This is a genomic window from Zoogloea sp. (genome assembly GCF_030157465.1).
Classification (GTDB): Bacteria; Pseudomonadota; Gammaproteobacteria; order Burkholderiales; family Rhodocyclaceae; genus Zoogloea.
On record NZ_JAOAUU010000116.1, the window covers coordinates 1 to 42,373 of the forward strand.

A 42,373-nucleotide genomic window follows, 5' to 3' on the forward strand; every position below is an offset into this window, starting at 1 on the left:
GCAGAATGGCGTGATCATGGTTGAACAAGTCATCGAAATCGCCCGCCGCGGCGCCAGCCGCTCCGAGGCCATCCTCGACGGCGCCATGCTGCGCCTGCGCCCCATCGTCATGACCGCGCTGATGGCCGGCCTCGGCCTGCTGCCGGCGGCGCTCTCCCACGGCATCGGCTCCGAAACCCAGCGCCCCTTCGCGGTGGTGATCGTCGGCGGCATCGTCAGCGCCACCTTCTTCACCCTGCTGCTGCTGCCGGTGCTGCTGTCCTTCGGCGGGCCGAAGGACAACGCCAGGAGCGAAGGGTAAAGCGTGACGAAGTCCTTGCCGGGCGCTTCACGCTCAACGCCTCACCTTTAACTCTCCCCCTTCCCCATGCGCATCCTCATCGTCGAAGACGACCCCCTGCTCGCCGACGGCGTGGCGCAGCTGCTGCGCGGCGCCGGCTTCACGACCGACTACGTGGGCAGTGCCGAGCTGGCCGAGGCGGCGCTGGCCGCCGAAAAATTCGACCTGATGGTGCTCGACATCGGCCTGCCGGGCATGGACGGGCTGGAGCTGCTGTCGCGCCTGCGCAGCCGCCACAACCCCATTCACGTGCTCATGCTCACCGCCCGCGACGCCCTCAACGAACGCGTGCGCGGCCTCAACCTGGGCGCCGACGACTACCTCACCAAACCCTTCGCCGCCGTCGAGCTGCTCGCCCGCATCAATGCGCTGGTGCGCCGCAGCCGCGGCCAGAGCGGGCAGCGCCGCGAGTTCGGGCCCTTGTCACTCGACGAGGAAGCCCACCGCGCCTGGCTCCACGGCCAGCCCCTCGACCTGCCCCAGCGCGAATGGGCGATACTCCAGTTTCTACTCGACAACCCCGAGCGCGTGCTCAGCAAGGAGCGCATCGTGGCCGCCGTGTGCAGCTGGGACAAGGACATGAGCGTCAACGCCGTCGAGGTTTACGTTTCGCGCCTGCGCACCAAGCTCGAAGCCGCCGGCATCCGCATCCGTACCGTGCGCGGCCTGGGCTACATGCTCGAAGACCTGCCCCATGACGCGAAGCCTGCGTAAATCCCTGCTCCTCTGGCTGCTGCTGCCGGCCGCCCTCGCCCTCATCACCTTTTTGCCGCTGGCCTACCACCTGGTGCACCAGCCCGCCATGGAAGCCCTCGACCAGGCCCTGGCCGACGCCAGCCTGGCCCTCGTTCCACACCTCGAAATCATCGACGGCGAACCGCGCTTCGTCTTCCCGCCCGCCGCCGAACAGGTGCTGCGCGCCGACCGTGTGGACGACATCTATTACCTGATCCTCGGCCCCCGCGAACGCTTCATCGCCGGTGACGCCGGCCTGCCCCACGAGCCCCCCGACGAGCAGGAAATCCACGGCGACCGCAACAGCTTCGATTCCCATTTCCGCGGCCACCGGGTGCGCGTCATCGCCATCCACCGCACGGTTTCGGGCGAGCCCTTCGTCTTCGTCACCGCCGAAACCACCCGCAAGCGCGACCAGCTGAAAGTCGACCTCGCCGTGGCGCTGACCCTGCCGCTGCTCTTCTTTGCCGCCGCCACCGGGCTCACCATCTGGTTCGGCGTACACCACGCGCTGCTCCCGGTCGAAGGCATCCGGCGCGCCCTCCACAACCTCGAACACCGCGCCCTGCAACCCCTCGACGCGATGGTCGCCCCCATCGAAATCCGGCCGCTGGTCACCGAATTCAACCAGGTGCTCGACCGCCTCGAACAAGCCGCCGAAGCCCAGCAACGCTTCGTCGCCAACGCCGCGCACCAGCTGCGCACCCCGCTGGCCGGCATCCGCACCCAGCTCGAACTGCTCCAGCGCGAACCCGACGCCGCCGAACGCGAAGTCCGCATCCGCCAGAGCGTCGGCGCCATCGAACGCCTTGGCCACCTCATCAACCAGATGCTGGTGCTGATTGCCGCCGAACCGGGCGGGCGCCACGAAAGCCTGGCCAGCACCGTCGACCTGCCCGAACTGATCCGCGAACTCAGCCCGGAATGGATCCGCCTCGCCGAAGCCCGCGGCCTCGACCTGGGCTTCGAACTGGCGCCCGCCAACGTCACCGGCGACCGCCTGCTGCAGGGCGAGATGATCGCCAACCTGGTGGTCAATGCCCTCAACTACACCCCGGCGCCGGGCGAAGTCACCATTCGGTGCCGCAGCGAGGCGGGCCACAGCATCATCGAAGTCGAAGACAGCGGCCCCGGCATCCCCCCCGAAGCCCGCCGGCAAGTCTTCGAGCGCTTCTTCCGCCTGCCCTCCGCCAGCCACCCCGGCAGCGGCCTGGGCCTCGCCATCGTCCGCGAAATCGCCCACGGCTCGGGCGGCGAAGTCGAAGTCCAGGACACCCCCGGCGGGCGCGGCGCGCTCTTGCGGGTAACGCTGCCGGGCTGCACGGCAGCCGACTGACGCGCCCTGCCAGCGCCGCCAGGATCATCTTCGAATAAGATTCCGGGACTTAGAGCTTGTCCGCCCATCTCCCGGAGCACCCCATGAAAGGCAACTTCACCGCCATCGCCCTGATCCTCATCGGCGCCCTTGCGCTGGGCGTCAATCTCGATCTCTTCGAAATCGACTTCGTCCGCCTCGCCCGCACCTGGTGGCCGGTGGTGCTGATCGCGCTGGGGGCCAGCCTGTTGTTCACGCCCGGCGACGGCAAGAAGCCGGATTAATCCGGCTGCAACGCGCACACTCAAAGATCACCCCTGCACCCCCACTTCAAGGAAGCCCCAGCATGGCCATGGACGTCGTCGATTACGAAATCTTCGGAAATGAAATGCAGTACGTCGAGGTGGAACTCGACCCCGGCGAAGCCGCCATCGGCGAGGCCGGTGTGATGATGTACATGCAGGACGGCATCGCCATGGACACCCTCTTCGGCGATGGCTCCCAGCAGCAGAACGGCCTGTTCGGCAAGCTCATGGGCGCCGGCAAGCGCCTGCTCACCGGCGAAAGCCTGTTCACCACCGTCTATCACAACGAAAGCAGCGGCAAGCGCCGGGTCGCCTTCGCGGCGCCCTACCCCGGCAAGATCGTGCCGGTCGACCTGTCGCAGCTCGGCGGCACCCTGATCTGCCAGAAGGATTCCTTCCTCGCGGCGGCCAAGGGCGTGTCGCTGGGCATCGCCTTTCAGAAGAAGCTCGGCGTGGGCCTCTTCGGCGGCGAAGGCTTCATCATGCAAAAGCTCGACGGCGACGGCATGGCCTTCATCCACGCCGGCGGCACGCTGATGGAAAAAACCCTGGCCCCCGGCGAAACCCTGCGCGTGGATACCGGCTGCGTGGTGGCCTTCCAGCCCAGCGTCGATTTCGACATCCAGTACGCCGGCAAGATCAAGACCGCGCTGTTCGGCGGCGAAGGCCTGTTCTTTGCCACCCTCAGCGGCCCCGGCAGGATCTGGCTGCAGTCGCTGCCCCTGTCGCGCCTCGCCGACCGCATCGTGATGGCCTCCCGCGCCGCCGGTGGCGGCGGCAAGGAGAGCGGCTCGCTGCTGGGCGGCATCGGCCTCGGCTCGCTGCTGGGCAACGACGAGTGAGCCCCGGCGAGGCGCCCCTTCCGGCCCGCTTCTACCCGGCGGGGGGCGACGCCCATGGCCACCCGGCACGGCTCGCCTGGGACGACGGCATGCTGCTCGTGCAGCCGGAAGATTCGTCCGGGCTGCTGCGGGTGCCGGCAAGCCAGCTGCGCGTCGAAGCCCGCGGCTTCAACCACAGCCAGTGGGCGATTGCCTGGGCCGGCGATGCGGGCGCCACGCACACTCACCTGCTGCTTGTCGACGACGCCCGCATCGCCCCGCTGCGCGCTGCCGCGCCGGCCCTGTTTGCCGCTGGCGACACGACCCGCCGGCACAGCCAGCGGCGCTTTCGCGTCGGCATCGTGCTGCTGGCGGCCATCCCGTTGGCCTTCCTCGGCGCCTTGCTTTTGTCCGTCGAACCGCTGGCCGAACGGCTGGTGGATCACATTCCGCCCGGCGTCGAGCAGCAGATCGGCGAGGCCGTGCTGGCCCACACCCGCGCCGCCGGCCCGATGATCACCGAAGGGCCGGCCTTCGATGCGCTGCAGGCGATCGGCAAACGCCTCGCCCGCCCCGGCGAGGTGCTGCACTTTCACCTCGCCGCGCGCCCTGAAATCAACGCCTTCGCCGCCCCCGGCGGCATCGTCGTGGTGCACAGCGCGCTGATGGCCAGCGCCGGCTCGGCCGAGGAAGTCGCCGGCGTGCTGGCCCATGAAATCGCCCACGTGGAGCTGCGTCACAGCCTCCGGCAGATCGTCAAGTCGGCCGGCCTGCGCATCATCCTCACCGGGCTGTCCGGCGACTACGCGCCCCTTGGCGGCTGGGCGGCCCAGCTAGGCGAACTGAAGTTCTCCCGCGACGCCGAACGCGCTGCCGATGCCCGCGGCCTCGAACGCCTCAAGGAAGCCCGCATCGACCCGATGGGCATGCTGCGCTTCTTCGAAACCCTCGCCGCAAACACGCCTTCCGGCCCCGCGCTGCTGTCCACCCACCCGGCCACCGCCGAGCGCATCGACAGCCTGAAAGCCGCCATCGCCGCGGCGCCCGGCGCACCGGCGCAATCCATCGGAATCGACTGGGAGCCCGTCAAAAATGCGCTGAACTCCCCGTCCGGCCCACAGAGGAAATGATGCCCCTGGGCTAAAGTAGTAAGGCACGTGTCCGTTATACGGAAGGTAAACTCTTCCGATGACCACTTCCGTGAACGCTGCCCGCTCCAGCCCCGCCGACCGTGCCGGTCTGCTGATCCTCCTTGCAGGGCTGGTCGCGGCCCTGCTGGTCGCGTTTCTTGCGGTACGCCACCAAACCGAACAACGCGCCACCGAACTCGTCGAGCAGGGCACCCGCCTGGTCAAGGCCCTGACCGCGATTCCAAAAGACGGGCTTACGCCCGCCGCCGGCCGCCCCAACCCCCTCGCCGCGGTGCTGCGCGCCCACGGCAACGCCGATCTGGCCTACGGGCTCGTCACCGACCCCCAGGGCCGCCCGCTCTCCGAAGTCACCGCCCCCGGCCTCACCCCCACCCTGCTGCCACTGGCTGCCGACAAGCCGGCCGAATGGTTCGGCCACCGGCCCGTCGACAGTGGCGTGGCCGGCCTCCAGCTGGTCGAATTCCACGGCCCGCTGCTGCAGGATGGCCGCCTCGAAGGCTTCGTGCGGGTCGCCTTCCGCGAGCCCTCGATCGGCTTCGACTCGCGCCAGATCCCCTTCCTGGCCGGTCTTGCGCTGCCGGTGCTGCTGCTCGTACCGCTGTTCTTCTTCATGCTGCGCAGCCAGCTGCGCCCGCTGCAGGACGTCAGCCGCCGCTTCGAAATCCTGGCCACAGGCAGTGCCGGCGACGTGGCCGCCCGCGACGTGGTAAGCCGCTTCGGACGCTTTCTCGACGCCACCGAAAACCGCATCCTCGAACTCGAAGCCACCCGCAGCGACGCCGAAACCTCGATCAAGCTCCTCGGCTACAAGCGCGAAAAAGTCGAAAGCGCCCTCGAAACCCTGCCGGAAGGCATCATGGTTCTCGACGAAGGTGGCGTCGTCGTGTTCGCCAACCCCAAGGTCGGTCCGCTGCTTTCCGCCGCGCCCGCCGATCTGATCAACAAGCGCCCCGCCGAGTGGCCCATCGACCCGGCCATCACCCGCGCGCTGGCGCCGCTGCTCAACGCCGAATCCGGCCCCTCGACCCACAACACCGATTTTCACCCCGACAACGACCAGGGCCGCCGCGTCAGCGTGTGGGCGCTGCCGCTCTTCGCCCCCCGCGACACCACCCGCCGCCTCGGCATTCTGGTGGTGCTGCGCGAAACCACCGACCAGATGCTGGCCGGCCGCGCCCGCGACGAGTTCATCGCCCACGTCGCCCACGAACTCAAGACACCGCTCTCCAACATCAGCCTCTACGGCGAACTGCTGCGTGACGAGCCCGACCTGGCGGCCGATACCCGCATCGAGGCCATCAACACCGTGTGCGATGAAGCCCAGCGGGCCGCCGGGCTGATCGCCAACCTGCTCAACATCTCGCGCATCGAAGCCGGCAGCATCGTCATCGACCGCCAGCGCGTGCGTCTCGGCGAACTGCTCAGCGACTGCATGGATCACCTCTCCCACAGCGGCAGCACCCACGCCCTGCGCCTGCGGGTGGATGTGCCCCCCGAGCTGCCGCCCATCGAACTCGACAAGGATCTGCTGCGCATCGCCATCAACAACCTGCTCACCAACGCCGCCAAGTACAACCGTGCCGACGGCGAAATCATCCTCGCCGCCGAAGAAACCGACGATCACATCGTAATTTCGGTGCAGGACAGCGGGATCGGCATCGCCGCTGACGAGCTGCCCCACATCTTCGAAAAGTTCTACCGCTCGGCCGACCGTGAAGCCGTCTCCCGCGGCGGCCACGGCCTTGGACTCTACCTCGCCCGCCAGATCGTCGAGCTTCACCAGGGCCAGATCGAAGTCGCCAGCCAACCCGGCCAGGGCACCCGCTTCACCCTGAGCTTCCGCAAACCGCATGTTCTGTTGAGGGCCGCATGAAACGTCTCCTCGTCGTCGACGACGAACCCCACGTGGCACGGGTGCTGCGTGTCAGCCTCGCCAAGGAGGGCTGGGCCATCGAAGTGGCCCACAACGGCACCGAAGCCCTGGCCCTCATCGCCGCCAATCCCCCCGACGTGATGATCACCGACATCCAGATGCCCGGCATGGGCGGTGAGGAGCTGTGCCGCAAACTGCATGCGTCCATGCCCGACCGGCCCTTCCCCATCCTCGTCATGACCTCCATGACCGCGCTCGACCAGCGCAACTGGGCCCGTGAGCTGGGCGACATCGAGTTCCTCGAAAAGCCGGTCAGCCCGCGACGCGTCGCCGCCACCCTCACCCAGCTGCTTGAACGGAAGAACAACGATGGCTGACATGCAAACCGACGAAGTCGCACGCTACGGGCGCTGGCTCAAGCGCAGCGTCGGCACCGCCTTCCGGATCGGCGTCGGCAGCGCCGCGGGCGAACTGCTGTGGGCTGACGGCAACGACGCAGCGCCACTCGCCTCGGCCCTCGCCACCTGCATCGCCTTGCCCCACGACGGCAGCGAAGGCATGCGCCGCCAGGAGGCCGACAACGCCACCGCCTACACCTGCCCGATCAAGCTCCCCGCGGGCGCGGGCGACGGCTGGCTGCTCGCCCTTCCCGACCGCGAGACGCCGCCCACCGGCATCGAACTGAACGACCTCGCCGAAACCATGGCTGACGTCGCAACCACCCTCGCCGATGGTAGCCGCCTCAACACCGAGATGGACGTGCTCGCCGCCGAGCTGGCCGAGCGCTACGAAGAACTCCACCTCTTCTACGACATCGACCGCCACCTCGCCAAAAGGGATCTCGGCACGGAAGTACTCCAGGACCTGCTGCGCACCTGTGCCGAACAGCTCAACGCCGACGTGGCCTGTTTTGTCCGTCCGGCCGAAAACATCACCGTGTCGGCCACCAACCTCAGCAAGCCGATCCACAACCTCGACTTGGTGCTGGTGGAAATGCGCGGCGACCTGTTCCGCTTCGTCTCCTCCAGCCGCAGCTCGGTGGTGATCAACGGCATGGACGACTCGCGCCGCGCCTACATCTTCACCGACATGCCCTACAAGGTGCTGGCCTGCCCGGTGTTTCAGGGCCTCGACATGCCGGCCATGCTGACCCTGCTCAACCACGCCGACAAACCCGACTTCTCCAACAGCGACCGTCGCCTCGGCGAGGTCATGGCCCACCAGATCGCCAACGTGATGCACATGGGCGAAATGTTTGCCCAGATGCGCCGCTTCACCGAACAGATGGCCGCCGCGCTGATCGAAGCCGTCGAGGCCAAAGACCCCTACACCCGCGGCCATTCCGAGCGCGTACACCTGTTTTCCCTGCGCCTCGGCCAGGCGCTCAGGCTGCGCAACGAAGAGCTGGAAAACCTGCACTGGGGCTCCCTGCTCCACGACGTGGGCAAGATCGGGATTCCCGATGCCGTGCTGTGCAAACCCGGCCGCCTCACCGCCGACGAATTCACCTTCATCAAGGTGCACCCCGAGCGCTCCTACGAAATCCTGCGCCACGTGGATCGCCTGAAGGGCGCCATCGACGGCGCCCGCCACCACCAGGAAAAATTCGACGGCAGCGGCTACCCTCACGGCCTGCGCGGCAACGACATTCCGCTGCTGGCGCGCATCATCGCGGTGGCCGACACCTACGACAGCATCACCAGCTCCCGCGCCTACCGTGCCGGCAGCACCCACGAAGCGGCCGTAAAGGAGATGCAGCGGGTTCGCGGCACCCAGCTCGATCCGGAGCTGCTCGACATCTTCCTCGGCCTCTGCGAGGACGATCCGGCGCTGCTCGCCAAACTCGGCATCCGGCGGGAGACAGGCGATCTCTAAGCACATCGTCCGCACCCGTGCGGGCACCCTCAGCTATCTCGCCCCCGAAGGCGCACTGCACGACGCCGAAGCCGTCAACGAACTCGGCGCGGCCATCGAAAACTGCACCACCCGCCACGAGCTGCGCATCGTCCTCGACCTGGGCAAGGTATCGCTGCTATCCAGCCAGGCCCTGGCCCAGCTGCTGGCAGGCAGCGCACGCCTGGCCAGCCTCGGCGGCTGGCTGCGCCTCACCGCTCCCAACCCGCTGATCGGCGACATCCTGCTCGCCACCGGCCTCAACCGGCGCCTCGAGATATTCGACAGCGGCGGCCCCGACTCGCCCGCCCTGCCGGTCACCCCAGCGGCCAGCGGCCAGCGCCTCGGCGACATCCTGACCGAACGCGGCCTGGCCAAGCCCGAACAGCTCGCCGAAGCCGCCCGCCTGCAACGCCAGCTGGGCCTGCGCATCGGCCGCATCCTGGTCGAAAAGGGCTGGGTGCCCGAACACGAGTTGCTGCAGGCGCTCTCCACCCAGCTCGGCGTGCCCTACCTCGCCATGCGGGCGGGCCTGTTCGACCCGGCCATCTCCGAAGCCCTGCCCCAGGACATGGCGCGCCGCCTGGGCGTGCTGCCGATGTTCCGCATCGGCAACGAACTCACACTCGCCACCACCGACCCGCAATCCATGCCGGTCGCCGACGAGATCGAGCGGGCCAGCGGCTGCCGCCTGCGCTGGGTGCTGGCCGCCGCCGAGGCCATCCAGAAGTGTCTCTTCGAGGCCTATTCCGGCTCGGCCTACGACCCCGACCTGATCGACGGCAACACCGTCGACCTCGAAGTCATCGAAAACGCCGGCATCGCAGGCGACACCACCACCATCGACGAAATGGCCGCCGGCAGCCCGGTGATCAACCTCGTCAATTCGATCATCCAGCGGGCCATCCACGACAACGCCAGCGACATCCACCTCGAGCTTTTCCGCACCAAGGCGCGGGTGCGCTTTCGCATCGACGGCGTGCTCTACGAAGTCATGAACCCCCGCGCCGATCTGTTCCCGGCGCTGGTTTCGAGGCTCAAGGTGATGGCCAACCTGGACATCGCCGAACGCCGCCTGCCCCAGGACGGCCGCATCCAGGTTTCCACCAAGGGCCGCACCGTCGACCTGCGCTTCTCGTCGCTGCCCGGCATCTACGGCGAAAAAGTCGTGCTGCGCGTGCTCGACAAGGGCAGCACGGTGCTCGACCTGCACCGCCTCGGCCTCGCCGAGGGCAACCTCGAACGCTTCCGGCGCCTGCTCGCCCGCAGCCACGGCCTGCTGCTGGTAACCGGCCCCACCGGCAGCGGCAAGACCACCACCCTCTACGGCGCCATCGACCACCTGCGCAGCATCGAAAAAAACATCGTCACCATCGAAGACCCGGTGGAATACCAGCTCGACATCATCAACCAGAACCAGGTGAACGAAGCCGTCGGGCTCACCTTCCCGCGCATCCTGCGCCACGTGCTGCGGCAGGATCCGGACATCATCATGGTCGGCGAGATCCGCGACCGCCAGACCGCCGAAATCGCCGTGCAGGCGGCCCTCACCGGCCACCTGGTGCTATCCACGCTGCACACCAACGACGCCGTCGGCGCCGTGGCACGGCTGGTGGATATGGGCGTCGAGCCCTACCTGCTGTCGTCGGCGCTGATCGGCGTGATGGCCCAGCGCCTGGTGCGGCGCATCTGCCCCGAATGCCGCACCACCTCCATCGCGCCGCCCGAACTCGTCGAACGCTTTGGCTGGCAGGCCCGCGGGCAGGTGATGCTGGCCCGCGGACGCGGCTGTCGCAGCTGCTACGACAGCGGCTACAAGGGCCGCCTCGCCATTCACGAACTCATCGAGATCGACCGTCCGCTGCAAAGCCTGATCGTCGCCGAAGCCGGCTACGAAGCCCTCAGCGACCACGTGCGCCAGGGCCCCACGCCCGGCCTTTTCATCGACGGCATTGAGCGCGTGCTCGCCGGCCACACCACGCTGGAGGAAATCTCCCGCGTCGTCCTGCAAGACTAGGCGCCATGGCCATCGAACTCGACACCGGCAACGACAGCCCCACCGGCCAGGCGGCCCGGGCCAGCGCAAAGCCCCCGCTCTTCCCGTGGCTGCAGCGCATCCAGGTGGCCGACCGCATCGCGTTCACCGAACAGCTCGCGCTGCTGCTCGAAACCGGCGTACCGCTGCACACCGCCCTCCAGGAACTCCAGGCCCAGTCGCGCCGCCCGCCGGTCAAGGCCCTGCTGGGCGAACTGCGCAACGACATCCTCGACGGCAAGCCCCTGTCCCAGGCCCTCGCCCGCCAGCCGGAAATGTTTCCGACCACCTACAGCCACCTCGTGGCGGCCGCCGAGGAAGGCGGCTTTCTGCCCGAAGTGCTCGAACAGCTCAAGGATCTCGACGAAAAGGCCCAGACCCTGCGCGTCGCGCTGGTTTCGGCCCTCACCTATCCCATAGTGCTGCTCGGGCTCTCGCTGGTCGTCGTCACCTTCATCCTGCTGTGGGTGTTTCCGCGCTTTGCCGAACTCTTCGCCTCCATCCACGACCGCCTGCCCTTCACCACCCTCATCCTCATGGCGCTGAGTGATTTCCTGCGCCAGTACTGGCCCTTTGTGATTGCCGGCCTCGGCCTGCTCGCCCTGGCCGCCCGGCGGCTGGTCGCCTCCACCGACGGCCGCGCCGCGCTCGAACGGGCGCTAATGGCCACGCCGCTCATCGGCGGCCTCGTCATGCGCATCCACATGGTGCGGGTGTTCCGCATCCTGGCCCTCTCGCTGACCCACGGCGTGCCGCTGCTCAAGGCCCTCGCCGCCGCCCGCGAAATCGCCTCCACCGCCGCCCTGCGCGACGCCATGGAACGCATGCAGGCCAGTGTCGAAGAAGGCCGGGGACTCTCCGCGGCCCTTGCCGACACCGAGTTCATTCCACCACTGGCGCGGGAAATGCTCAGCACGGGCGAGCGCAGCGGCCACCTCGCCAAGGTGCTCGACCGTCTCGCCGGGCACTACCAGACCAAGCTCGAACAACAGCTCGCCACCCTCGCCAAGATCGTCGAGCCGGTGATGCTGCTGTTCATGGGCGGACTCGTCGCAATGATTGTCAGCGCGCTGATCCTGCCTATCTTCAAGCTCTCGGCCGCCGTCCATTAACCCGAGTGGAATGCGACTTTATGCATATACCCGGCGACAAAAAAGCTCAACTTTCCACCCGCAAGGCCGTAAGCACCTCCAGAGCCCCACATACGGGATGGGGCAGTCGTGTTTGCCACGTTTATAACCGGAGTCTGCAATGAAGATCCGCCACCCCAGCCTGCAAAAAGGCTTCACCCTCGTTGAACTGCTGATCGTCGTGGTCATTCTCGGCGTGCTCGCCGCCATCGCCATTCCGCAGTTCTCGGCCTCCACCGACGACAGCAAGGTTGCCGCCCTCGACTCGACCCTGAGCAACCTGCGCACCGCCATCGAACTCTATTACCAGCAACACGGCCACTACCCGAGCTCCGTGGCGGCCGGCGGCTCTTTCGGCGCCATCAACACCGAAGCGGCCTTTCGCGATCAGCTTGTGAACTACACCAGCGCCGCCGGCGCGGCCAGCGTGACCAAGGACGCCACCTACAAGTACGGCCCCTACCTCAAGAAAAGCACCATCCCGGCCGACCCGATCACCAACTCGACCGCCGTCGTCGTCGTTACCGCCGGCACCCTCGGCCTGACCACCACCGACACCACCGGCGGCTGGAAATTCGACAACAAGACCGGCCAGCTGATCAACAACAACACCACCAACAGCTACCACACCCGCTAAAGCGGCCACCGTGGCCTGGCCAGGCACCCCGCCGGCGCGCCGCTGTGGCGGGGTCAGCCTGCTTGAGCTCCTGATCGCCGTAGGGGTGCTGAGCCTGCTCGCCGCCACGACCGTGCCGCTCGTCAGCCGGAGCAGCCACCCGACCCAGGCCACCGAGGGCGCCGAACGCGTAGCCGCGGCGCTGCGCCTGGCCCGCGACGAAAGCCTGCGCACCGCCAGCCCCCACGGGGTCGCCTTCACGCCCGGCACGGCCAGCGACACCCTCAAGGTGTACGTGCTCAACACCGCCAGCCCGCCCGTGCCCCAATACACCGTGCGCAATCCCCTGTCCCGCCAGCTCTACGTCGAAACCCTCGGCGCCGGCAGCCGCCTTGCCGACGCCCGGCTCCAAGCCCAGCCCGTCGTCACGGGCGCCGGCAACACCACGGCCCTCAGCTTCAGCGCCGACGGCGCGCCGGCCATCACCCAGGGCTCAGGCCTGCTGAGGCTATCCGGCGCCAGCGCGCGGGTCCGCGTCACGGCCGGCGCGCACATCCGCGACGTGCTGGTGGCGGTCGAAACCGGCCGCATCACCATTCAGTAGCCATGCCTCGCCAGCGCGGATTCGGCTACATCGAAGCCCTCGTGGCCGTTGCGCTGCTGGCCGTCGCCCTCATCCCGGCCCTCGAAGCCCTCACCAACGTCACCCGCAACGCCCCCGGCGCCGACCAGGACGACGCCCTGTGGATGGCCGTTTCCAGCAAGCTCAATGAAGTCAGCGGCACCCGCTTCGACAGCCTCGACTTTTACGCCGGCGCGGCCGGCAGCCCGACCACCGCCAGCAGCCTGTCCGACGCCTCGGGCACCAGCCCGCGGGTGCTCGTCTATCTCAGCCGCTACGACGGCGACAATGCCGACGGCGACAACAACGCTTTCACCGGCACCGATGCCGACCTGATCTGGATTCGCGCCGCCATTGCCGACACCCCGGTCGAAATGAGCACCCTGGTCACCCGATGAAGCGCCAGCGGGGCATTGCCCTGGCCGAACTCCTGGTTGCCGCTGCGATTGCCGCCCTAGTGATGACGGCCCTGGCCGGCGTGCTCGGCAGCGTCCGGCAGGCCGATACGCAATTCTCGGAGCGCGCCCTGCTCCAGCGCGATGCCCGCCTGGCCCTTGAGCGCATCGCCGTGATGGTCGAGGGCAGCCGCAGCCTGCTGGTCCCCCTCGAAGTCACCACCAACAGCCGCAACGTGCTCGCCGTCAGCCTGCCGCCCACCGTCGACCGCAACGGCGACGGCTATGCCGACGCCGACAACAACAAAAACGGCAGCGTGGACGACGACATCTCCACCGACTACACCAACGACGGCGCCCCCGGCATCAAGGGCATCGACGACGACGGCGACGGCACCATCGACAACGGCAGCACCAGCGACAACGACGAAAACGGCAGCATCGCCACGCCCGTCGGCGCCGGCACGGGCACCGACTGGATCGATGCCGTGGTGTACCGCGTCAGCGGCACGCAACTGCTCGAACGCCTGCCCAACCTCAACCCGGCCAGCGGCGCCGACTACACCGAGCGCCCCATCGCCGACAACGTCAGCGCCTTCACCGTCACCCGCGTCGGCACCGGCAACCGGAGCACCCGCGAAGTGCTCGTCCAGCTCGACCTCGCCGGCCCCGGCGGTGAAACCGGCACCTGGACGCGCCGCCTGCGTCTGGGAACGCGATGAGCACGCACCGCAGGCACGCCGGCTTCCTGCTGCTGCCCGTCAGCCTGCTGCTGGCCGTTATCGGCGCCCTCAGCTACGCCCTCGTCCAGGACATCGGCAGCGCCAGCCGACCCGCCGCGCGGGAAGCCGAACGCGCCCGCCAGCTTGCCGAGGCCGGTATTGCCCACGCCACCTGGAAGCTCAACCAGCTCACCACCTGCAGCAACTACGTCAGTTTGCCCGCCACGTCCCTGGGCAGTGACCAGTACCAGGTCACCGTCAGCCCCAGCTCCGGCTCGCCGGTCACCCTCACGGCGACCGCCACCCTGGCCAGCGGTCTTGCCGGCTCCAGCGCCACGCTCAAGCGGCAGGTCTACAAGACCAGCGGCAACACGCTCACCTACACCGTAAAGACCGACACTGCCGGCAGCGACACCACCCTCAACGCCGCCACCCCGGACAAAAACTACGGCGGAAGCGTAACCATGGGCCTCACGCAGAACGCCGAGTACCCGCTGCTGCGCTTCGACCTCTCTAGCCTCCCGGTCGGCAGCCGCATCGTCGACGCCAAACTGACCCTCTACCGCGTCAGTGCCGGCAGCTTCAGCCTTTCCCTGCGCACCGTCGAAGCCCTGCGAGTGCTCGAACGGTGGGTGGAGGGCACCAAAAGCGGCTCGACGAGCGCCGACGGTGCCACCTGGCAAACCTACGACGGCGTGCACGCCTGGCAGGTCGCAGGCGCCACGGTCGAATCCATCAGCGCCCTCGACACCGCGCACTACCACGCCTACCTGTCGCCCAACCCGATCGAATGGAGCATCACCAACCTGGTCCAGGGCTGGGTCGATGGGCGCTACCCCAACTACGGCCTGCTGCTGCGCCCCACGAACGACGTCAGCAGCGAAACCTTCGCCACGGCCGAAGGCACCAACAGCGCCCAGGTGCCCAAACTCGTCATCAAGTACATCGCCCCCTGCGGCGCCATCAATCCGCCCTCGGACGGAATCAGCGGCCGCATCGCCTGGTGGAAGTTCAACGAAAGCACCGGCACCACGGCCTCCGACGCCGTGGCCGGCCACGCAGGCAGCGTCACCAACGGCACCTGGAGCCCCGCCGGCGGCGTCTCGGGCGGCGCGCTGGCCTTCAACAGCGCCGGCAAGGTGTCCGTCACCCACACCGCCGACCTCTCGCAGACCGGCGATTTCAGCCTCGCCGCGTGGGTCAACATGAGCAACCAGAACGGCAAGCGCCCGGTGCTCTACAAGGGCACCAACACCAACGAGGCCAACTACGCCTTCGGCGCCCGCGACGGCAACCTCTATTTCGAATACTTCAGCAGCGCCAGCAACAGCTGGCAAACCTTCACCACCAGCGGCCTCAACCTGCGCCCCGGCACCTATTACCACTTTGCCGTCACCTACAAGGCCAGCACCCGCACGATCAGGTTCTACCTCGACGGCATCCAGGTCGGAAGCGCCACCGCCAGCTTCGGCAACACCCCGCAGGCCAACACCCGCAACCTGCTGATCGGCTCCACGCCCTACAACGAAAGCTTCCTCGGCCGCATCGACGACGTGCAGATCATCGCAGCCAACCTCGATGTCGCCGGCATCGCCACCGTAATGGGCGCCCGCGTGAACACGGCCGCCGCCGATGCGCAGATCTCCAGCGAACTCTTCGCCACGGGCAACAACTACGGCACCACCACCACGCTGATCGTCCAGAACCCCGCGGACATCCGCAGCCTCGTCCGCTTCGATCTATCCGGCATCCCCGCCGGCACCCCCGTCAAGCGCGCCATCCTGTCCTTCCACATCGAAAGCGCAAACGTCGTTCTCAACCTCAAGGCCAATGCCTACCCCCTCAAGGAAAGCTGGGTCGAGGGCACCCAGAACGGCAGCGCCTCGACATCCGGCGTCACCTGGGCCAAGCGCCAGACCAGCCCGAACCTGAACTGGACCAACCAGGGCGGCACTTACGACAACGTGATTGCCGGCATCCTCAACCTTCCCCTTCTGCCCGGCACCCAGCGCTACTACGAGATGGATATCACCCCCACCGTGCAGGAATGGGTCGATGGCGTACGGGCCAACCAGGGGCTGCTCCTGCTGATGGGCATCGGCCTCGACAGCGTGCGCATCCACAGCCGCGAAAACCTGCGCCAGGAACCGCGCCTGCTCATCGGCACCCAATAAGGGCGCGGCCCGTCTTCCTCAAGAAAACCCCCTTATCAGCCGATATGCATGCCATGGAGTACAAGGCTCTCTGGTCCTCGCTGCACGCCCGCTTTTCCGGCTGGAAAAGTGCGCCCCCCGCATTTGCGCCCGCCCCGCCGATCGGCTTCGATCTGGCGAGCGAGCGCCTGAACCTGGCCCAGCTGAGCCGCAGCGGCACGAATTCGAGCTGGCGGGCCGCGGCCAGCCTGCCCTACCCCACGACCCGCGCCGAACTCCTCGAAGACCCGCAGCGCTTTCGCGACTTCGTCCAGGGCGCCCTGCACAGCCACGGCTTTCGCGGCAGGCGCGTCGTCAGCGTGCTTCCGCCCGGCGACCTGCAAGTCATCTCCATCGACTACTCCACGCCCAACGGCCAGGACGACACCGGCGTGCTGCTGCGCACGCTCAAGGAACGCTTCAAGAACGGCCTCGACGACAGCGTGGTGGACATCATCCCGATCCGCCGCCCGGCCGAAAGCAACCTGCGCTCGGCGGTCGTCGCCGTCGCCCCGCGCGATCGGGTGCTGGCCCACCTGGCCCTGCTCCAGGCCGCCGGCCTTGAACCCCTGGCCATCGACATCGGCCCCGCCGCACTGGCCCGGGTGGCTCGCGCAGTCGTCGTCGATCAACCCCGCGCCAACCTGCTGCTGCTCAACTTCGGCACCCGCAGGAGCTACATGACCCTGCTGTGGGGCCGCCGCCTGATGTTCGACCGCCAGGCCGACTTCGGCGAACAAAGCCTCGCCGACACCCTTGCCCGCAACCTCGACCTCGCCCCCGAGCGGGCCCTGGCGCTGCTGCGCCGGCACGGCCTGCACAACCAGGGCGACGAAGTGGGCTCCACCATCACCGAACTGCTGCAACCCGATCTCCAGCAACTCGCCCACGAGGTCAACCGCGTGCTGATCTACTTCGCCTCCCAAACCCACGGTGGCTCGGTGGACAGCATCTACATCAGCGGCAGCATCGCCCGTCACCCGGGCGCGGCGGCATGCATCGGCCACCTGCTGGCCATGCCGGTCCACGTGCTCGACCCCTGGCAAATCGCCGGCAACCAACGCTCGCCCAAGGTCGAAACGCCGGCCGGCATGGCCGTCGCTGCCGGCCTGGCGCTGCGCGAGCCCGTCCGCCATGCCCGAAATTGACCTGATCCCCGCCTCCTGGCGGGCCGAACAGCGCACCCGGCGCGCCCTCCGCCGCGGCGCCATCGTGCTGGGCGGAATCGTGCTGGCCATCGCGGCCGGCCGCCTTGCGCTGGAATGGTCCATCCGCGAGCAGCAGGCCGCCATCCAGCAGGTCCAGGGCCTGCGCCGCGACGGCGAACGCACCACCGCGCAACTGGCCGCCCTGGAAGCCGGGCTCGCCGAAGCCCGCAGCCAGCAAGCCCTCATCGCCACGCTCAGGGGCGAAGGCTTCGTCGCCAGCGTCCTGCTTCCGCTGGACGAAACCCTCGGCGGTGACATCGGCTTCGACGAACTCATCTACGCCCGCCAAAGCCCCCTGCCCCTTCCCGGCAGCCCCACGCCGCCGCCGGTCGAAGCCAGCCTCGCCATCCGCGGCAAGGCCCCCCACGCCGCCGCCATCGGCGAATTCGCCGACGCCCTCGGCAAGGCCGGCCCCTGCACCAAACCCCGCATGACCCCGGGCAACGTCAAACGCTACACCCGCCTGGAGCTGCTGGAATTCACGCTCAGCTGCCCGGTCAAGGCCAGACCCGGAGGCAGCACATGATCAGCCAGCTCATCAAGCTCGACCCCCGCGTGCTGCGCCTGTGCCTCGTTGCGCTGCCGGCCATGCTCCTGCTGCTGGGCTGGAGCCATGTGCTGCGCCCGGCCTGGCAGGCCCGTCAGGCCGTCACCGCGCAAAACGTCGCCACCCGGCAGGCCCTCACCGAGCTGCCGGCCCGGCGCGCCCGGGCCGAGGCCCTCGCCCGCGAAGCCGCCACCCTCGACCACCTGCTCGACGCCCCCGAAACCGCCCCGACCCGCCTCGCCGCCACGCTCGACGGCCTGGCCCGCGCGGCCGGAATCGAACTGCAGCCGGTGTTCCCCGGCCAGCAATCCGAATTCGAAGGCATGCACGAAACCCGCTACGAACTCGAAGCCAGCGGGCCTTACCCGCAACTGGCCGCGTGGCTGGGCGCCATCGAAACCCGCCTCGGCAACGTCGCCATCCAGGAGGCGCGTTTCACCCGCCAGCCGACCAGCGACGCCATCAGCCTGCACCTGCGCCTGGCCGTGTATCGCCGCCCCGCCACCGCCCCGCTCACGCCGGACACGCCATGAAACGCCTCGCTCCGCTGATCGCGGCCCTGCTGCTGCCGAGCGCGCCGGCCCACGCCGAAAGCGCCACCACCGCGCTGCCCGTGCCGATCCGCCACAACCCCTTCCGCCGCCTGGCCGACAGCCCCCTTGCCACGGATGGCGCGGCCGCCCCGGCTCCCGCCGAATGGAAGCCGACCCTGCGCGGCGTGCTGCGGGCCGGACCCAATTCACTTGCCGACGTGGACGGCCAGATGGTCGCCATCGGCGAAAAACTCGACGGCCATCGCCTGCTGTCGGTCTCCGATTACCAGGCCGTTTTCGAAAAAGAAGGGCGCCGCGTCATCCTCGACATGCGCCGCCCCCAGGAGCCCAGACCGTGATCCGCCAACGTTCCGCCGCAGCCCTGCTGGCCCTTGCCCTGCTCGGCACCGGCCTGCCCCCCGCGTTTGCCGGCGAGCCTGCCGGCCCGCGCCGCATCAGCGTGAATCTGCGTGAAGTGCCGATCAACGATGTGTTCGAAATGCTCTCGCGCAACGAAAAAATCAATGTGCTGGTGGGCAAGGGCATCACCGGCAACATCTCGGTGAACCTCTACAACGTGAGCGCCGAAGACGCCGTGCGGGCCGTTGCCGAGGCCGGCGGCTACATCGCCGAGCGCCGCGGCGACACCTTCCAGATCGTCGAACGCAAGGACGCCGGCCTCGACGGGCTGTCGGGCAACAGCGTGCTGCGCACCTTCAAGGTCCAGTATTCCAACCCCAAGACCGTGGCCGACATCCTCACCAAGCACGTCTCGCGCTACGGCAAGATCACCCCGCTGCTCGAGCGCAACCTGATCGTCGTCGAAGACCAGCCGGCCTACGTGGAGCGCATTGCCGCGCTGCTCGAGCAGGTGGATCTGCAGCCGCGCCAGATCCTCATCGAAGCCAAGATTCTCGAAGTGCGCCTCGACCGCAACGAGGCCTTCGGCGTCGACTGGTCGAAGGTCGTGGGGGGCAGCAACCGCACATTCACCGGCGGCACCCGGGGGCTCGCCGACCGCGCCGGCAGCGGGCTGTTTTTCAGCGTGGTGAGCGACAACCTGAATATTTACCTGAGCGCCCTGGCCAGCAAGGGCCGCGTAACTACGCTATCGACGCCCAAGCTGCTGGCCCTCGAAAACCAGCAGGCCATCACCTCGATCGGCGACCAGACCGGCTACAAGGTCACGACGACGATCAACCAGGTCACCACCGAATCGATCCAGTTTCTCGAATCCGGCGTCATCCTGCGGGTCACGCCGTCCATCGACGAGCGCGGGCGCATCCTGATGAAGATCCACCCCGAGGTGAGCACCGCGTCGGTGAACAACAACATCCCGTCCAAGAACAGCACCCAGGTGAACACCACCCTGATCGCCGAGGACGGGCAGGCCATCTTCATCGGCGGGCTGATCCGCAACAGCAGCAACTACAAGCGCAGCGGCGTTCCGGTGCTCGGCGAAATCCCGGTGATCGGCGCGGCGTTTTCCCACTGGGACGACGGCGGCGTCAGCACCGAAACGGTCGTGGTGATCACCCCGCGCATCATCCGCGACGACCCCCCCGACGCGCTGGCCACCCGCACGTTGCGCCTCGACGACAGCGAACCGCCGCTCCTGCGCAGCGCCGCCAGCCTCGAAGCCTCCCTCGAGCAACTGCGCCCGCGAGATTAAGGGATCACGTTGAAGCACAGCGCTTGCGGCTGCGCTTCAACCCACCGGGCCTGCCTCAGGCCGTCGCGCCAGCGGGGTGGCTGGCGGCAACTTCCTCGTGTTCCCACTCGGCAACGGTTGCCGACAGCAGACGGGCCTTTTCGTGGGCATCCGGGGCGTGGTGATGTTCGGCCTCGAAATGTTCCAGGGCCTCGTGGCAGGCTTCGGCCTTGGTGGCAGCGTGGGTGTGCGGCATGGTGAAACTCTCTTTCTGGTCATCTGAAGACAAGGCGCAGGCCAGGGCGGAGCCCGGAAAACCGGCGAATCCGCGCGTATGGGCAAGGCCGTTATGTTGCAATGCAACATAACCATTTTAACGAAGTGGAATGCCCCGGGGCAAGCGCCCGGAAGCCAGGACACGCGCAAAAATTCCGCAGTGCAGCCAAAAAGGAATCGCTGCAGACCCGCAGCAACCACGGCCCGAGGCTGAAAAGGCCCGCTCTACACCAGGCCCGGCTCAGGGCGGGATGTCGCCCGGACGATCCACGTCCTGCAGCACGCCGGGATCGGCAGTGTAGATCCGGCGCAGCAGGCCCCGATTGCCGCCGATGACGGCCCGCGCGCCTTCGTCGCCGGTGAGCGCCAGCAGTTCGGGCCGCCAGCGGGCCGCAAAGCCCACCGGGTGGCCACGCTGGCCATCGACGAAAGCTGCGGCCAGGGCGGCGCCCTCGGCCAGGGCATCCGCCACGCGGCGGAGGGTGACGGGCTGGATGAAGGGCATGTCGGCCAGCGTCACCAGCCACCCGGTTGCGTCCGGGCTGGCGGCGACGCCGGCGGCGAGGGTGTGGCCCATGCCGCCGCAGGATTCAGGGCTGAACACGATCTCCAGCCCTTCCGCGGCCAGCAGGCCGGCGAGCACGCCCTGCTCGGGCCGCAGCACGGCAATGCTGCGCGGGCAGACGCCCCGCAGCGTACGCGCCGAAACCACCGCCATCGGAGTGCCGCAGGCCAGCGGGTGGAGCAGCTTGTCGCTGCCGAAGCGCGTCCCCTGCCCGGCCGCCAGCAGCAGGCCAACGACGCCGGCCACCGGGCTAGCCGATTCCGCAGCCGGAGCCGGCCGGCATCGCGCTTTCCGGCCGGGCGAGCGTCACGCCGTTTTTTACGGCGGTCATCTCGGCCAGGATGGATACCGCGATTTCAGGCGGCGTGCGGCTGCCGATGTACACGCCGATGGGGCCGTGAAGACGTTCGACCTCGGCGCTCGAGAGGTCGAAGTATTTGAGCAGGCGCTCCTTGCGGGCCGCGTTGTTCACCCGCGAGCCCAGCGCCCCCACGTAAAAGGCCGGCGACTTGAGCGCTTCGAGCAGGGCCATGTCGTCGAGTTTGGGGTCGTGGGTGAGGGCGACGATGGCGGTGTGGGGGTCGGGCAGCATGTCGAGAACCACGTCGTCGGGCATGCCGGCAAGCAGCGGTGCGCCGGGCACGTCCCATTCGGTCGAATATTCCTCGCGCGGATCGCACACAGAAACCGCGTAATCCAGCGCCTGGGCCATGGGCGCCAGGTAACGGGCGATCTGCCCGGCACCAATGATCAAGAGGCGCCAGTGGGGGCCGTGAAGGGTTGCGAGGCGCTGGCCATCCCATTGCAGGGTTTCGCCGCGGCAGGCATCGACGATGCGCACCGCGCCGCCGGCCAGATCCACCTCGCGGCGCACCAGCTGGCCGGCCTCGATGCGGGCCGCCAGATCCGCCAGCCGGGCCGCCTCGGGGGCCGGCTCGACGACCAGCTCCAGGGTGCCGCCACAGGGCAGGCCAAAGCGGGCCGCCTCGTCGCGGGTCACGCCATAACGGAGCACGAAGGGCTGGCTGCCGCCGATGTGACCACCCCGCATGCGGGCGATCAGATCGTCCTCGACGCAGCCGCCGGACACCGAGCCCTGCACCCGGCCGTCGTCCCGCAGGGCCATCCAGGCCCCCGCCGGACGGGGCGCCGAGCCCCAGGTGCGGGCCACGGTCACCAGCGCCGCCCGCCGCCCCTCGCCCATCCAGCGGCGCAGGGCGGCGAGAACCTGCAGATCCTGGCTGTCCATGTCAGGACGCCTTCAGGCTTTGTATCTGCATGCTCAGGCCTTCAGCTCGTCGGTACGGAAAGGCATCCGCGTGAGCCACTTGCCGGTGGCCGCGGCAATCGCGTTGGCCACGGCCGGCGCCACGGGCGGCACGCCGGGCTCGCCGATGCCGGTCGGCTTTTCGGCCGAGGCGACGATGTGCACGTCCACCCTGGGCATCTCGTTGATGCGGATCGGCGCGTACTCGCCGAAGTTGCCCTGCTCGACCACGCCGTCCTTCAGCGTGATTTCGCCGTGCAACGCCGCCGACAGCGCAAAGCCCACCGAGCCTTCGATCTGCGAACGGATGTTGTCCGGGTTGATGGCCATGCCGCAATCCACCGCGGCCACGATGCGGTCGACCTTGACGCTGCCATCCGCCGCCACCGTGACCTCCGCCACCTGGGCGACGAAGGAATGGAAGGATTCATGCACCGCCACGCCCCGGCCGCGACGCTCGCCGGCCTTGCCCTTGGGCAGCGGCGTGCCCCAGCCGGCCTTGTCGGCGGCCAGGCGCAGCACGGCGGCGTGGCGCGGGTGGCTGGCGAGCAGCTTGAGGCGCAGGGCCACCGGGTCTTGCCCGCCTTCCACAGCAAGCCGGTCGAGGAAGGTTTCGGTGGAATAGGCGGTGTGGGTCGAGCCCACCGAACGCCACCACAGCACCGGCACATCGATGCCGGCGGGGGTGTGCAGTTCGACCTGCAGATTGGGAATGGCGTAGGGCAGCGTGGCGGCGCCTTCCACCGACAGGCCATCGACGCCGTCCTTGATCATGAAGCCTTCGAAGGGCGAACCCTTGGCGATGGACTGGCCCACCAGGCGATGACGCCAGGCGCGGATGCTGCCGTCGGCGTCCAGCGTGGCTTCGAGGCGGTGGTGGAACATCGGCCGGTAGTAGCCGGCCTTCATGTCGTCCTCACGCATCCACACCAGCTTGACCGGGGCCTTGGCGTGCGCGCCCTCGCCCAGCGCCTTGACGATGGAGGCGGCTTCGCGGATGTAATCCACCTTGGTGCTGGCACGCCGGCCGAAGCTGCCGCCAGCGTAGAGCATGTGGATGTTCACCTTCTCCGGCGGGAGATTGAACATGGCCGCCAGGGCGCCCTGGTCGACGGTCTGGAACTGCTCGCCATTCCACACGTCGAGGCCGTCGGCGGTGCGCTGGATGACGCAGTTCATCGGCTCCATGGCGGCGTGGGCCAGGTAGGGAAAGTCGTAGCTGGCACTGACTACCTTGCCGGCGCCGGCCAGGGCCGCGTTCGCATCGCCATCCTTGCGGGCGACCAGGCCGGGGGTTTGGCCGAGGGCCTGGTAACTGGCCCGCATTTCGTCGGTGCCGAGCTTGAAGGCCGCGCTGTCGTCCCATTCCACGGTCAGCGCGTCGCGGCCCTTTTTGGCTGTCCAGGTGTCCTTGGCCAGCACGGCCACGGCGCCGGGAATGGCGACCACGTCGATGACGCCCTTGATGGCCTTGGCCTTGCTGGCGTCGAACGACTTGACCTTGCCGCCAAAGCGCGGCGAGTGGGCCACCACCGCCACCAGCATGCCCGGCAGGTGCACGTCCTGGGTGAATTGGGCGCTGCCGTTGGTCTTGGCGAAGCTGTCCTTGCGGTTGGCGTGCTTGCCGATGAGGCGGAAATCCTTCGGATCCTTGAGCGTCACGCTGGCCGGCACGGCTTCGGCAGCAGCGGCTTCGGCCAGCTCGCCAAAAGTGGCCCTGCGCTTGCTGGCGGCGTGGCTGACGACGCCTTCACGCACCGTGATTTCGGCGGCCGGCACGTTCCAGCGCTTGGCGGCAGCGGATACCAGCATGGCGCGGGCGGTGGCGCCGGTCTGGCGCAGCTGGTCCCACGAATTGGCCATGGCGGTGCTGCCGCCGGTGCCCTGCATGGGGCCGAAGGCCAGGTTGTTGAAGCGCTTGGCGTCGGCCGGCGCGCCTTCCACCTTCACTTGCGGCCAGGCGGCGTCGAGCTCTTCGGCCACGATGGTGGCCAGGCCCGTGTAGGTGCCCTGCCCCATTTCGAGGTGTTTGGAGAGCACCGTCACGGTGTTGTCGGCACCGATGCGCAGGAAGGGCGTCGGCTCGAAGGGAGCGACGGCAGCCTGGGCCGCGGCGGCACCGGCCTTGGCGGCGAAGGCCGGCAGCGACAAACCGAGGGTGAGGCCGGCGGCGCCCTGCAGGAAGCCACGGCGGGAGAGGTTCTGGATGGGGTTGTTCATGGTCGACTCCTTACGCCAGGGCCTTGGCGGCTTCGTGGATGGCCGCGCGGATGCGCACATAGGTGGCGCAGCGGCACAGGTTGCCGGCCATGGCGGCGTCGATGTCGGCGTCGGTGGGGTGCTTCTTGGTGTTCAGCAGGCTGACCGCGCTCATGATCTGGCCCGACTGGCAGTAGCCGCACTGCACCACGTCGAGCTTGCGCCACGCCTCCTGCACGGCCCGGCCCACGCGGGAGCTGTCGGCGACTTCGATGGTGGTGATCTTCTTGCCGGCCACGTCGGCGACCGGCGTGATACAGGAACGGGTCGGCTGGCCATTCACATGAACGGTACAGGCGCCGCACAGGCCGGTGCCACAGCCGTACTTGGTGCCGGTAAGCAGCAGCGTATCGCGCAGGGCCCACAGCAGCGGGGTGTCGGGTTCGACGTCGACGCGCCGCGGCGTGCCGTTCACGGTGAGCTGGATCATGGTCAATCTCCGTTGGGGTGTTGCCTGTTGTTCCGGGGAGCCGGGGCAAGGTATGGGGCGATGCGCTCCGCACCGTCTGGTGCTGTCATGAAGCCAAATGTAGTCCATGGCTCGCTTTCAGGCATTGCAGAATCCTGTGAGATTATTGCCTGATTCTCCGAAACATTGCCCTGCCCGCGCTGACGGCAGCGAGAAGGCGCTAATCTCGGCGCTGCCGGCAAGAGGAAAAAACCATGACCGAATCAGGCCCTTCCACCCACACCCCGTCCTTGAGGCTGGATGCCGCCCGCGTTGCGCTGGCCGATCTCATTGAACGATATTGCCCCAGCGACGGCCCCAACCCGACGCCTGTCCCGGGCCTCAGCCTGTTCCGGGCATCCAGCACGAGTACGCCGATCTGCACCATTTACCGTTCGCTGCTGGCCATTGCCGCCCAGGGCACCAAACGCCTCAACCTGGCCGACGAGACCTTCCAGTACGACAGCCGGCATTACCTGATCACGTCGGTGGACCTGCCGGTGATGGGGCACATCACCGAAGCCTCGCCGGAGCGCCCCTATCTGTGCGCCGTGTTCGACATGGATGCCCGCAAGATCGGCGAGCTGGCCGGCACCCTGCAGTTGCCGCCGCCCCCGCCGGGAAGCGGCAGCCTCGGGCTGGGGGTCAGCCCGCTGACCGACACGGTGATGGACGCCGTACTGCGCATCGTCCGCCTGCTCGATACGCCGGAAGACATTCCGGTGCTGGCGCCGCTGTACGAGCAGGAGCTGCTGTATCGCCTGCTGACCGGCGCCCAGGGCCTGCGCCTGCGCAGCATCGCCGCCGCCGACAGCCAGGGCCACCGCACTGCGCGGGCCATCGAGTGGATCAAGGACAACTTCGACCAGCCCCTGTCCATCGACGCGCTGGCGGATGCGGCCAACATGAGCAAATCGTCGCTGCACCACCACTTCAAGGCCCTTACCGCCATGAGCCCGCTGCAGTACCAGAAGCAGCTGCGCCTGCAGGAGGCGCGCAAGATGATGCTGACCGAAGCCCTCGACGCCGCCACCGTGGCGCGCCGGGTCGGCTACGAGAGCCCGTCCCAGTTCAGCCGTGAATACCGGCGCCTGTTCGGCGCGCCGCCCCTGCGGGATATTGCGCGAATGCGCTGAACCTTGGTGGATGACCGAGCGCGTGCTGGCGGGCTTCAGCCCGGCTTCGCGCCCTCGGCCTCGCCAAAGGCTCCGTCGTCATAGGCCGTGCAATACGCGGCCCAATCCTTCTCCACCTGCCCGGCACACTCCCGCGCGGCCCCCAGCAGGGCCGTGCGCCACGCACCCTGGCCAAAGGCGATCAACTCGTCGGCAATCGCCGAGCCATCGCGCCCGCCGCTGCGCAACTGGGCGGAGGCAAGGATACGGCCCATCTCCGCGATAACCCCGCGCACGGCGTCGAAGCCGGAGCGCCCCTCGTCCAGGCTGATCCGGTCGCTGGTGGGCTGCAGATCCCGCAGCACGTAGGCGCGCTTTCCGACGCGGATCGGCTGGAGGAAGGCCGCGGAAACCGCCTGCATCCGCCGCTCCACTTCCACCACCCGTTCAGCCTGGGTTTTCCAGGCCGGCTGGGGCGTTTTGAGATACGGCGTGAGGGACGAGGGCAAGGTCTCCTTCAGGTCGAGCAGGTAATTGCCGTCCGGCGAATCCTTGCCGCGCACCAGGATCACGTAGCGATCGACGCCCAGGCTGCCGGTGCCGGCAATGCGCCGGGCCACGTCGAGGACTTCGTAAAAACGCGGATCGTCCCGGGATTCAGCCAGATCGCCGATGAGTTGCGTCACCGCTGCGCGCGCCTCGTCGCTGGCCGGCAGGGCCTTGCCGTTATCCACGCGCAGGCGGCGGCGCTTGCCCTTGAGCTCGGTCCGGCTGTCGAGAAAGGCCGGGCGCAGGCGCCCCTTTAGGCTGTCCAGCAGATCCCCGATCAGGCCGCGGGCGGTTTCCCGCTCGACCCAGCCGGCCTTGCCGGAAACCAGCGTCTGGCAATAGCCGTCGAGAAAGGCGTCGCAGAGTTCGCCGGCCTCTTTTTTCTTCACGTCCATCGACCCGGCGCCCACCAGCACGCTGGCCAGAAAACGCAGCAGATCCCAGCTGGCCGGGGCCAGCGCGGATTCGTCGAAGTCGTTGATGTCGAAATAGACCAGCCGGTTGTCGCCCTTGTAGCTGCCGAAATTCTGCAGGTGCAGATCGCCGCAGCACCACACGGCCGGCGCCTCGGCCAGCACCGGCGCGTCTGGCAGGCGGCGGTAGAACAGGTGGCAGGTGCCGCGCAGAAAGACGAAGGGGCTGGTGCGCATGTTGGCGTACTTGAGCGCCAGACGCTCCGGGTCGCGGCCTGCATTGAAGGTCTGGATTGCGTGAATCACGTCAGGCATGGCGGGGGGCTTTCGGGCAGAGGGAGTCACCCATGGTAGTCCACCCGCGAGAACGCACGAGGCCCCGTCGCAACGGGGCCTCGCCGGTCAAAGCGGAAACGCTCAGGGCGTTTCGATGTACTGCTGCGTGCTGCGGCTGGCGCTGGCCGGCCGGCTCAACGGCGAGTTGCTGCGGACGTACTGCAGGAAGGAATCCGCATAGTCGAGGAAGGTGTCTTCCCGCTGGGCGGCGGGGATGGTCTTCAGGGTGTCGTACTTGTCGCCGCCTTCCGCGGTGAAGTTGTTGGTGATGAGCCGGTAGCTGGCAGCGGGATCAAGAGGCTTCCAGTTGCCGCTGGCGTCACGCACCTCGGGGCTGCCGATGCGGCTGCCGCGGGCCTGGTTCATGTCGACGGTAAAGCGCATGCCGCCGGTGTAGGGGTAAGCGCCGGTGCCGGTGCCGTTGATCACGGAATCGACGCCGTCTTCCAGCGCGGCCTTCATTTGCGCCCCCGTCAGCACGAGCCGGTAAAGGGTGTTCTTGAAGGGCAGCAGTTCGAAGACCTTGCCGACGGTGATGTTGCCGGCGCCGATATCCACCCGCACGCCTCCGGCGTTCTGCAGGCTGATGTCGGCCCCGCCAAAGCGCTTGCCCTGTTCCAGGAAAGCGTCGGCCACCATTTGCTGGATGTCGCCGCCCTGGGCGATCACGGTGGCGTCGAGGTTGCAGACGTCGCCCAGCCGGGAGCGGGTGGTGTCGCGCTTGGTGCCGGGCACGCGGCGCAGGCACAGGTTGTCGTTGGTGACACCGGCGATCTGCAGGCCGAGGGCATCCTTGGCGGCCTTGTAGGGGGCGAGCACGGCGGCCGCGGCGGCCGACGGGGTGGTGATGCGGAACACGCCGGACGCATTGAGCTGGCTGCGGAAGGCCGCCGCGTCGGCATCCGATGCCGTCGTCGCGCCGAGCTTGTAGGTGTCGCCCAGCAGCACTTGCGGGTTGCCGCTGCAGCGGGTGATGTTGCCTGCGCCGTCAAACTTCACCTGCAAGGCGCCGACCGCGTAGGAATACTGCCAGGCCTGGGCGATGCACACCGGCTTGCCGTCCTTGTCGGTGGCAGCCGTCGGGTAGGCGCCCGACGGGGTGAGGCCGAAGCCGGTCATGCTGTCCGGCCCGAGCAGGGTGTGCGAATCGCCACCGACGATCACGTCGACGCCGGAAAGCCGGGGCGCGATGGCCTTGTCGGCCGCGTAACCGAGGTGGGACATCAGCACGATCTTGTTCACGCCCTTGCCCCGCAGCGCGTCGATGGCCGCCTGGGCGCCGGTCGCTTCGTCGAGAAATTCGGTGGAGGCGTCCGGGCGGGAGGCGAACCGGGTCTTGTCCTTGACGGTGAGGCCGACGATGCCGATCTGCTGGCCGTCATTCTCGACGATGGAATAGGCGGCGATGCGGCCGGCCAGCGCGGTGCCGGCTGCGGGCTTGACGTTGGCGGAGAGCACCGGGGTGCGGCAGGCGCCGGCATGCAGGAAGTCGATGAACTTGACCAGGCCCGCATCGGCGCTGTCGAACTCGTGGTTGCCGAGGGTAAAGGCGTCGAAGCAGACCGTGTTCATCATGTCCGCGTCGGCCTTGCCTTCGCTCTGGGTGAAATACAGGTCACCGGTCACGGCGTCGCCGGCGTGCAGCTTGAGCACGTTTTTCTGGCCGGCAGCGAGCGCCTCGATGGCGGCGGTGACGCGGGCAAAGCCGCCCAGTTCCACCGTCACCGCCTTGCTGGCGCCGGCTGCGTCCTTGAGCGTGAGGGTCGTCGTCTCGGCGTCGAGGCGCGAGTGGTGGTCGTTGATGTGCAGGATCGTCAGATCCAGCGGAGCCGGGCTGGAACCCGTACCGCCGCAGGCAGCGAGCGTAAGCGCACACAGGGAAACGGCCAGGGCCGGCATGGACAGCGGAGTTCGGAGGGTTTTCATCGGGGTCATCAAAGGTTTCGGATACCCACGAGGCTAGGTGCCTCCGGTTAAGCCCGTGTGAAACCCCGACGCCCGACGCAAAAATCAGATCAACACATTCACCGCCTGCAGCACGATCCGGCACAGGGCCGCGACGCCCAGCGCCACGGCCACCGACAGGCCCAGCGAAAACAGCGCGTCGCGCCGGCCGATGGTCTTGAGCATCACCGCGAAGGTGGACACGCAAGGCACGTAGAAGGTGAGGAAAACCAGGAAGGTGGCGATCTGCACCCAGTCGAGGAGCGGCGCGATGTCCTGGGTGCCAAGGGCCTGATACACCATCAACAGCGACAGCTCCTTGCGCAGGACGCCGAACAGGATGGGCACCCCGAGCACCACCGGCAGGCCCAGCCACCAGTGGGTCACCGGCAGCAGCAGCGTGTTGATGATGTCGTCGGCCCCAAAGTGGGCCAGCAGCGCCAGCACCACGCTGCCCAGCACCAGCAGCGGCGTGACGATGGTCAGGATGTCGCTGGTGCGCTCCCAGGTGATGGCCAGCAGGCGCCGCCACTGGGGCATGGCGTAAGGCGGAATGGCCTGGATCATGCCGGGGCTGGCCTGCACATAGCGGCGCGTGAGCAGCTTGCCGGCCACCGCGATGATCAGCATGGTGAGCAGGAAGATACCCAGCACGCCGCCCCAGCCCAGGTATTTGCCGCCAATGGCCAGCACGATGGCCGAGCGCGCCGAGCACGGCACGAAGGTGATCAGCAGCGAGGCGACGATGCGCTCCCGCCCGCTCGAGCTGGCCGCCACCGCCGACAGCGCCGGCACGTTGCAGCCGAGCCCCAGCAAAAAGGGCACCGCCACGCCGCCGTGCAGGCCGATGCGGTGAAAGCCCCGGTCAACCACAAAGGCAACCCGGTGCATGATGCCCGACTCTTCAAGGCTCACCAGCAACAGCACCAGCGGCAGCATGTAGGGCACGACGATGCCCACCAGGCCCACCAGGCCGTCGGCCACCGCACGCCCCACCACCCCGGCGGTGGTGTCCGGCTCCCACTGCCCGACCCACGCCGCCAGGGGCGCCGAGGTGAGCGCATCGAGGCTGGTGCTGACCTCGAAAACCATGAACAACACCAGCGCGAACACGGCCAGGGTGCCCACCAGGCCCCAGCGCGGATGCAGGAAGAGGCGGTCGAGGGCGCGCTTCCAGCCGGCTTTCTCGGCGGCGTGGCCGAGGCGGGTCACCCGCTCGTGGAGCGCCGCGGCGCGGTAATGCCGATCGGCGAAGATTTCTTCGGCCAGCGGGCGCGGCAACTGGCGGGCCGCCTCGGCGCGGGCAGCCTCGACGGCCGGCACCAGTGCCGGAAAACGCCGCACCATTTCGGCAGCGAACCAGGTTTCGCCGCGCGCAATCTGGGTCAGCAGCAGCGAGCGGGGCACCCGGAAGGCGGCCTCCACGTCGGGCTGGTCGAGAATGGCATTGAGGGGAGCAAGGGCCTTGCGCAGGTGCGGGCCGGGCGACTGGGACAGCGGGCAACGCCCAGCGCGGAGCAGTTCGAGCGCGGTTTCGAAAAGGCTGCCGATGCCCTTGCCCATGTGGGCAACCGTGGGCACGACCGGCACGCCAAGGGCTTCCGAGAGCGCCGCGACGTTGATGTAGATGCCCTTTTCGCGGGCCTCGTCCAGACGGTTGAGGGCAATCACGAGGGGCCTGCCGAGCTGGCAGAGCTCCTGGGCAAAAGCCAGATTGGGTTCGAGGGCGGTGGCATCGACAACCTGGATCAGCAGGTCCGGGGCCTTGAAGCCCGCGGCACCATCGAGGAGTGCGCTCAGCACCAGGCGGTCGGCGTCCTCGAGATCGTGAAAGGTTTTGAGCGGCGGCAGATCGACCAGCGTGGCCTGCTCGAGACCGATATTCACCTGGCAGGTACTGAAGGACAGGTCGCTGCCGGCAAGGGCGCCGGCCTCGACCGAGGTGCTCGATGCGGCCTGGAAAATCGTGCTTTTGCCGGTTCGCGGCAGGCCCACCAGGGCGATCTGCGGGCGCCGGGCCCCACGCAGCAGGGTGCGCGGCAGCGGCACCCGGGCAACAACCGGAGCGGACGCTCCCATCACATCACCTGCCCGTCAAATCGCATCATCGAAAGCCGCCTGATCCTGAGCCAATGCCCTCGATTATATGCGAGAATAAGAACCATTCGCAAAAACAAGCGGGACTCACGAGTCAGGCCGGCACGAATGCTCCCGTCAGACCCGCAGGCCGGCGCGGGTCATCAGCAGCAGGGCCTGGGCGCGACTGGTAACACCGAGCGCGCGCAAGATCGCCGAAACATGCACCTTGACGGTACCTTCAGACAAGCCAAGAAACTCGGCGATATCCCGGTTCGACTTGCCCTGTGCCACCAGTTCGAGCACCCGGCCTTGCGCCGCGGTGAGCTGGAAGCGCTCGGCGAAAGCCTGGCTGGCCCGCCGGTTACGGTTGCCGCCGTCGACACCGGTACTGGTGCCGGTGGAGGCTTCGGGGGTGAACACACCCCCGGCAAGAACCGTTCGCACGGCCTCGATGAGCGTGTTGCTCGGGCTGGCCTTGGAAACAAAACCCGACGCACCGGCCTTCATCGCCCGGTGCACCGATTCCCGGTCGTCGAGCGCCGAAACCACCAGCGCCGGAACATCCGGAAAGCGCTTGGCAATCACGCCAAGCAGCGAAAAGCCGTTGATTTCCGGCAGCATCAGGTCGACCACCAGCAGATCGCAATCCGGGTCGGCCTCCAGCAGCGCCAGCGCGTCGGTGGCATTGCTCGCCTGCTGGCAATGCACACCCTCACCCACCTGGGCAAGGGTAAGCGCCAGGGCTTCCCTCACCAGCACATGGTCCTCGATAATCAGAATACGTGTCTGCATCATGGCCAGCAATTTAATGCGGGTAAAACCGGTTTCGGTAGGTGGCCGCAGTTTAGCCTACCCAGCCCCGCCCAAAACGTACAAAATCGCGGTTTGAGAGCCGATATGGCAAAACCATGCCGACGCCCCGAAGAATCCACCGCCCCGCAACGCCTGCCCGCGCCACGTCCCTCCTGCTGATGCTCCTGCCATTGATGGCGCAGACCCACGCTGCCGCCGACGAGGCAGAGCATCTGGGCGACCTGCCTGTCGTGCTGTCGGCTACCCGCCTGTCCCAGGCGCCGGCCGACGCACCCGGCGCGGTCACGGTCATCGACCGGGCGATGATCCGCGCCTCCGGGGCCCGCGACATCCATGAGCTGTTTCGCCTGGTGCCCGGCTTCCAGCTCGGCATGCACACCGGCAACCAGCCCCTCGTCACCTACCACGGGCTCTCCGACGACGCGCCCCGGCGCATGCTGCTGCAGGTGGACGGCCGCTCGGTGTATTCGCCCTACCTGATCTCCGGCGTCGAGTGGAACCAGATCGGCGTCGATATCGACGACATCGAGCGCATCGAGGTCTTCCGCGGCTCCAACTCGGCCGCCTACGGCAGCAATGCCTTTCTCGGTGTCGCCAACATCATCACCCGCTCCACCTCCGAAACCCTCGGCACCGCCGTTCGTTACCGCGCCGGCGACGGCGGGGTCAACGATGTGGCGGTTCGGGTCGGCAGACAGCTTGGCGACGTGGCCCTGCGCCTGCGCGCCTCGCGCAACTACGACCACGGCTTTGCCGAGCTGAACGACTGGCGCAAGTCCGAACTGGCCACGCTCAACGCCGACTGGCGCATGGGCAGCGACAACTCCCTGGATTTCCAGGCCGGCTGGACCAACACCGACAGCGGCACCGGCAAGGAGGACAACCCCACCGACCCCGAACGCACCAGCCGGATTTCCACCAGCTTCGGCCTGCTGCGCTGGCGCCACGCCCCCGCGCCGGGCGAAGAGCTGACCCTCACCTACTACCACCAGGAAGAAAACGGCCGCGACGTCTTCGACCTCGCCGTGCCGATTCCGCCCAGCACCTCGGGGCTGCCGGTCACGCTGAACATTCCCTTCCACTTCAACTACAACTTCAAGGCCCTGCGCGACGACATCGAGCTTCAGCGGATCACCAGCCTGGCCCCTTCGCTCAGGGCGGTGATCGGCGCCGGCGTGCGGGTCGACCGCATCACCGCGCCCATCCGCTTCAACTCGGGCGAGAGCGTTCGCAACGCGGTGAACCACGCCTTCGGCACCCTCGAATGGCGGGCCTCGCCGCGCTGGCTGTTCAATGCCGGCGCCATGATCGAGGACAATTCCCTCACCGGCAGCTCGCTGGCACCGCGGGCATCGGCCAACTACAGCGTCTCCGACACCCAGACCTGGCGCCTCTCGGTCAACCGCTCCAACCGCAACCCCACCGCCTTCGAGCAAAAATCCAGCATGATTTTCTCGAACTCGGCAGCGGTCTCCACGCCCCGCGGAGCCATCCCGGCCGGCACCGCCATCTCGCAAACCTTCCGCCCCTCGCCGGGCCTGCAAGCCGAGCGGGTCACCACCTACGAGCTGGGCTACCTCGCCCACCTGCATCCGCTGAACGCAACCCTGGACGCGCGCCTGTTTCTCGAACGCGCCCGCGACCTGATCGAAATGAACCTCGAGCGCTCCAGCGCGGGCCTCATCCCGCGCAACAACACCCGTTATTTCGACAACACCGGCAAGGCCGACATCCGCGGGCTGGAAGTGGCCGCCACCTGGCGTCCGGGCCTCAACACCTGGCTCACCCTGCAGCACACCGAGCTGCGCATCGACGGCCCGTCGATCAACGCCGCCGACGCCGCACGCCGCCCCAGCGAATGGGTCGAATACACCGCACCGCGCCACAGCTCGACGATCTTCGGCGCCTGGGAATTCCACCCCCGGTGGCAGCTCAGCGTTGCCAAACACTGGATCGGCTCGATGAGCTGGTACCAGGATGCCGAGCACCGCACCAGCATGTACCGCCAGCTCGACGTGCGTCTCGCCCACCGCCTGCCGCCCTCCTTCGGCCGCGGCGAGATCGCCATCAGCGCACGCAACATCGACGGCCCCGACCAGAGCTATGCCCCCGGCACCTCGTGGTGGGGCAGCCGGATCTTCGGCTCCCTGAGCCTCGAACTCTGAGCCCTGATGTTTCTGCTGCGGCTTGTCCTCTTCAGTGTCCTGTTCGCCATCGCCGGCGGACTGGCGCTGCCTGCCCGGGCGGCGGGGGTCATCCTCGTCCTGTCGGAAGAAAGCAGCGCCTTCAGCGAAGCCGCCGAAGCCCTCACCGCCGAGCTTCGCAGCGCCGGCCACCGCCCCCAGACCCTCACCGTCCCGCTGCGCGCCGACGATGCCGCCGCCCTCTCCGGCACCCCGCTGATCGTCACCCTCGGCACCCGCGCCGCACAAGCCGTGTCCGGCCTCGCCCCGCGCACCCTCGTGCTGCACACCCTCCTGCCCCGCAGCGCCTTTGAAAAGCTGCCAGGCAAGGGCGACGACAGCCGCCGCACGTCGGCGGTCTTCATCGACCAGCCCGCCGCGCGGCAGATCGAACTGCTGCGCATCGCCCTGCCGGAATGGTCACGGGTCGCGCTGGTGGTTGGCCGTGAAAGCAGCGAACTGGGCGCCCGCCTGCAGGCCAGCGCCCGCGACAAACGGCTGCGCCCGATGCTCGAAACCGCCAGTGGCGAGAGCGACCTCTACCCGGCCCTGCAACGCATGCTTGTCGAACCGGCGGTGCTCCTGGCCGTCCCCGACGCCAGCCTGTTCAACAACCGCACCATCTCCAACATCCTGCTCACGGCCTATCACCACCGCTCGCCGGTGATCGGCTTTTCGCCCGCCTACGTCAAGGCCGGCGCGCTGCTGGCCCTTTACAGCACCCCCGCCCAGATCGGCCAGCAGGCCGGCGAAGTGGCCCGCCAGGGGCTCGCCAGCGGCAGCCTGCCGCCCCCCGCCGCGCCACGTCACTTCCGCATCGGCACCAACCCCTACGTGGCGCGCTCGCTGGGCATCGGCCTCGAAGACGCCAGCGTGCTGCAGGAGCGCCTCGAACGCGCCGAGGGCACCCCGTGATCGGCATCAACAGCCTCGACATCCGCGCCCGGGCGATCCTCATCGCCGTGCTGCCGACGATGGTCATGGCGTCGGTGCTGATTGCCTACTTCACCAGCTCCCGGCTCTCCGACCTCGAGGAAGTCCACATCCAGCGCGGCAAGGCCCTTGCCCGCCAGCTGGCCGCCGCCAGCGAATACGGCGTGTTTTCGGGCAACCTGGAAAGCCTGCGCAAACTCAGCAACGCGATCGTCATCGAAAAGGACGTGGTTCGCGTGGTGGTCATCAGCCCTCAACAAGAAATTCTTGCCGAGAGCGCCTCCCCCGAACGCGCGGCGAGCGACACCACCCAGCCGCTGCGCTTTCGCGAGCCGGTCACCGGGCCGGGCGTCAACATCGAAGACCCCTTCCTCGAGAACACCGACATCGGCCCGCCGCCCGCCGCCGGACAGCGCGGTGAAGTGCTCGTCGAAATGACCCGCGACTCCCTGCGCTCCGAAGAACGCCGCGTGCTCAGAAACGCCTTCCTGATGGTCGTCGCCGTGCTGATCGCCAGCATCGCCCTGGCCCTGCGCTTCAGCCGCGGCATTTCCGGCCCGATCCTGCGCATCGCAAGCACCGTCAGCCGCTTCGGCCAGGGCGAACTCACCGCCCGCGTCCCGGTGGAAGGGGGCAAAAGCCTGCGCAACCTGGCCGAAGGGGTCAACGACATGGCCGACAAACTGGGAGCCTCGCGGGAGGACCTGGAGCGCCAGATCAAGGCCGCCACCTGCGAACTCCTCGAAAAAAAGGACGAAGCCGAACGGGGCAACCGGGCCAAGACCCGCTTTCTCGCCGCCGCCAGCCACGACCTGCGCCAGCCCATGCACGCCCTCGGCCTGTTCGTCGCCGAGCTGGGCCAGAAGCCCCACGCCCCCGATACCCGCCGCCTGGTCGAACAGATCGCCGTCTCCGCCGAAACCATGGAGAACCTGCTCGACAGCCTGCTCGACATCTCGCGCCTCGACGTCGGGGTGCTCGACCGCCAGATCAAGCCCTTTCCGCTGCAACCGCTGCTCGAACGCATCGACGTGGACTATCGCCGCGAAGCCGACATGCGCGGCCAGCGCCTGCGCCTGCGGGCCACCAGCCTGTGGGTCGAAAGCGACCCGCTGCTGCTCGAACGCATCCTCCACAACCTCATCAGCAACGCGCTCCGCTACAGCCCCGGCGGCACCGTGCTGCTGGCCTGCCGCAAACGCGGCAGGCGGGTTCGCATCGAAGTGCGCGACAACGGCCCCGGCATTGCGCCCGAGGCCCAGGAGGCGATCTTCCAGGAGTTCGTCCAGCTCGATAACCCCGAGCGCAACCGGGCCAAGGGCCTGGGCCTTGGCCTTGCCATCGTGCGCCGGCTCACCGACCTGCTGAACCACCCGCTGTGGCTGCAATCACACCCCGGCAGGGGTTCCCTCTTCGCCGTAGAACTGCCCGCCGCCGCGCCGGGCCTGCTCGCCGAAGGCAAGCAGCCGGCGCCCGGCCACGCCCTCAACGGACTGCACGTGGTCCTGGTGGACGACGACGAACTGGCCGTTGCCAGCACCGTCGGGCTGCTCGAATCCTGGGGCTGCGAAGTCACCGCGGCCGACAGCGAGGCCGGCATCCTCAAAGCGCTGCAGCACGCCGCGACACCACCGGACATCATCCTCAGCGATTACCAGATCGCCGCCGCCGACGGGCTCGAGATCATCCGGCAACTGCGCGCCCATTTCGGCCTGCCGATCCCGGCCATCATCCTCAGCGGCGACACCTCGTCGGCCACCGCCAGCGCCGCCCAGCAGGCCGACATTCCCCTGCTGCACAAGCCCGTTCGCCCGGCCAGGCTGCGCGCCCTGCTGCAGCGCAAAACCCAAGGCTGATGCAGGCCGGGCATGCTTCAGTTAAGATCATCGGGTTAGACCACAACCAGACAAGGGGGCGAGCAATGAGCACTGAAAACAACGCGCAGGATCCTATGGAATTCATGCGCAACATGTGGAGCAAAATGGGCTTCAGTCTCCCCGGCATGGTCACGCCCACTCTCGACGTGGACGAACTCGACAAGCGTATTGCCGACATGAAGGCCGTCGAAAACTGGCTCAAGATGAACCTCAACACCCTGCAGATGGCCACCCAGGGCCTTGAAATGCAGCGTGCCACCATTGCCGCCATGCAGGCCATGAGCAAGGTGGCCGCCGAAAGCGGCAGCACCGAACCCGGCCATGCCAGCGCCTTCACCAATGGCATGTGGCCCTGGAACATGATGCAAGGCGCCGCCGCCGACGCGGCCAAGGCGGCCGCGGCTCCCGCGCCGGCAACCCCGGCCAAGGGCCGAGCCAAGGACAGCAAGTAACACACCCCGGCCCCGGCGCCCGCCGGGGTTTCAGGCGGCGCTGCCGAGCAGCGTCAGCCAGGCCGTCAGCGTGACGGCCGCCGCCACCGTCGTGGCAGAAATCAGCCAGGCCACCCCCGGCCCGTCGCCGCCCATGCGCATGGCCAGAATGTAGGCCGACGAAGCCGTCGGCAAGGCCGCAAAAATGACCGCCGTCGCAAAGGCGATTCCCGTCAGCCCGAATACACTCGCCAGCCCCCAGGCCAGCGCCGGCAAGGCCAGCAGCTTGACCGCGCACAGATAGGCCGCGCCCAGTCGCCCGCCCTCCTCGCTGCGCCCAACCCGCAGCGCAGCGCCCACGGCCAGCAGGCCGAGCGTGACCGCCGCATCGGCCAGCCGCTGCAAAAAGGGCACGACCGGCGCCGGCAACTGGGCCCCCGACAGGTTGAAGGCCATGCCGGCCAGAGTTGCGATGATCAGCGGATTGCGGGCCAGTTCCCGCCCCAGCCGACCCTGCCCGTGATGGGCCAGCAGCGTCACCGCCGCCATGTTGGCGAAGGGCACCATCGCACCGCACAGTGCGCCCATGCTTGCCACCCCGGCCGCCCCCGCAAACTTGCCGGCCACCGCAATGCCGATATAGGTGTTGAAGCGGTAGGCGCACTGCACCCGCGAGGCAAAGGTCATGGCCCCCGGCCCCAGCAGCGGCCGCCCGAGAAGCCCCAGTACCAGCCCGCCGGCCATGGTCAGCAGGCCCACCACGAAGAGCGGCCCCATCACGGCCAGGTCGATGGAAGCCCGCGCCAGGGCATGAAACAGCAGTGCCGGAAACAACACAAAGTAGACCAGCCGCTCGACTCCGGGCCAGAAACCGTCGCCCAGCCCGGCAAAGCGCCGCAAGGCCACGCCAAGGGCGATCAACGCAAAATCAGGCAGCAGGAGCAGGAAACTCTGCACGGCGGATCAGGAACGGACGGAGGGGAAAAGCGTCATCCGGCAAGTCTGACAGAAGCGGCCAGTGGGCAGGATCAGGGCTCTCCACAACCCGCGCCTGCGCGACAGGGCCTACAGGACCTGCACCGCACGCCCGATGTAACGGATCGGCCCGGTAGGCCGGCCGGTGGGCGAACCGCTACGCGGCTCGAGGGTCAGCTCGAAAAGCTGGTTGGGCTGGAGCGCCGGCAGCTGGCCCGCCGGCACCTTCAGGCTCTGGCCCGGCTTGACCAGGCCGAGGGATACCGGAGCGCTCCAGTTGTCGGCCTTGGTCCAGAACTGCAGGGCCTTGTCGGCCGGCACATCCACCGCGCCCAACGGAATCAGCTCGATCTGGCGTGACGCACCGGCCTGCACCACCCAGCCCGGTGCCTTGTCGTCGGGGGCCACCAGCACCACCATGAAGCGGGTGACCGGCGGCGGCTCGACCAGGCGCGTAAGGAGCAGCGCCGCCAGCAGGGCCGCGGTGGCAAAGCCACCCGCGGTCAGGCCGCGCCACAGGGCCAGATTGTTCCAGTCGCGCCACCAGGGCTTAGGCTGGCCGACCCGGCGCGGCGCAGTATCAAGGGCATCGAGGCTGCGCTCGACACGTCGCCACAACTGCGGCGACGGCGTCACCGGTTCGGCGAGCCCGGCCAGTGGCAGCAGGCGATCTTCCCACGCCTGAACGGCAGCCCGCAGCTCGGCGTCGGTGCCGAGCCGGGCCTCCACGCCGCGCCGGCTGGAGGCAGACAAGGTGCCCAGCACGTACTCGCCGGCCAGTTCGTGGATGTCGGGCGAAATTCCGGGCGGCGGTTTGCTGCTCATGCCATGCACTCCCGCAGGGCGGCCAGGCTGCGCTTGATCCAGGCCTTGACGGTGCCCAGCGGAGCATCGAGCCGCCGGGCGATTTCGCCATGGGAAAAACCATCCACATAGGCGTGAAGAATGCAGTTGCGGCGCACCGGCTCCAATTGTTCGAGGCATGGCCCGATGCGCCCGGCGCTGTCCTGCCAGGCGAAAGCGTCGGCCATGTCGTGCCAGGCTTCGAGGGACGCCCGGGCATCGAGCGCGGCGGCGGTTTCGTCGTCCACCGCCACTTCCCGGTGGCCGTCACGCACCGCATTGAGGGCGAGGTTGCGGGCCACGCTGTAGATCCAGCCACGGGCCGAGCCCAGTGTGCGCTCGAAGCTGGCCGCACGGGTCCAGATGTTCACACAGGCGTCGTGCACGATGTCCTCGGCCAGCGCCCTGTCGCGCACGATGCGCTCCACCACCCCCAGGAGGCGCGCGCCCTCCTGCGCATACAACCGCTGCATGGCCGCGCGGTCGCCGGCCGCGCAGGCGGCCAGGGTTGCCTCGTAATCGAATTCGGAGAAGGAGCGGGAGGACAGGGACACGGTCGGGGGACGGGCTCAGGAGGGCGGGCAGCATTGATCTTACCCGAGGCCCGCCCTCCGGCGAGCGCCCGCCGCGTTCAAGAAAACGCCGGGCCGCCCCAGGTCTTCCTGTCTCCCACGGGAGGCGGGCGGGGCGTAGCCCGGCCCCGGGGCACTCAGAGCGCTTTCCAGAAAATGTAGTCCGCCTGATAGCCCACCGTCTCGCGCTTGCCCTTGTCGGCGACGCTGCAAACGGCAGCCGGCGCAACCCCGCCCTTCAGGGCCACGCGCTGGATGTAAGTCACGCCGGTCAGCGCGCCGTTACCCATCGCCGGGTTGGCCTTGACCAGCTGGTAGGGCAGGTTGCCGGCACCGGACGGCACCACGGCCAGCTGGGTGGCGGTCAGCTTCGAGCCGTCCAGGGCTTGCCAGGTGGCGGGCGGGCCGTAGTAGCTGCCCACCGGCGTGCCGGCGCGATCCTTCAGCACCGCCTTCGGGCCCACGAAGACCCATTCGGCCTGGCCGGGCATGCCGGCCTTGTCACGGCATTCGTAGGTGATTTCGCCGCTGCCCACGGTTTCCCAGGCTACCTTATGCCCGGCCGGAACCTTGATCGTGTCGGGCAGTTGATCCTGGCTGAAGCCGGACGTCAGCGTGCCCATCGAAGAGCAGGCGCCCAGCAGCACGGTGGTGGCGACGAGGCCAAGGCGGGAGACGAGACGGGTGGGGGTCGTTTTCATGGTGATTCTCCGTAGGGATGAGGGGGAAATAAACGCAGCTTTTTGCGCTGCTACTTCCACTACCCGCCAGACCCCGCTTTGGATGCACGCCGCTGAAAATATTTTTTTGCCCGCAGCCCGCGGCGACGCCATCCCGCCGTCCACGAAAAAGCGCCGGACAACCGGCGCTCTCAAAAAACCCGTTCCGCCAGGGCCGGTTTATTCGTACTTGCGCACGTCGTCGATAACCTTTCCGTCGTTGGCGAGGCTGCCCGGGGCGCAAAAACTGACCTCGCCACGCAGCTTGGTGAGATCGCGGATCGACGCGGCAACGCCCTCGGCCAGCCCTTCGACCGGTTGGGCCAATTCGCAGTGCAGGGTCATGCGGTCGTTGTGGTCCGGGTTGTCCACCACCAGCCGGCCGCGGCCAAGCTCCGGGTGACGCTTGAGCACCGCCACCACCTGACCGGGATGCACGAACATGCCCTTGACCTTGGTGGTCTGGTCGGCCCGCCCCAGCCAGCCCTTGATGCGGGTGTTGCTGCGGCCGCAGGGCGAAGCGCCGGGCAGAACCGCCGACAGATCGCCGGTGCCAAAGCGGATCAGCGGGTAATCGGGGTTGAAGCTGGTCACCACCACCTCGCCCACCTCGCCGGGCGCCACCGGCTCGCCGGTGCCTGGGCGCACGATTTCCAGCAGGATGTCCTCATCCAGCACCAGCCCTTCGCGGGCCGGGGTTTCGAAGGCAATCAGGCCGATGTCGGCGGTGGCGTAAGCCTGGTAGGCCTGGATGCCGCGGGCCGCCAAAGCCTCCCGCTGGCTGGGCGGAAAGGCCTCGCCCGACACAAAGGCCTTCGTGAGGCTGTCGATCTTCACCCCCAGCTCGTCGGCCTTGTCGAGAATGATGCGCAGGAAGGACGGCGTGCCGGCGTAGGCATCGGGCCGCAGGTCGAGCATCGCCGCCACCTGCTGCTCGGTCTGCCCCACCCCGGCCGGAAACACCGTGCAGCCGAGGGCGTGGGCGGCCGTCTCGGTCATCGAACCGGCCGGCGTGAAGTGATACGAAAACGTGTTGTGAACCAGGTCCCCCGCCCGAAAGCCCGCCGCGTAGAACGCCCGCGCCAGCCGCCAGTAATCCTTGCGCGTGCCTTCCGGCTCATAGATCGGGCCGGGCGAGGCGAACACGCGGGCGCAGCCCGTGCCCCATTTCACCGCAGCAAATCCGCCAAAGGGCCGGGCGCCCTTCTGAAGCTCGAGCAGTTCGGACTTGCGCACCACCGGCAGGCCGGCCAGCGCTTCGCGGGTGGTGATGGTGGCCGGGTCCACGTCCTTCAGCAGCGCGGCGAAGGCCGGGGCATTGGCCTTGGCGTGGGCGATCTGCGCCGGCAGGCGGGCCAGCAGGTCACTTTCCCGGTCCAGGGGGTCGCGGGTTTCACGGGCGTCGTAGTAGTTCATGATTTCTCCGCGAGCGGAAAGTTGTTCTTTTGGGGAGTCGAAGCGGGTTCGACCTTGTTTTTCAGCGTTACTGAACGGCGTTCCGTTGTTCCACGTTACGTTGGCGGGGTCGCGCCCCCGCGGGCGCCCTACTTTCTTGCTTCGCCAAGAAAGTAGGCAAAGAAGGCGACCCGGCTTCACCGGTCGGCCTGCGGCCGACTCCCCTGCGCTGCTCACAACGTGCGGCCGGCGCAGAACTCGCCCTTCGGGCTCAGACAGCTGCGCCGGACTTCCCCG

At 68.1% G+C, this 42,373-nt stretch carries 41 protein-coding genes; 26 read left to right on the forward strand and 15 right to left on the reverse strand.

The genetic code is table 11. From position 1 onward, the window contains the following. The 9 genes from Q1W26_RS13980 to Q1W26_RS14020 all read left to right on the forward strand — a co-directional run. Window positions 1-301: efflux RND transporter permease subunit (locus tag Q1W26_RS13980; RefSeq protein ID WP_300441311.1), on the forward strand; the 301-nt coding region annotated here is incomplete at its 5' end. Between the two features lie 66 nt (window positions 302-367). Next, entirely contained in the window at window positions 368-1,054 is a 687-nt protein-coding gene (locus tag Q1W26_RS13985) for a response regulator transcription factor (RefSeq protein ID WP_300441313.1), read from the forward strand. Continuing rightward, on the forward strand, window positions 1,035-2,411 hold the full coding sequence (locus Q1W26_RS13990) for a sensor histidine kinase N-terminal domain-containing protein (RefSeq protein WP_300441315.1): 1,377 nt from the start codon (window positions 1,035-1,037) through the stop codon (window positions 2,409-2,411). Before Q1W26_RS13985 ends, Q1W26_RS13990 begins: the two co-directional genes overlap by 20 nt. A gap of 83 nt (window positions 2,412-2,494) precedes the next feature. Beyond that, window positions 2,495-2,674, forward strand: coding sequence for a DUF5668 domain-containing protein (locus Q1W26_RS13995; protein ID WP_300441318.1), 180 nt, complete (start codon window positions 2,495-2,497; stop codon window positions 2,672-2,674). A 62-nt stretch (window positions 2,675-2,736) separates the two neighbouring features. After that, window positions 2,737-3,537 carry a TIGR00266 family protein gene (locus tag Q1W26_RS14000; RefSeq protein ID WP_300441320.1) on the forward strand — a complete coding sequence of 267 codons (801 nt, stop codon included), beginning with the start codon at window positions 2,737-2,739 and terminating at the stop codon, window positions 3,535-3,537. After that, on the forward strand, window positions 3,534-4,646 hold the full coding sequence (locus tag Q1W26_RS14005; RefSeq protein ID WP_300441322.1) for a M48 family metallopeptidase: 1,113 nt from the start codon (window positions 3,534-3,536) through the stop codon (window positions 4,644-4,646). The genes Q1W26_RS14000 and Q1W26_RS14005 overlap by 4 nt, the downstream gene beginning before the upstream one ends. 58 nt (window positions 4,647-4,704) lie before the next feature. Next, window positions 4,705-6,540 (forward strand): PAS domain-containing sensor histidine kinase, encoded by a 1,836-nt coding sequence (locus Q1W26_RS14010; RefSeq protein ID WP_300441325.1) that lies wholly within the window; start codon window positions 4,705-4,707, stop codon window positions 6,538-6,540. After that, on the forward strand, window positions 6,537-6,917 hold the full coding sequence (locus Q1W26_RS14015) for a response regulator (RefSeq protein ID WP_300441328.1): 381 nt from the start codon (window positions 6,537-6,539) through the stop codon (window positions 6,915-6,917). The genes Q1W26_RS14010 and Q1W26_RS14015 overlap by 4 nt, the downstream gene beginning before the upstream one ends. Then, entirely contained in the window at window positions 6,910-8,415 is a 1,506-nt protein-coding gene (locus Q1W26_RS14020) for an HD-GYP domain-containing protein (RefSeq protein ID WP_300441331.1), read from the forward strand. Before Q1W26_RS14015 ends, Q1W26_RS14020 begins: the two co-directional genes overlap by 8 nt. Window positions 8,416-8,572: 157 nt before the next feature. On the opposite strand, the gene Q1W26_RS14025 is transcribed toward Q1W26_RS14020, so the two are convergent. Beyond that, entirely contained in the window at window positions 8,573-8,905 is a 333-nt protein-coding gene (locus tag Q1W26_RS14025; protein WP_300441334.1) for a hypothetical protein, read from the reverse strand. Here Q1W26_RS14025 and Q1W26_RS14030 point away from each other — a divergent pair. The 12 genes from Q1W26_RS14030 (at window position 8,894) to Q1W26_RS14085 (ending at window position 20,105) form a co-directional block, all read left to right on the forward strand. Further along, the gene (locus Q1W26_RS14030; protein ID WP_300441337.1) at window positions 8,894-10,450 is read left to right on the forward strand and encodes a GspE/PulE family protein; all 1,557 of its coding nucleotides are present in this window, start codon (window positions 8,894-8,896) and stop codon (window positions 10,448-10,450) included. The two genes, Q1W26_RS14025 and Q1W26_RS14030, sit on opposite strands and share 12 nt — an antisense overlap. 5 nt (window positions 10,451-10,455) lie before the next feature. Then, window positions 10,456-11,580: a type II secretion system F family protein gene (locus tag Q1W26_RS14035; RefSeq protein ID WP_300441340.1), complete on the forward strand. Its 1,125-nt coding sequence runs from the start codon at window positions 10,456-10,458 to the stop codon at window positions 11,578-11,580. 139 nt (window positions 11,581-11,719) lie between these two features. Then, window positions 11,720-12,235, forward strand: coding sequence for a prepilin-type N-terminal cleavage/methylation domain-containing protein (locus Q1W26_RS14040; protein WP_300441343.1), 516 nt, complete (start codon window positions 11,720-11,722; stop codon window positions 12,233-12,235). Window positions 12,236-12,245: 10 nt separating this feature from the next. Beyond that, entirely contained in the window at window positions 12,246-12,818 is a 573-nt protein-coding gene (locus Q1W26_RS14045; RefSeq protein WP_300441346.1) for a GspH/FimT family pseudopilin, read from the forward strand. A gap of 2 nt (window positions 12,819-12,820) precedes the next feature. Then, a complete protein-coding gene (locus Q1W26_RS14050; protein WP_300441349.1) occupies window positions 12,821-13,234 on the forward strand; it encodes a hypothetical protein in 414 nt (137 codons plus the stop codon). After that, on the forward strand, window positions 13,231-13,953 hold the full coding sequence (locus Q1W26_RS14055; RefSeq protein ID WP_300441352.1) for a prepilin-type N-terminal cleavage/methylation domain-containing protein: 723 nt from the start codon (window positions 13,231-13,233) through the stop codon (window positions 13,951-13,953). The genes Q1W26_RS14050 and Q1W26_RS14055 overlap by 4 nt, the downstream gene beginning before the upstream one ends. Next, the gene (locus Q1W26_RS14060; RefSeq protein ID WP_300441355.1) at window positions 13,950-16,127 is read left to right on the forward strand and encodes a DNRLRE domain-containing protein; all 2,178 of its coding nucleotides are present in this window, start codon (window positions 13,950-13,952) and stop codon (window positions 16,125-16,127) included. Before Q1W26_RS14055 ends, Q1W26_RS14060 begins: the two co-directional genes overlap by 4 nt. Window positions 16,128-16,180: 53 nt before the next feature. Then, window positions 16,181-17,293, forward strand: a complete 1,113-nt coding sequence (gene pilM, locus Q1W26_RS14065) for a pilus assembly protein PilM (protein ID WP_300441357.1) — start codon at window positions 16,181-16,183, stop codon at window positions 17,291-17,293. Next, the gene (locus Q1W26_RS14070) at window positions 17,280-17,879 is read left to right on the forward strand and encodes a hypothetical protein (RefSeq protein ID WP_300441360.1); all 600 of its coding nucleotides are present in this window, start codon (window positions 17,280-17,282) and stop codon (window positions 17,877-17,879) included. The genes pilM and Q1W26_RS14070 overlap by 14 nt, the downstream gene beginning before the upstream one ends. After that, a complete protein-coding gene (locus tag Q1W26_RS14075; protein ID WP_300441363.1) occupies window positions 17,876-18,433 on the forward strand; it encodes a hypothetical protein in 558 nt (185 codons plus the stop codon). Before Q1W26_RS14070 ends, Q1W26_RS14075 begins: the two co-directional genes overlap by 4 nt. Beyond that, complete coding sequence (locus Q1W26_RS14080) at window positions 18,430-18,792, forward strand: hypothetical protein (RefSeq protein WP_300441368.1); 363 nt, start codon at window positions 18,430-18,432, stop codon at window positions 18,790-18,792. The genes Q1W26_RS14075 and Q1W26_RS14080 overlap by 4 nt, the downstream gene beginning before the upstream one ends. After that, entirely contained in the window at window positions 18,789-20,105 is a 1,317-nt protein-coding gene (locus tag Q1W26_RS14085; RefSeq protein WP_300441372.1) for a secretin N-terminal domain-containing protein, read from the forward strand. The genes Q1W26_RS14080 and Q1W26_RS14085 overlap by 4 nt, the downstream gene beginning before the upstream one ends. A gap of 55 nt (window positions 20,106-20,160) precedes the next feature. Here Q1W26_RS14085 and Q1W26_RS14090 read toward each other — a convergent pair whose 3' ends face one another. The 5 genes from Q1W26_RS14090 to Q1W26_RS14110 all read right to left on the reverse strand — a co-directional run bounded on the left by Q1W26_RS14090 (window position 20,161) and on the right by Q1W26_RS14110 (window position 24,881). Further along, window positions 20,161-20,340: a hypothetical protein gene (locus tag Q1W26_RS14090; protein ID WP_300441375.1), complete on the reverse strand. Its 180-nt coding sequence runs from the start codon at window positions 20,338-20,340 to the stop codon at window positions 20,161-20,163. A 261-nt stretch (window positions 20,341-20,601) separates the two neighbouring features. Then, window positions 20,602-21,171, reverse strand: coding sequence for a nucleotidyltransferase family protein (locus tag Q1W26_RS14095; protein WP_300441378.1), 570 nt, complete (start codon window positions 21,169-21,171; stop codon window positions 20,602-20,604). Window positions 21,172-21,175: 4 nt separating this feature from the next. Beyond that, window positions 21,176-22,174 carry an XdhC family protein gene (locus Q1W26_RS14100; RefSeq protein WP_300441380.1) on the reverse strand — a complete coding sequence of 333 codons (999 nt, stop codon included), beginning with the start codon at window positions 22,172-22,174 and terminating at the stop codon, window positions 21,176-21,178. 33 nt (window positions 22,175-22,207) lie between these two features. Continuing rightward, window positions 22,208-24,412, reverse strand: coding sequence for a xanthine dehydrogenase family protein molybdopterin-binding subunit (locus tag Q1W26_RS14105; RefSeq protein ID WP_300441383.1), 2,205 nt, complete (start codon window positions 24,410-24,412; stop codon window positions 22,208-22,210). 10 nt (window positions 24,413-24,422) lie between these two features. Continuing rightward, the gene (locus Q1W26_RS14110; RefSeq protein ID WP_300441386.1) at window positions 24,423-24,881 is read right to left on the reverse strand and encodes a 2Fe-2S iron-sulfur cluster-binding protein; all 459 of its coding nucleotides are present in this window, start codon (window positions 24,879-24,881) and stop codon (window positions 24,423-24,425) included. A 233-nt stretch (window positions 24,882-25,114) separates the two neighbouring features. Between Q1W26_RS14110 and Q1W26_RS14115 the strand changes: the two genes are divergently transcribed. Beyond that, window positions 25,115-26,035 carry an AraC family transcriptional regulator gene (locus Q1W26_RS14115; RefSeq protein WP_300441389.1) on the forward strand — a complete coding sequence of 307 codons (921 nt, stop codon included), beginning with the start codon at window positions 25,115-25,117 and terminating at the stop codon, window positions 26,033-26,035. A gap of 35 nt (window positions 26,036-26,070) precedes the next feature. On the opposite strand, the gene Q1W26_RS14120 is transcribed toward Q1W26_RS14115, so the two are convergent. The 4 genes from Q1W26_RS14120 to Q1W26_RS14135 all read right to left on the reverse strand — a co-directional run bounded on the left by Q1W26_RS14120 (window position 26,071) and on the right by Q1W26_RS14135 (window position 32,130). After that, the gene (locus tag Q1W26_RS14120) at window positions 26,071-27,291 is read right to left on the reverse strand and encodes a DUF2252 domain-containing protein (protein ID WP_300441392.1); all 1,221 of its coding nucleotides are present in this window, start codon (window positions 27,289-27,291) and stop codon (window positions 26,071-26,073) included. Between the two features lie 102 nt (window positions 27,292-27,393). After that, window positions 27,394-29,247, reverse strand: a complete 1,854-nt coding sequence (locus Q1W26_RS14125; RefSeq protein ID WP_300441394.1) for a 5'-nucleotidase C-terminal domain-containing protein — start codon at window positions 29,245-29,247, stop codon at window positions 27,394-27,396. Between the two features lie 75 nt (window positions 29,248-29,322). Next, window positions 29,323-31,335 (reverse strand): ferrous iron transporter B, encoded by a 2,013-nt coding sequence (locus Q1W26_RS14130; protein ID WP_300441397.1) that lies wholly within the window; start codon window positions 31,333-31,335, stop codon window positions 29,323-29,325. 135 nt (window positions 31,336-31,470) lie between these two features. Continuing rightward, complete coding sequence (locus tag Q1W26_RS14135; RefSeq protein ID WP_300441400.1) at window positions 31,471-32,130, reverse strand: response regulator transcription factor; 660 nt, start codon at window positions 32,128-32,130, stop codon at window positions 31,471-31,473. Between the two features lie 113 nt (window positions 32,131-32,243). On the opposite strand from Q1W26_RS14135, the gene Q1W26_RS14140 reads away from it, so the two are divergent. The 4 genes from Q1W26_RS14140 (at window position 32,244) to Q1W26_RS14155 (ending at window position 37,593) form a co-directional block, all read left to right on the forward strand. Continuing rightward, the gene (locus Q1W26_RS14140) at window positions 32,244-34,313 is read left to right on the forward strand and encodes a TonB-dependent receptor (protein WP_300441403.1); all 2,070 of its coding nucleotides are present in this window, start codon (window positions 32,244-32,246) and stop codon (window positions 34,311-34,313) included. 6 nt (window positions 34,314-34,319) lie between these two features. Next, window positions 34,320-35,246 (forward strand): ABC transporter substrate binding protein, encoded by a 927-nt coding sequence (locus Q1W26_RS14145; RefSeq protein WP_300441406.1) that lies wholly within the window; start codon window positions 34,320-34,322, stop codon window positions 35,244-35,246. Beyond that, a complete protein-coding gene (locus tag Q1W26_RS14150) occupies window positions 35,243-37,120 on the forward strand; it encodes an ATP-binding protein (protein ID WP_300441409.1) in 1,878 nt (625 codons plus the stop codon). Before Q1W26_RS14145 ends, Q1W26_RS14150 begins: the two co-directional genes overlap by 4 nt. Before the next feature lie 65 nt (window positions 37,121-37,185). Continuing rightward, the gene (locus Q1W26_RS14155) at window positions 37,186-37,593 is read left to right on the forward strand and encodes a PhaM family polyhydroxyalkanoate granule multifunctional regulatory protein (protein WP_300441412.1); all 408 of its coding nucleotides are present in this window, start codon (window positions 37,186-37,188) and stop codon (window positions 37,591-37,593) included. A gap of 30 nt (window positions 37,594-37,623) precedes the next feature. Here the strand turns inward: Q1W26_RS14155 and Q1W26_RS14160 are convergent, their stop codons facing one another. The 5 genes from Q1W26_RS14160 to Q1W26_RS14180 form a co-directional block, all read right to left on the reverse strand. Next, entirely contained in the window at window positions 37,624-38,529 is a 906-nt protein-coding gene (locus tag Q1W26_RS14160) for an AEC family transporter (protein ID WP_300441414.1), read from the reverse strand. 108 nt (window positions 38,530-38,637) lie between these two features. Then, the gene (locus Q1W26_RS14165) at window positions 38,638-39,372 is read right to left on the reverse strand and encodes an anti-sigma factor (RefSeq protein WP_300441417.1); all 735 of its coding nucleotides are present in this window, start codon (window positions 39,370-39,372) and stop codon (window positions 38,638-38,640) included. Next, window positions 39,369-39,944 carry a sigma-70 family RNA polymerase sigma factor gene (locus Q1W26_RS14170; RefSeq protein WP_300441420.1) on the reverse strand — a complete coding sequence of 192 codons (576 nt, stop codon included), beginning with the start codon at window positions 39,942-39,944 and terminating at the stop codon, window positions 39,369-39,371. Before Q1W26_RS14170 ends, Q1W26_RS14165 begins: the two co-directional genes overlap by 4 nt. A gap of 155 nt (window positions 39,945-40,099) precedes the next feature. Continuing rightward, complete coding sequence (locus Q1W26_RS14175) at window positions 40,100-40,663, reverse strand: DUF3455 domain-containing protein (protein WP_300441422.1); 564 nt, start codon at window positions 40,661-40,663, stop codon at window positions 40,100-40,102. Window positions 40,664-40,861: 198 nt separating this feature from the next. Continuing rightward, window positions 40,862-42,097, reverse strand: coding sequence for an AMP-binding protein (locus Q1W26_RS14180; RefSeq protein ID WP_300441424.1), 1,236 nt, complete (start codon window positions 42,095-42,097; stop codon window positions 40,862-40,864). Window positions 42,098-42,373: the final 276 nt, after the last annotated feature.

Excerpts from the sequence above, each read along its gene's own strand:
- Q1W26_RS14000 (WP_300441320.1), top strand. The coding sequence starts at position 2,737 with ATGGCCATGGACGTCGTCGATTACGAAATCTTCGGAAATGAAATGCAG.
- Q1W26_RS14175 (WP_300441422.1), bottom strand. The coding sequence starts at position 40,663 with ATGAAAACGACCCCCACCCGTCTCGTCTCCCGCCTTGGCCTCGTCGCC.
- Q1W26_RS14155 (WP_300441412.1), top strand. The coding sequence starts at position 37,186 with ATGAGCACTGAAAACAACGCGCAGGATCCTATGGAATTCATGCGCAAC.
- Q1W26_RS14100 (WP_300441380.1), bottom strand. The coding sequence starts at position 22,174 with ATGGACAGCCAGGATCTGCAGGTTCTCGCCGCCCTGCGCCGCTGGATG.
- Q1W26_RS14105 (WP_300441383.1), bottom strand. The coding sequence starts at position 24,412 with ATGAACAACCCCATCCAGAACCTCTCCCGCCGTGGCTTCCTGCAGGGC.
- Q1W26_RS14020 (WP_300441331.1), top strand. The coding sequence starts at position 6,910 with ATGGCTGACATGCAAACCGACGAAGTCGCACGCTACGGGCGCTGGCTC.
- Q1W26_RS14015 (WP_300441328.1), top strand. The coding sequence starts at position 6,537 with ATGAAACGTCTCCTCGTCGTCGACGACGAACCCCACGTGGCACGGGTG.
- Q1W26_RS14050 (WP_300441349.1), top strand. The coding sequence starts at position 12,821 with ATGCCTCGCCAGCGCGGATTCGGCTACATCGAAGCCCTCGTGGCCGTT.
- Q1W26_RS14180 (WP_300441424.1), bottom strand. The coding sequence starts at position 42,097 with ATGAACTACTACGACGCCCGTGAAACCCGCGACCCCCTGGACCGGGAA.
- Q1W26_RS14075 (WP_300441363.1), top strand. The coding sequence starts at position 17,876 with ATGATCAGCCAGCTCATCAAGCTCGACCCCCGCGTGCTGCGCCTGTGC.
- Q1W26_RS13985 (WP_300441313.1), top strand. The coding sequence starts at position 368 with ATGCGCATCCTCATCGTCGAAGACGACCCCCTGCTCGCCGACGGCGTG.
- Q1W26_RS14130 (WP_300441397.1), bottom strand. The coding sequence starts at position 31,335 with ATGGGAGCGTCCGCTCCGGTTGTTGCCCGGGTGCCGCTGCCGCGCACC.
- pilM (WP_300441357.1), top strand. The coding sequence starts at position 16,181 with ATGGAGTACAAGGCTCTCTGGTCCTCGCTGCACGCCCGCTTTTCCGGC.
- Q1W26_RS14165 (WP_300441417.1), bottom strand. The coding sequence starts at position 39,372 with ATGAGCAGCAAACCGCCGCCCGGAATTTCGCCCGACATCCACGAACTG.
- Q1W26_RS14120 (WP_300441392.1), bottom strand. The coding sequence starts at position 27,291 with ATGCCTGACGTGATTCACGCAATCCAGACCTTCAATGCAGGCCGCGAC.
- Q1W26_RS14055 (WP_300441352.1), top strand. The coding sequence starts at position 13,231 with ATGAAGCGCCAGCGGGGCATTGCCCTGGCCGAACTCCTGGTTGCCGCT.
- Q1W26_RS14040 (WP_300441343.1), top strand. The coding sequence starts at position 11,720 with ATGAAGATCCGCCACCCCAGCCTGCAAAAAGGCTTCACCCTCGTTGAA.
- Q1W26_RS14110 (WP_300441386.1), bottom strand. The coding sequence starts at position 24,881 with ATGATCCAGCTCACCGTGAACGGCACGCCGCGGCGCGTCGACGTCGAA.
- Q1W26_RS14145 (WP_300441406.1), top strand. The coding sequence starts at position 34,320 with ATGTTTCTGCTGCGGCTTGTCCTCTTCAGTGTCCTGTTCGCCATCGCC.
- Q1W26_RS14070 (WP_300441360.1), top strand. The coding sequence starts at position 17,280 with ATGCCCGAAATTGACCTGATCCCCGCCTCCTGGCGGGCCGAACAGCGC.
- Q1W26_RS14140 (WP_300441403.1), top strand. The coding sequence starts at position 32,244 with ATGCCGACGCCCCGAAGAATCCACCGCCCCGCAACGCCTGCCCGCGCC.
- Q1W26_RS13990 (WP_300441315.1), top strand. The coding sequence starts at position 1,035 with ATGACGCGAAGCCTGCGTAAATCCCTGCTCCTCTGGCTGCTGCTGCCG.
- Q1W26_RS14115 (WP_300441389.1), top strand. The coding sequence starts at position 25,115 with ATGACCGAATCAGGCCCTTCCACCCACACCCCGTCCTTGAGGCTGGAT.
- Q1W26_RS14080 (WP_300441368.1), top strand. The coding sequence starts at position 18,430 with ATGAAACGCCTCGCTCCGCTGATCGCGGCCCTGCTGCTGCCGAGCGCG.
- Q1W26_RS14090 (WP_300441375.1), bottom strand. The coding sequence starts at position 20,340 with ATGCCGCACACCCACGCTGCCACCAAGGCCGAAGCCTGCCACGAGGCC.
- Q1W26_RS14035 (WP_300441340.1), top strand. The coding sequence starts at position 10,456 with ATGGCCATCGAACTCGACACCGGCAACGACAGCCCCACCGGCCAGGCG.
- Q1W26_RS14060 (WP_300441355.1), top strand. The coding sequence starts at position 13,950 with ATGAGCACGCACCGCAGGCACGCCGGCTTCCTGCTGCTGCCCGTCAGC.
- Q1W26_RS14125 (WP_300441394.1), bottom strand. The coding sequence starts at position 29,247 with ATGACCCCGATGAAAACCCTCCGAACTCCGCTGTCCATGCCGGCCCTG.
- Q1W26_RS13995 (WP_300441318.1), top strand. The coding sequence starts at position 2,495 with ATGAAAGGCAACTTCACCGCCATCGCCCTGATCCTCATCGGCGCCCTT.
- Q1W26_RS14135 (WP_300441400.1), bottom strand. The coding sequence starts at position 32,130 with ATGATGCAGACACGTATTCTGATTATCGAGGACCATGTGCTGGTGAGG.
- Q1W26_RS14010 (WP_300441325.1), top strand. The coding sequence starts at position 4,705 with ATGACCACTTCCGTGAACGCTGCCCGCTCCAGCCCCGCCGACCGTGCC.